The sequence below is a fragment of the Streptomyces sp. NPDC101194 genome, assembly GCF_044767885.1.
GTDB lineage: Bacteria > Actinomycetota > Actinomycetes > Streptomycetales > Streptomycetaceae > Streptomyces.
In genome coordinates this window covers 361,085-416,722 of record NZ_JBIWOS010000002.1, presented here as the reverse complement: position 1 = coordinate 416,722, position 55,638 = coordinate 361,085, and the positions used below count along the sequence as shown (strand labels likewise).

51 protein-coding genes and 1 pseudogene (1 of these 52 running past the window's edge) are annotated in these 55,638 nt (G+C 71.0%); 28 read left to right on the top strand and 24 right to left on the bottom strand.

Going from position 1 to position 55,638, the window contains the following annotated elements; genetic code table 11:
• The 6 genes in view from nuoF to ACIRP2_RS08545 are tightly spaced (at most 29 nt apart) and all read right to left on the bottom strand, a layout consistent with a single transcriptional unit that may run on beyond the window.
• Window positions 1-1,027, bottom strand: the 5' portion of a protein-coding gene (gene nuoF / locus ACIRP2_RS08570) for an NADH-quinone oxidoreductase subunit NuoF (protein WP_404247889.1). It extends 347 nt beyond the left edge of the window; 1,027 of the gene's 1,374 nt are visible here — the first part of the coding sequence; it begins with the start codon at window positions 1,025-1,027; its stop codon lies beyond the left edge, outside the window.
• Window positions 1,024-1,872: an NADH-quinone oxidoreductase subunit NuoE gene (gene nuoE / locus ACIRP2_RS08565; protein ID WP_404249402.1), complete on the bottom strand. Its 849-nt coding sequence runs from the start codon at window positions 1,870-1,872 to the stop codon at window positions 1,024-1,026. The genes nuoF and nuoE overlap by 4 nt, the downstream gene beginning before the upstream one ends.
• A gap of 29 nt (window positions 1,873-1,901) precedes the next feature.
• Window positions 1,902-3,260, bottom strand: coding sequence for an NADH-quinone oxidoreductase subunit D (locus ACIRP2_RS08560; protein ID WP_404247887.1), 1,359 nt, complete (start codon window positions 3,258-3,260; stop codon window positions 1,902-1,904).
• On the bottom strand, window positions 3,260-3,985 hold the full coding sequence (locus tag ACIRP2_RS08555; RefSeq protein ID WP_404247885.1) for an NADH-quinone oxidoreductase subunit C: 726 nt from the start codon (window positions 3,983-3,985) through the stop codon (window positions 3,260-3,262). The genes ACIRP2_RS08560 and ACIRP2_RS08555 overlap by 1 nt, the downstream gene beginning before the upstream one ends.
• A complete protein-coding gene (locus ACIRP2_RS08550) occupies window positions 3,982-4,536 on the bottom strand; it encodes an NADH-quinone oxidoreductase subunit B family protein (RefSeq protein WP_030975705.1) in 555 nt (184 codons plus the stop codon). The genes ACIRP2_RS08555 and ACIRP2_RS08550 overlap by 4 nt, the downstream gene beginning before the upstream one ends.
• An 18-nt stretch (window positions 4,537-4,554) precedes the next feature.
• The gene (locus ACIRP2_RS08545) at window positions 4,555-4,914 is read right to left on the bottom strand and encodes an NADH-quinone oxidoreductase subunit A (RefSeq protein WP_003992243.1); all 360 of its coding nucleotides are present in this window, start codon (window positions 4,912-4,914) and stop codon (window positions 4,555-4,557) included.
• 757 nt (window positions 4,915-5,671) lie between these two features.
• Between ACIRP2_RS08545 and ACIRP2_RS08540 the strand changes: the two genes are divergently transcribed.
• The 4 genes from ACIRP2_RS08540 (at window position 5,672) to ACIRP2_RS08525 (ending at window position 9,860) form a co-directional block, all read left to right on the top strand.
• The gene (locus tag ACIRP2_RS08540; RefSeq protein WP_404247882.1) at window positions 5,672-6,505 is read left to right on the top strand and encodes a C40 family peptidase; all 834 of its coding nucleotides are present in this window, start codon (window positions 5,672-5,674) and stop codon (window positions 6,503-6,505) included.
• 228 nt (window positions 6,506-6,733) lie between these two features.
• A complete protein-coding gene (locus ACIRP2_RS08535) occupies window positions 6,734-7,954 on the top strand; it encodes an MFS transporter (protein ID WP_404247880.1) in 1,221 nt (406 codons plus the stop codon).
• 280 nt (window positions 7,955-8,234) lie between these two features.
• The gene (locus tag ACIRP2_RS08530; protein ID WP_404247878.1) at window positions 8,235-9,479 is read left to right on the top strand and encodes an MraY family glycosyltransferase; all 1,245 of its coding nucleotides are present in this window, start codon (window positions 8,235-8,237) and stop codon (window positions 9,477-9,479) included.
• 195 nt (window positions 9,480-9,674) lie between these two features.
• Complete coding sequence (locus ACIRP2_RS08525; protein WP_404247876.1) at window positions 9,675-9,860, top strand: hypothetical protein; 186 nt, start codon at window positions 9,675-9,677, stop codon at window positions 9,858-9,860.
• A gap of 28 nt (window positions 9,861-9,888) precedes the next feature.
• On the opposite strand, the gene ACIRP2_RS08520 is transcribed toward ACIRP2_RS08525, so the two are convergent.
• Window positions 9,889-11,175 (bottom strand): geranylgeranyl reductase family protein, encoded by a 1,287-nt coding sequence (locus ACIRP2_RS08520; RefSeq protein ID WP_404247874.1) that lies wholly within the window; start codon window positions 11,173-11,175, stop codon window positions 9,889-9,891.
• A 97-nt stretch (window positions 11,176-11,272) separates the two neighbouring features.
• On the opposite strand from ACIRP2_RS08520, the gene ACIRP2_RS08515 reads away from it, so the two are divergent.
• Window positions 11,273-11,797, top strand: a complete 525-nt coding sequence (locus ACIRP2_RS08515) for a GNAT family N-acetyltransferase (RefSeq protein WP_404247872.1) — start codon at window positions 11,273-11,275, stop codon at window positions 11,795-11,797.
• Window positions 11,798-11,899: 102 nt separating this feature from the next.
• On the opposite strand, the gene ACIRP2_RS08510 is transcribed toward ACIRP2_RS08515, so the two are convergent.
• Window positions 11,900-12,613 (bottom strand): demethylmenaquinone methyltransferase, encoded by a 714-nt coding sequence (locus ACIRP2_RS08510; RefSeq protein ID WP_404247870.1) that lies wholly within the window; start codon window positions 12,611-12,613, stop codon window positions 11,900-11,902.
• A gap of 237 nt (window positions 12,614-12,850) precedes the next feature.
• On the opposite strand from ACIRP2_RS08510, the gene ACIRP2_RS08505 reads away from it, so the two are divergent.
• From ACIRP2_RS08505 to ACIRP2_RS08490, 4 genes are all read left to right on the top strand, one after another.
• A complete protein-coding gene (locus tag ACIRP2_RS08505) occupies window positions 12,851-13,483 on the top strand; it encodes a DUF3152 domain-containing protein (RefSeq protein ID WP_404249400.1) in 633 nt (210 codons plus the stop codon).
• Window positions 13,484-13,810: 327 nt separating this feature from the next.
• Window positions 13,811-14,320 (top strand): SigE family RNA polymerase sigma factor, encoded by a 510-nt coding sequence (locus tag ACIRP2_RS08500; RefSeq protein WP_404247868.1) that lies wholly within the window; start codon window positions 13,811-13,813, stop codon window positions 14,318-14,320.
• A 10-nt stretch (window positions 14,321-14,330) separates the two neighbouring features.
• Window positions 14,331-15,272, top strand: coding sequence for a hypothetical protein (locus ACIRP2_RS08495; protein WP_404247866.1), 942 nt, complete (start codon window positions 14,331-14,333; stop codon window positions 15,270-15,272).
• Window positions 15,262-16,236: a DUF3152 domain-containing protein gene (locus ACIRP2_RS08490; RefSeq protein WP_404247864.1), complete on the top strand. Its 975-nt coding sequence runs from the start codon at window positions 15,262-15,264 to the stop codon at window positions 16,234-16,236. The genes ACIRP2_RS08495 and ACIRP2_RS08490 overlap by 11 nt, the downstream gene beginning before the upstream one ends.
• 58 nt (window positions 16,237-16,294) lie before the next feature.
• Here the strand turns inward: ACIRP2_RS08490 and ACIRP2_RS08485 are convergent, their stop codons facing one another.
• From ACIRP2_RS08485 to ACIRP2_RS08470, 4 genes are all read right to left on the bottom strand, one after another.
• Window positions 16,295-16,948, bottom strand: coding sequence for an imidazolonepropionase-like domain-containing protein (locus ACIRP2_RS08485; RefSeq protein WP_404247862.1), 654 nt, complete (start codon window positions 16,946-16,948; stop codon window positions 16,295-16,297).
• A gap of 7 nt (window positions 16,949-16,955) precedes the next feature.
• On the bottom strand, window positions 16,956-18,155 hold the full coding sequence (mqnC, locus tag ACIRP2_RS08480) for a cyclic dehypoxanthinyl futalosine synthase (RefSeq protein ID WP_404247860.1): 1,200 nt from the start codon (window positions 18,153-18,155) through the stop codon (window positions 16,956-16,958).
• A gap of 72 nt (window positions 18,156-18,227) precedes the next feature.
• Window positions 18,228-20,039 (bottom strand): serine/threonine-protein kinase, encoded by a 1,812-nt coding sequence (locus ACIRP2_RS08475; protein WP_404247858.1) that lies wholly within the window; start codon window positions 20,037-20,039, stop codon window positions 18,228-18,230.
• A gap of 467 nt (window positions 20,040-20,506) precedes the next feature.
• Window positions 20,507-21,385, bottom strand: a complete 879-nt coding sequence (locus ACIRP2_RS08470) for a menaquinone biosynthetic enzyme MqnA/MqnD family protein (RefSeq protein WP_404247856.1) — start codon at window positions 21,383-21,385, stop codon at window positions 20,507-20,509.
• 375 nt (window positions 21,386-21,760) lie between these two features.
• Between ACIRP2_RS08470 and ACIRP2_RS08465 the strand changes: the two genes are divergently transcribed.
• Window positions 21,761-21,964: a cold-shock protein gene (locus tag ACIRP2_RS08465; RefSeq protein WP_003967102.1), complete on the top strand. Its 204-nt coding sequence runs from the start codon at window positions 21,761-21,763 to the stop codon at window positions 21,962-21,964.
• Window positions 21,965-22,169: 205 nt separating this feature from the next.
• The gene (locus ACIRP2_RS08460) at window positions 22,170-22,997 is read left to right on the top strand and encodes a MerR family transcriptional regulator (protein WP_404247854.1); all 828 of its coding nucleotides are present in this window, start codon (window positions 22,170-22,172) and stop codon (window positions 22,995-22,997) included.
• A gap of 74 nt (window positions 22,998-23,071) precedes the next feature.
• Here ACIRP2_RS08460 and ACIRP2_RS08455 read toward each other — a convergent pair whose 3' ends face one another.
• Window positions 23,072-24,301 carry an amidohydrolase family protein gene (locus ACIRP2_RS08455; RefSeq protein ID WP_404249398.1) on the bottom strand — a complete coding sequence of 410 codons (1,230 nt, stop codon included), beginning with the start codon at window positions 24,299-24,301 and terminating at the stop codon, window positions 23,072-23,074.
• Window positions 24,302-24,563: 262 nt separating this feature from the next.
• Here ACIRP2_RS08455 and ACIRP2_RS08450 point away from each other — a divergent pair, with 262 nt between their 5' ends.
• Both ACIRP2_RS08450 and ACIRP2_RS08445 read left to right on the top strand, forming a co-directional pair.
• Entirely contained in the window at window positions 24,564-27,536 is a 2,973-nt protein-coding gene (locus ACIRP2_RS08450) for an AfsR/SARP family transcriptional regulator (protein ID WP_404247852.1), read from the top strand.
• A 195-nt stretch (window positions 27,537-27,731) separates the two neighbouring features.
• On the top strand, window positions 27,732-27,950 hold the full coding sequence (locus ACIRP2_RS08445; RefSeq protein ID WP_404247850.1) for a hypothetical protein: 219 nt from the start codon (window positions 27,732-27,734) through the stop codon (window positions 27,948-27,950).
• Between the two features lie 349 nt (window positions 27,951-28,299).
• On the opposite strand, the gene ACIRP2_RS08440 is transcribed toward ACIRP2_RS08445, so the two are convergent.
• Window positions 28,300-29,862, bottom strand: a complete 1,563-nt coding sequence (locus ACIRP2_RS08440) for a FadD3 family acyl-CoA ligase (protein ID WP_404247848.1) — start codon at window positions 29,860-29,862, stop codon at window positions 28,300-28,302.
• 92 nt (window positions 29,863-29,954) lie between these two features.
• Between ACIRP2_RS08440 and ACIRP2_RS08435 the strand changes: the two genes are divergently transcribed.
• The 3 genes from ACIRP2_RS08435 to ACIRP2_RS08425 are packed head-to-tail and all read left to right on the top strand — an operon-like array spanning window position 29,955 to window position 32,345.
• Entirely contained in the window at window positions 29,955-31,103 is a 1,149-nt protein-coding gene (locus ACIRP2_RS08435) for a lipid-transfer protein (RefSeq protein WP_404249396.1), read from the top strand.
• Between the two features lie 9 nt (window positions 31,104-31,112).
• Window positions 31,113-31,565, top strand: a complete 453-nt coding sequence (locus ACIRP2_RS08430; RefSeq protein ID WP_404247846.1) for a Zn-ribbon domain-containing OB-fold protein — start codon at window positions 31,113-31,115, stop codon at window positions 31,563-31,565.
• Between the two features lie 6 nt (window positions 31,566-31,571).
• Entirely contained in the window at window positions 31,572-32,345 is a 774-nt protein-coding gene (locus ACIRP2_RS08425; protein ID WP_404247844.1) for an enoyl-CoA hydratase/isomerase family protein, read from the top strand.
• 77 nt (window positions 32,346-32,422) lie between these two features.
• Here ACIRP2_RS08425 and ACIRP2_RS08420 read toward each other — a convergent pair whose 3' ends face one another.
• The gene (locus ACIRP2_RS08420; RefSeq protein WP_404247842.1) at window positions 32,423-32,962 is read right to left on the bottom strand and encodes a hypothetical protein; all 540 of its coding nucleotides are present in this window, start codon (window positions 32,960-32,962) and stop codon (window positions 32,423-32,425) included.
• A gap of 159 nt (window positions 32,963-33,121) precedes the next feature.
• Between ACIRP2_RS08420 and ACIRP2_RS08415 the strand changes: the two genes are divergently transcribed.
• Window positions 33,122-33,820: a hypothetical protein gene (locus ACIRP2_RS08415; RefSeq protein ID WP_404247840.1), complete on the top strand. Its 699-nt coding sequence runs from the start codon at window positions 33,122-33,124 to the stop codon at window positions 33,818-33,820.
• A 51-nt stretch (window positions 33,821-33,871) separates the two neighbouring features.
• Here the strand turns inward: ACIRP2_RS08415 and ACIRP2_RS08410 are convergent, their stop codons facing one another.
• Window positions 33,872-36,232 carry a PQQ-binding-like beta-propeller repeat protein gene (locus ACIRP2_RS08410; protein WP_404247838.1) on the bottom strand — a complete coding sequence of 787 codons (2,361 nt, stop codon included), beginning with the start codon at window positions 36,230-36,232 and terminating at the stop codon, window positions 33,872-33,874.
• A gap of 160 nt (window positions 36,233-36,392) precedes the next feature.
• A complete protein-coding gene (locus ACIRP2_RS08405; protein ID WP_404247836.1) occupies window positions 36,393-37,289 on the bottom strand; it encodes a VOC family protein in 897 nt (298 codons plus the stop codon).
• A 369-nt stretch (window positions 37,290-37,658) separates the two neighbouring features.
• On the opposite strand from ACIRP2_RS08405, the gene ACIRP2_RS08400 reads away from it, so the two are divergent.
• On the top strand, window positions 37,659-38,306 hold the full coding sequence (locus ACIRP2_RS08400) for a TetR family transcriptional regulator (RefSeq protein WP_404247834.1): 648 nt from the start codon (window positions 37,659-37,661) through the stop codon (window positions 38,304-38,306).
• A 275-nt stretch (window positions 38,307-38,581) separates the two neighbouring features.
• On the opposite strand, the gene ACIRP2_RS08395 is transcribed toward ACIRP2_RS08400, so the two are convergent.
• The gene (locus ACIRP2_RS08395; protein WP_404247832.1) at window positions 38,582-39,103 is read right to left on the bottom strand and encodes a nitroreductase family deazaflavin-dependent oxidoreductase; all 522 of its coding nucleotides are present in this window, start codon (window positions 39,101-39,103) and stop codon (window positions 38,582-38,584) included.
• Window positions 39,103-40,359 (bottom strand): acyl-CoA dehydrogenase family protein, encoded by a 1,257-nt coding sequence (locus tag ACIRP2_RS08390; RefSeq protein WP_404247830.1) that lies wholly within the window; start codon window positions 40,357-40,359, stop codon window positions 39,103-39,105. The genes ACIRP2_RS08395 and ACIRP2_RS08390 overlap by 1 nt, the downstream gene beginning before the upstream one ends.
• Window positions 40,360-40,530: 171 nt before the next feature.
• On the opposite strand from ACIRP2_RS08390, the gene ACIRP2_RS08385 reads away from it, so the two are divergent.
• The 5 genes from ACIRP2_RS08385 to ACIRP2_RS08365 all read left to right on the top strand — a co-directional run bounded on the left by ACIRP2_RS08385 (window position 40,531) and on the right by ACIRP2_RS08365 (window position 45,002).
• Entirely contained in the window at window positions 40,531-41,700 is a 1,170-nt protein-coding gene (locus tag ACIRP2_RS08385) for a thiolase C-terminal domain-containing protein (RefSeq protein WP_404247828.1), read from the top strand.
• Between the two features lie 284 nt (window positions 41,701-41,984).
• Entirely contained in the window at window positions 41,985-42,725 is a 741-nt protein-coding gene (locus ACIRP2_RS08380; RefSeq protein WP_404247826.1) for a pyridoxal 5'-phosphate synthase, read from the top strand.
• A 146-nt stretch (window positions 42,726-42,871) separates the two neighbouring features.
• Window positions 42,872-43,783, top strand: coding sequence for a zinc metalloprotease HtpX (gene htpX / locus ACIRP2_RS08375; protein ID WP_404247824.1), 912 nt, complete (start codon window positions 42,872-42,874; stop codon window positions 43,781-43,783).
• A gap of 9 nt (window positions 43,784-43,792) precedes the next feature.
• Window positions 43,793-44,377, top strand: coding sequence for a hypothetical protein (locus ACIRP2_RS08370; RefSeq protein ID WP_404247822.1), 585 nt, complete (start codon window positions 43,793-43,795; stop codon window positions 44,375-44,377).
• Window positions 44,378-44,411: 34 nt separating this feature from the next.
• On the top strand, window positions 44,412-45,002 hold the full coding sequence (locus ACIRP2_RS08365; RefSeq protein WP_404247820.1) for a DUF1707 domain-containing protein: 591 nt from the start codon (window positions 44,412-44,414) through the stop codon (window positions 45,000-45,002).
• A gap of 198 nt (window positions 45,003-45,200) precedes the next feature.
• On the opposite strand, the gene ACIRP2_RS08360 is transcribed toward ACIRP2_RS08365, so the two are convergent.
• Both ACIRP2_RS08360 and ACIRP2_RS08355 read right to left on the bottom strand, forming a co-directional pair.
• Window positions 45,201-45,644 (bottom strand): Zn-ribbon domain-containing OB-fold protein, encoded by a 444-nt coding sequence (locus ACIRP2_RS08360; protein ID WP_404247818.1) that lies wholly within the window; start codon window positions 45,642-45,644, stop codon window positions 45,201-45,203.
• Entirely contained in the window at window positions 45,641-46,093 is a 453-nt protein-coding gene (locus ACIRP2_RS08355) for a DoxX family protein (protein WP_404247816.1), read from the bottom strand. Before ACIRP2_RS08355 ends, ACIRP2_RS08360 begins: the two co-directional genes overlap by 4 nt.
• A 170-nt stretch (window positions 46,094-46,263) precedes the next feature.
• Here ACIRP2_RS08355 and ACIRP2_RS08350 point away from each other — a divergent pair, with 170 nt between their 5' ends.
• Window positions 46,264-47,451 (top strand): flavin-containing monooxygenase, encoded by a 1,188-nt coding sequence (locus ACIRP2_RS08350; protein ID WP_404247814.1) that lies wholly within the window; start codon window positions 46,264-46,266, stop codon window positions 47,449-47,451.
• A gap of 155 nt (window positions 47,452-47,606) precedes the next feature.
• Here the strand turns inward: ACIRP2_RS08350 and ACIRP2_RS08345 are convergent.
• Window positions 47,607-47,792 (bottom strand): annotated as a pseudogene (locus ACIRP2_RS08345) (hypothetical protein); the annotation flags it as partial.
• A gap of 88 nt (window positions 47,793-47,880) precedes the next feature.
• Between ACIRP2_RS08345 and ACIRP2_RS08340 the strand changes: the two are divergent.
• On the top strand, window positions 47,881-48,867 hold the full coding sequence (locus ACIRP2_RS08340) for an AraC family transcriptional regulator (protein ID WP_404247812.1): 987 nt from the start codon (window positions 47,881-47,883) through the stop codon (window positions 48,865-48,867).
• 82 nt (window positions 48,868-48,949) lie between these two features.
• Here the strand turns inward: ACIRP2_RS08340 and ACIRP2_RS08335 are convergent, their stop codons facing one another.
• Window positions 48,950-50,305, bottom strand: a complete 1,356-nt coding sequence (locus ACIRP2_RS08335) for an alpha/beta fold hydrolase (RefSeq protein ID WP_404247810.1) — start codon at window positions 50,303-50,305, stop codon at window positions 48,950-48,952.
• 46 nt (window positions 50,306-50,351) lie between these two features.
• On the opposite strand from ACIRP2_RS08335, the gene ACIRP2_RS08330 reads away from it, so the two are divergent.
• Window positions 50,352-50,978 (top strand): TetR/AcrR family transcriptional regulator, encoded by a 627-nt coding sequence (locus ACIRP2_RS08330; RefSeq protein WP_404247808.1) that lies wholly within the window; start codon window positions 50,352-50,354, stop codon window positions 50,976-50,978.
• Between the two features lie 167 nt (window positions 50,979-51,145).
• Here the strand turns inward: ACIRP2_RS08330 and ACIRP2_RS08325 are convergent, their stop codons facing one another.
• Window positions 51,146-52,027: an NAD(P)H-binding protein gene (locus ACIRP2_RS08325; RefSeq protein ID WP_404247806.1), complete on the bottom strand. Its 882-nt coding sequence runs from the start codon at window positions 52,025-52,027 to the stop codon at window positions 51,146-51,148.
• Between the two features lie 209 nt (window positions 52,028-52,236).
• On the opposite strand from ACIRP2_RS08325, the gene ACIRP2_RS08320 reads away from it, so the two are divergent.
• Both ACIRP2_RS08320 and ACIRP2_RS08315 read left to right on the top strand, forming a co-directional pair.
• Window positions 52,237-52,965, top strand: a complete 729-nt coding sequence (locus ACIRP2_RS08320; RefSeq protein ID WP_404247804.1) for a DUF6333 family protein — start codon at window positions 52,237-52,239, stop codon at window positions 52,963-52,965.
• Between the two features lie 156 nt (window positions 52,966-53,121).
• On the top strand, window positions 53,122-55,470 hold the full coding sequence (locus ACIRP2_RS08315) for a hypothetical protein (RefSeq protein ID WP_404247802.1): 2,349 nt from the start codon (window positions 53,122-53,124) through the stop codon (window positions 55,468-55,470).
• The last annotated feature ends 168 nt before the right edge of the window (window positions 55,471-55,638 follow it).

The window sequence follows — 55,638 nt, the reverse complement described above, 5'->3', positions numbered from 1 at the left end:
CGCAGGTCGTCTCGTCGAAGCACTGGAGCGCCTTGGTGCCGAGCATGGAACCGGCGGCGCCGACGCCCTCGTAGTCGAGCGGCACGTCGAGGTGCTCGTCGGTGAACATCGGGGTCGAGGAGCCGCCCGGGGTCCAGAACTTCAGCCGGTGGCCGGGACGCATGCCGCCGCTCATGTCGAGCAGCTGGCGCAGCGTGATGCCGAGCGGGGCCTCGTACTGGCCGGGGCTCGCGACGTGCCCGCTGAGCGAGTACAGCGTGAAGCCCGGGGACTTCTCGCTGCCCATCGACTTGAACCAGTCCTTGCCCCGGTTCAGGATCGCGGGAACCGAGGCGATGGATTCGACGTTGTTCACCACAGTGGGGCAGGCGTACAGACCGGCGACCGCGGGGAAGGGCGGCCGCAGCCGGGGCTGGCCGCGTCGCCCTTCGAGCGAGTCGAGGAGTGCGGTCTCCTCACCACAGATGTACGCGCCCGCGCCCGCGTGCACGGTGAGTTCCAGGTCGAGCCCCGAGCCCAGGACGTTCGTCCCGAGGAAGCCCGCCTCGTACGCCTCGCGCACGGCTTCGTGCAACCGCCGCAGCACGGGGACGACTTCACCGCGCAGATAGATGAAGGCGTGCGAGGAACGGATCGCGTAGCAGGCGATCACGATGCCCTCGATGAGGGAGTGCGGGTTGGCGAAGAGGAGCGGGATGTCCTTGCAGGTCCCGGGCTCCGACTCGTCGGCGTTGACGACCAGGTAGTGCGGTTTGCCGTCGCCCTGCGGGATGAACTGCCACTTCATCCCGGTGGGGAAACCGGCGCCGCCGCGGCCGCGCAGACCGGAGTCCTTGACGTACGCGATGAGGTCGTCCGGCGACATGGCGAGGGCCTTGCGCAGCCCCTCGTACCCCTCGTGGCGCCGGTAGGTCTCCAGGGTCCAGGATTCCGGTTCGTCCCAGAAGGCGGAGAGGACCGGGGCGAGCAGCTTCTCGGGGCTGCTTCCGTTCCCGTTGCCGTTGATCTCGGCTGCCAAGGTCATCACTCCCCCTCCTCTGCGACGGGACCGGCCGGGTGCTCCGGGTCGGAGGCCGATGTCTGCTGTGAGATGTCCGGCGTCCCGGAGGGACTCGGGTGGGCGTGCGGGCCGAGGTGCTCGGACGGCGACGGCTCGTGCGGCTGGTCGCCGCGCGGGCTCTCACCGCGGGGGGCGACGACGCGCGGGCGCGGCTCCTCCCCCTTGGCGAGCCGGAGTCCGATCAGCGAGGCGGGGCCCGCGCCACCGGACGCCTCGACGGCGCCGGGGCGCTCGTCGGGGAAGCCGGCCAGGATCCGGGACGTCTCCTTGTACGAGCACAGGGGCGCGCCGCGGGTGGGTTCGACGGTGCGCCCGGCGATCAGGTCGTCGACCAGCCGCGTCGCGCTCTCGGGCGTCTGGTTGTCGAAGAACTCCCAGTTGACCATCACCACGGGAGCGAAATCACAGGCCGCGTTGCACTCGATGTGTTCGAGGGTGACCTTGCCGTCTTCGGTGGTCTCGTCGTTGCCGACGCCGAGGTGTTCCTTCAGCCGGTCGAAGATGGCGTCGCCGCCCATCACCGCGCACAGGGTGTTGGTGCAGACTCCGACCTGGTACTCGCCGCTCGGCCTGCGCCGGTACATGGTGTAGAAGGTGGCGACCGCGGTGACCTCGGCGGTGGTGAGGCCGAGCTGCTCGGCGCAGAACGCCATGCCCGTACGGGAGACGAAGCCCTCCTCGGCCTGCACCAGGTGCAGCAGCGGCAGCAGGGCGGAGCGGCTGCCGGGGTAGCGGGCGATCACCTCCTTCGCGTCCGCTTCGAGCCTGGCGCGCACCTCGGCCGGGTAGGCGGGGGCGGGGAGCTGCGGCATCCCCAGACTGACTTCCTGACGTGCTTCGGTCACCGGTCGACGCCTCCCATCACGGGGTCGATGGACGCGACGGCGACGATGACGTCGGCGACCTGGCCGCCTTCGCACATCGCCGCCATGGCCTGCAGATTGGTGAAGGACGGGTCGCGGAAGTGGACCCGGTAGGGGCGGGTGCCGCCGTCCGAGACGACATGGACGCCCAGCTCGCCCTTGGGCGATTCGACCGCGGTGTACACCTGTCCGGGCGGAACCCGGAATCCCTCGGTCACCAGCTTGAAGTGGTGGATCAGCGCCTCCATGGAGGTGCCCATGATCTTCTTGATGTGGTCGAGCGAGTTGCCGAGCCCGTCCGGTCCGAGCGCGAGCTGCGCCGGCCAGGCGATCTTCTTGTCGGCGACCATCACCGGTCCGGGGGCGAGCCGGTCGATGCACTGCTCGACGATCCGCAGCGACTGGCGCATCTCCTCCAGCCGGATGAGGAAGCGGCCGTAGGCGTCGCAGCTGTCGGCGGTGGGGACGTCGAACTCGTAGTTCTCGTATCCGCAGTAGGGGTCCGTCTTGCGCAGATCGTGCGGGAGCCCGGCGGAGCGCAGGATCGGGCCGGTGGCGCCGAGTGCCATGCAGCCGGTCAGATCGAGATAGCCGACGTCCTGCATACGGGCCTTGAAGATCGGATTGCCGGTGGCGAGCTTGTCGTACTCCGGCAGGTTCTTCTTCATGGTCTTCACGAACTCGCGGAGCTGGTCGACCGCGCCGGGCGGCAGGTCCTGGGCGAGTCCGCCGGGCCGGATGAACGCGTGGTTCATCCGCAGCCCGGTGATCAGCTCGAAGAGATCGAGGACGAGTTCACGATCACGGAAGCCGTAGATCATGATCGTGGTGGCGCCGAGCTCCATGCCGCCGGTGGCGATGCACACCAGGTGCGAGGAGATCCGGTTGAGCTCCATCAGGAGCACGCGCAGGACGGTGGCCCGGTCCGGGATCTGGTCCTCGATGCCGAGCAGCTTCTCGACGCCCAGGCAGTACGCCGCCTCGTTGAAGAACGGCGTCAGGTAGTCCATGCGCGTCACGAAGGTGGTGCCCTGGGTCCAGTTCCGGAATTCGAGGTTCTTCTCGATGCCGGTGTGGAGATAGCCGATGCCGCAGCGGGCCTCGGTGACGGTCTCGCCGTCGATCTCCAGGATCAGCCGCAGCACCCCGTGCGTGGACGGGTGCTGGGGGCCCATGTTGACGATGATGCGCTCGTCGTCGGACTTGACCGCGGACTCGACCACCTCGTCCCAGTCGCCGCCGGTGACGGTGTATACGGTCCCCTCGGTCGTGTCGCGGGCGTCCGAGAGGGGCGTCCCGGAAGGACCCGGTGAGGGCTGGGCATGGGAAGTAGACATCAGGAGTACGACCTCCGCTGGTCCGGAGCCGGGATCTGGGCGCCCTTGTACTCGACGGCGATACCGCCGAGCGGATAGTCCTTGCGCTGCGGGAAGCCCTGCCAGTCGTCCGGCATCATGATCCGGGTGAGGGCGGGATGCCCGTCGAAGACGAGCCCGAAGAAGTCGTAGGCCTCGCGCTCGTGCCAGTCGTTGGTCGGGTAGACCTCGACGAGCGACGGAATGTGCGGATCGCTGTCCGGGGCCGACACCTCCAGGCGGATCAGCCGGCCGTGCGTGATCGAGCGCAGGTGGTAGACGGCGTGCAGCTCGCGGCCCTTGTCGCCGAGGAAGTGGACGCCGCTCACCCCGGTACAGAGCTCGAAGCGCAGCGCCGGGTCGTCGCGCAGGGTGCGGGCGACCTGGACCAGGTGCTCGCGGGCGATGTGGAAGGTGAGTTCGCCGCGGTCGACGACGGTCTTCTCGATGGCGTTGGCGGGAAGCAGGTCCTGTTCCTCCAGGGCCCCTTCGAGCTCGTCCGCGACCTCGTCGAACCAGCCGCCGTACGGACGGGACGTGGCGCCCGGCAGGGTCACCGCGCGGACGAGACCGCCGTAGCCGGAGGTGTCGCCGCCGTTGTTGGCGCCGAACATGCCCTTGCGTACGCCGATGACCTCGCCGCTCTCGTCACGCGGTGCGGGCACACCGTTGTTGCTCTGCTCGTCGTGATGACGGTTCTCGCTCACCGCAGCAGCCCCTTCATCTCGATCAGGGGCAGTGCCTTGAGGGCCGCGTCCTCCGCCTCGCGGGCGGCCTCCTCCGCGTTGACCCCGAGCTTGGAGCTCTGGATCTTCTGGTGGAGCTTGAGGATCGCGTCCATCAGCATCTCGGGCCGCGGCGGGCAGCCCGGCAAATAGATGTCAACAGGGACAATATGATCAACACCTTGAACAATGGCGTAATTGTTGAACATCCCGCCCGATGATGCACAAACCCCCATGGAGATCACCCACTTGGGGTTGGGCATCTGGTCGTAGACCTGCCGCAGGACGGGCGCCATCTTCTGGCTGACCCGCCCTGCCACGATCATCAGATCCGCCTGCCGCGGCGATCCGCGGAAGACCTCCATCCCGAAACGGGCCAGGTCGTAGCGCCCGGCCCCGGTGGTCATCATCTCGATGGCGCAGCAGGCGAGGCCGAAGGTGGCGGGGAAGACGGACGACTTCCGCACCCAGCCGGCGGCCTGCTCGACAGTGGTCAGCACGAAGCCGCTCGGCAGCTTCTCTTCGAGTCCCATGGTGTGCCCCTCAGCCCCTCAGTCCCATTCCAGGCCGCCGCGACGCCATACGTACGCGTAGGCGACGAAGACGGTGAGCACGAAGAGCAGCATCTCCACGAGCCCGAAGATCCCCAGGGCGTCGAAGGTGACCGCCCAGGGATAGAGGAAGACGATCTCGATGTCGAAGACGATGAAGAGCATCGCCGTCAGGTAGTACTTGATGGGGAAGCGGCCGCCTCCGGCTGGAGTGGGGGTGGGTTCGATACCGCACTCGTACGCTTCGAGCTTTGCTCGGTTGTACCGCTTCGGGCCGATAAGCGTGGCCATGACCACGGAGAAGATCGCAAACCCTGCCCCGAGGGCGCCGAGCACGAGGATGGGCGCGTAGGCATTCACGCTCCTCGCTCCTTCCAGTCGTCCTTGACCGTTGGACCGCATCGGGCGATTCGGCTCGCCACCCCACCAAGATCGTGCACATGTGAGGCAGTTCACAAGCCCGACTGCCCCGCATCCTATGCCCGCCATCCTGTGATCTGCGACACGGGGTACGACAACGAGTTTGTGATCTCCACCACCCGGCGAAGGCTCGCGAAGCCACCTGAGCGGTGATCTTCGTACGCAAAGCGGCCGAGCGGTCACGAGACGTGACATCTGATGCTGTTAGCGCTGGTCAACACGGTGTTGCACTAACAATCAGATACCCGCGGAGGCAAATTGGCAATGGACGGCCTGGGAGTGATAAGGGGATCTGCCCCACTCTGATCTCACTCGGGCGAGGGGCCCCCGGGGAGCGAAGTGGACGTGTGCACCCATTCACGATCTTCCGGATGAATGGCCGTGGCCGAAATCCGACGCCCCCTCAGATGCGAAACGCGCACGCCTCTCACTCCACGATCACCCTGTGACCTGTGTCACTTCGATCAGGCGCCGATAAAAGCGGGCTTGGCCATCGGTGTGAACGGATGGTAAGCGGCGGGCAATTCGGGCGTATTACCGAAAGTCCGTGATCACAGCGCTGATCAAGCATGCCCGGTTTGCCCGTTACGGCGTCAATAAGGGCCGCCAGGAAGCGGATTCACAGATTCCGGACGTAACTGTGTCGCAACACACGTTTCTTGAAGGGAGCCCCGGGGCCCTGATAGCGCTAGTACTCATGTCCCACACCGCTCACATACCCAGCCACCGGAAGCCCCGCCGAAGCGCGCCGAAGACGGCGCTGCGAGCCGGAGTTGCCGGTGGCGTCCTCAGCACCATCGCGGTGGCAGGCGCTGCCGGCCCGGCCCAGGCCGAGCCGGTGACCCAGACCATCGAGATGCCCACCATCACCGCCGGGCTCTCCACCGCCGTCGCCGCGTCCGCCCAGGCCACGCAGCAGGTCGCCCAGGACCTGCAGACGCAGGCCCAGGAGGACGCCGCCGCCGCCACCGCGGCCAAGACCGCCAAGAAGGCCAAGGCCGAGGCGGTCCGCAAGGCGGAGGCCAAGAAGAAGGCGGAGGCCGCCGCCAAGGCCAAGGCGGAGGCCGCCGCCCAGCGCGCCTCCCGCACCGCCGTCCGTACGTCGCTCAGCGCGACCTCCGGCTCCACCGCCGTGGCCTCGACGTCGGCCTCGTCCTCCTCCTCGTCGAGCGCGACCGGCTCCGCCGCGTCCGTCATCGCCTTCGTGAAGGCCCAGGTCGGCGACGCCTACGTGTCCGGCGGCACCGGACCCAACTCGTGGGACTGCTCCGGTCTCGTCCAGGCCGCGTTCCGCTCGGTGGGTGTCGACCTGCCGCGCGTCTCGCAGGCCCAGTCCACCGCGGGCACCCAGGTCTCCCTGAGCAACCTCCAGCCGGGCGACATCCTGTACTGGGGCGGTGCGGGCAGCGCGTACCACGTCGGGGTGTACGTGGGCGGCGGCGAGTTCGTCGGCGCGCAGAACTCCAGCACCGGTGTGGTGCAGCGTCCGCTGTCCTACGACCCGCCGTCGGGCGCGGTCCGCGTTCTCTGAGTTCCGCAGGTTCCACCGGGTTCACGGATTCACAAGCGCCGTACGGGCGCGCAACGAAGGGCCGTCACTCCCCCGCTCGGGAGCGACGGCCCTTCGTCGTTCCGGCGGAATCACGACATCACCCCGGGCGGGGACCGTTGACGTCGCGAACCGGCCGGACACCGCTCACCGGTGCTTGTGAACTGGGGCGAACAGCCCTCGCGTCACCGAGCACAGGACGGCACCGCCATGACCACCGCGGCCACCACTCCCGACGGACGAACCGCCCCGCCGCCCCGCACCCCGTTACGCGGCCGGCTCGCCGTCGTCTCGGTCATGCTCGGCATCTTCTCGATCGTCACCACGGAGATCCTGCCCATCGGCCTGCTGACGTCGATCGGCTCCGACTTCGCCGTGTCGGACGGGGTCGCGGGTCTGCTGCTGACGATGCCCGGAGCCCTCGCCGCCGTCTCCGCCCCCGTGGTCACCGTGGCGACGGCGCGCGTGGACCGCCGTGCGATGCTCGGCGGGTTCATGCTCCTGCTGGTCCTGGCCGACCTCCTCACCGCCGCGGCCACGGACTACCGGCTCCTCCTGGCCGCCCGGGTACTGGTGGGAATCACCATCGGCGGCTTCTGGTCGATCGGCGCGGGGCTGGCCGAGCGGCTGGTCCGCCCCGAGTCGGTCGGCCGGGCGACCGCGGTGATCTTCTCGGCGGTCCCGCTGGGCTCCGTGCTCGGCGTCCCCGCGGGCACGTTCATCGGCGGTCTGGCCGGCTGGCGGACGTCGTTCGTGGTCATGGGCGCGCTGACCGCGGGCGTACTGGCCCTGATGCCGGTGGTGCTTCCACCCCTGCCCCCGACCCGGGTCACCCGGGCGAGCCTGCTCCGTGCCGTGCTCGGCCGAAGCGGCACCCGGTTCGCCTTGCTCATCACCTTTCTCATCGTTCTGTCGCATTTCGCGACCTACACCTATGTCACTCCGTTCCTCGAACAGGTCACCCGTGCGGGCCCTGCCGTGATCACGGTGTTCCTGCTGGTCTACGGCGCCGCCGGAATCATCGGGAACTTCCTCGGCGGCGCCCTCGTGGTGCGACGGCCGCTCACCGCGACCGCGCTCGCCGCGGGGCTGATCGCCGCGGCGACCGCCCTGCTGCCCGCCCTGGGCGGGTGGCAGCCGGGCGCCGTCGCGCTGCTGGTCGTCTGGGGGGTGGCCTACGGTGCGGTGCCGGTCTGCTCACAGGCGTGGTTCGCCAGGGCGGCACCCGACACGCCGGAGGCGGCGTCGGTCCTGTTCACCGCGTCCTTCCAGGCGACCTTCGCCATCGGCGCCCTGACGGGCGGGGCGGTCCTCGACCACCTGTCCGTGTCGGCGGTCATGCGGCTCGGTGGGGTGGTCGCGGCCGTCGCGGTGGTCGTGGTGGCCCTGCCCGGGACGCGCCCCGGACGCCTCGGCTCCCGGCGGGGGTGAACCACCCCGGCCCCGTCCTCGGGGCCCGGCGGGGGTGAGCCGCAGCGCCTTCATCCGCGGCGAGCACCCCCGCGCCCCGCCACACCCTCGTCGTACAGAAATCCGCATGGGTTAGGCTCGCCGGGGCGCAGTGAGGGGCCTCGACCGGGGTCCGGGCTTCACGTGTGGCCGCATCCGACTCGCCACCGGCCCCGTCCCACCCTGAGCAGCGGTCCCGGAGTACCGGAAGAAACTGTTCAGGTATCGGCCTGCTGCTGGGCCGGAAATGTGAGGGCCGCCCGTGCGGGACTACTTGCTCATGCTGTTCATCACGGCTGCGGTGACCCATCTCCTGACCGGCCCCGTACGGAAGTTCGCCATCGCCGTCGGGGCGATGCCCGAGATCCGGGCACGCGACGTCCACCGCGAACCCACCCCCCGCCTCGGTGGCATCGCCATGTTCGGCGGGCTGCTGGCCGGATACCTGGTGGCCTCGCACCTCCCGCACCTGGAGGAGATCTTCACCGAGAGCTCGACGCCCCGGGCGCTGCTGTCCGGTGCCGCGCTGATCTGGTTGCTGGGGGTGCTCGACGACAAGTGGGAGCTCGATTCGCTGGTCAAGCTCGGCGGGCAGTTGCTGGCCGCCGGGGTGATGGCGTTCCAGGGGCTGGCGATCCTCTGGCTCCCGGTACCGGGCACCGACGGGATCTACCTCGCCGACTGGCAGGGCACCCTGCTGACCGTGGGACTGATCGTCTTCACCATCAACGCGGTCAACTTCGTCGACGGGCTCGACGGCCTGGCCGCCGGAACGGTGGGCATCGCCGCGACGGCGTTCTTCCTGTACGCCTACCGGCTCTGGTACGGCTACGGGATCGAGGCCGCCGCGGCCACCACGCTGATCTCCGCGATCCTCGCGGGCATGTGCCTCGGCTTCCTGATCCACAACTCGCACCCGGCCCGGATCTTCATGGGGGACTCCGGTTCCATGCTGCTCGGGCTGCTCATCGCCGGGTGCGCCATCTCCGTCACGGGCGAGGTCGATCCGAGCCTCCTCAAACAGACCGTCGACGGTACGTCCGGTTCGGCCGCGATGGTGCCGGTCTACATCCCGCTGCTGCTTCCGCTGTCCGTCATCGCGCTGCCGGTCGCGGACCTCGTGCTCGCCGTCGTCAGGCGTACGTGGAACGGACGGTCCCCCTTCTCCGCCGACAAGGGACACCTCCACCACCGGCTGCTCCAGCTCGGCCACTCGCACCGCCGGGCCGTGCTTCTCATGTACTTCTGGTCGGCGCTGTTCTCGTTCGGGATCGTGGCCTACTCGGCGCGGGGCGCCAAGTCCTGGATGCTGTTCGCCGTCGCGTTCGTCTGCGGACTGGGCCTGCTTCTGCTGCTCCAGCCCCGCTACGAAGCCGGCCTCGCCCGCCTTCTGGCCCGGGTACGGCCGCGCAGGTCCGCAGGCCGCGTGATCGCCGTCGGCGGGCGGCGCGCCGAGGAGGAGGCAGACGTCCGCCGTGCGAGCGCGGGCGCGGGGCGGCGGTCCTAGCCCACGCCGAGGCTCCGCCGGCAGCCCACGCGGCGGCTCCGGTCGTGACCGTCCGCGACCGGCCCCGGGAAAACCCCCACGCGGCGTCGGCGCATCGCTCCGGGCTCGCACAGGGCCATCCCTGATCCCCCACCCAGTGCCACCACCAACACCAGCTGTCCCGACAGAACGGCCTGCTTCGGCGTCGACGGCCTGATGCGGTACGAGCTGCCGGACGGCCGGACCACCTGGGGCAAGACGGGTTCCCGGCCCGGCTGGGACAACGGGTTCTTCGCCACCCGGAACCTGAAGCACCGGGTGGTCCACTCGCCGAACCCCACGGGAGCCGGTTCGGAGATCATGTACATCGAGAAGATCGTCGCGGCCGCGCTCACCGACTGAGCGCGGCCGTGGCAGGTCCGGGGGCGGCTCAGGCCTTCGGGGCCACCTTCGACAGGCCGTTGATGATCCGGTCCATCGCGTCGCCGCCCGTCGGGTCGGTCAGGTTGGCGAGCATCTTCAGCGTGAACTTCATCAGCAGCGGGTGCGTCAGACCGCGCTGGGTGGCGACCTTCATGACCTTCGGGTTGCCGATCAGCTTCACGAAGGCGCGGCCCATCGTGTAGTAGCCGCCGTAGGTCTCCTTGAGCACCTTCGGGTAGTTGGTGAGAGCCAGTTCGCGCTGGGCCGGGGTCGCGCGGGCGTGGGCCTGGACGATGACGTCCGCGGCGATCTGGCCCGACTCCATGGCGTACGCGATGCCTTCGCCGTTGAACGGGTTGACCATCCCGCCCGCGTCACCGACGAGCAGCAGGCCCTTGGTGTAGTGCGGCTGGCGGTTGAACGCCATCGGGAGGGCGGCGCCGCGGATCGGACCCGTCATGTTCTCCGGGGTGTAGCCCCAGTCCTGCGGCATGGACGCGCACCACGCCTTGAGGACCTCGCGCCAGTCCAACTCCTTGAACGCGGAAGAGGAGTTGAGGATGCCGAGGCCGACGTTGGACGTGCCGTCGCCCATGCCGAAGATCCAGCCGTAGCCGGGCAGGAGCCGGTCCTGGGGGCCGCGCCGGTCCCACAGCTCCAGCCAGGACTCCAGGTAGTCGTCGTCGTGGCGGGGCGAGGTGAAGTACGTACGCACGGCCACGCCCATCGGGCGGTCCTCGCGCCGGTGCAGGCCCATGGCGAGCGACAGCCGGGTGGAGTTGCCGTCGGCGGCGACGACGAGCGGGGCGTGGAAGGTGACCGGGGTCTTCTCCTCGCCGAGCTTCGCGTTGACGCCGGTGATGCGGCCGGTGCGGTCGTCGACGATCGGGGCGCCGACGTTGCAGCGCTCGTACAGCCGTGCGCCCGCCTTCTGCGCCTGGCGGGCCAGTTGCTCGTCGAAGTCGTCGCGCTTGCGGACCAGTCCGTAGTCCGGGTACGAGGCGAGGTCGGGCCAGTCCAGCTGGAGCCGGACGCCGCCCCCGATGATGCGCAGACCCTTGTTGCGCAGCCAGCCGGCCTCTTCGGAGATGTCGATGCCCATGGAGACGAGCTGCTTGGTCGCACGCGGGGTGAGGCCGTCGCCGCAGACCTTCTCCCGGGGGAACGCCGTCTTCTCCAGGAGCAGGACGTCAAGTCCGGCCTTGGCGAGGTAGTACGCGGTCGTGGAGCCGGCCGGGCCTGCCCCGACGACGATCACATCCGCGCTGTGTTCGGAGAGGGGCTGCTCGGTCACGGTCGGATCTCCCGAAGACTCGAAATCGCGTGCCGCGCGGCACCTGTCCCATGCAGTCTATGGGGGTCCGCTGATCAACTTTCCGAAGGGCTCCCCGATGTCGACCGTGCCACTCGCCGCTCCTTCCCTGCAGTTGCGCGTCCCGACCGACGAGGACGCGCTCTCCTGGCACCGCGCGTTCGACGACCCCGAGGTGATGGAGTTCTTCGGCGGTACGTCGGAGGAGCTTTCGATGTACGAGGAGTGGACCGCCCGACAGCGCAGACTCGACGCGGAGCTGGGGTACTGCCTGTGGACGGTGCTCGGCGAGGACGGTGAGGTCGCGGGCTTCACCGGCGCCCAGCCCTGGCCGCGGACCACGTACGGCCCGGTGGGCGAGACCGAGATCGGCTGGCGGCTGGCCCGCTCGGCCTGGGGCCGGGGTTACGCCACCACCGCCGCGCGCCTCACGCTGGAGCGGCTGCGCGCGGCCGGGGTGGAACGGGTCGTGGCGACGATCGACGCACGCAACCAGCGGTCGGTCGCCGTGGCCCTGCGGCTGGGGATGGAACGGGCGGAGAGCTTCACGGCACCGGAGTCGGGGAATGAAGTGCGCTGCTTCCGGCTGGAACTCGCCCCGTGACAACGGGCCGGTCGGCATCACGAGGCAGGGGCCCGGTCGCTCGGGCCGCGGAACCACTCGGCCGGGCCGCGGGCCCCGCCCCTCGGGTCGGGGGCCCGGTCCTCAGGGTCGGGGCCCGGAGGCCGGCGGGCGCACGCCCCGGTGCAGTGCCACCACACCACCGGTGAGGTTGCGCCAGGCGACCTTCGACCAGCCGGCCCGCTGGAGCTTCGCCGCGAGCCCCGCCTGGTCGGGCCAGGCCCGGATGGACTCGGCGAGATAGACGTAGGCGTCGGGGTTGGACGACACCGCGCGCGCGACCGGCGGCAGCGCCCGCATCAGGTACTCCGTGTACACCGTGCGGAACGGCGTCCACGTCGGCTGCGAGAACTCGCAGATCACCACCCGGCCGCCCGGCTTCGTCACCCGGTACAGCTCGCGCAGCGCCGCGTCCGTGTCCTGGACGTTGCGCAGCCCGAAGGAGATCGTCACCGCGTCGAAGGTCTCGTCGCGGAACGGCAGCCTGGTGGCGTCGCCCGCGGTGAAGGGCAGCCAGGAATTGCGCTTCTTGCCCTCCTGGAGCATGCCGAGGGAGAAGTCGCACGGCACGACGTACGCGCCCGTCGCGGCGAAGGGCAGCGAGGACGTCGCCGTGCCGGCGGCCAGGTCGAGGACCTTCTCCGCGGGCCGGGCGTGGACCGCCTTCGCGACTTCCTTGCGCCACAGCCGGGCCTGGCCGAGCGACAGCACATCGTTGGTGAGGTCGTAGTTCGCCGCCACGCCGTCGAACATCGTGGCGACTTCGTGCGGCTGCTTGTCCAGGGAGGCTCGGGTCACCCGCCCATTCAAGCAGCCCCGGTCCGTCGTGCTTCGCGCCGGTCGCGAGTCGTGTCCTTGCAGACTGAACCGATTCGGTCCGGCGGGGGTCAGTACAGAGGGGGAGCCCGGAGTCGCCGGGAGCAGGGGGGAGCACAGATGTCCGCACAGGGCGCGCGCCGGCGGTTCTGGCCGGAACGCGGCCGGAACCGGCTGCTCGTCGCCGTGGTCGTCCCGGCCGTACTGATCTGTGCCGCCGTGGTGGGGCCCCGATGGAACGGTGGCGGTGACGGGAAGGCGGCCACACCGTCCGCGTCCGGGAGCGCGTCGGAGATCGGCACGTTCACCGTCGCCCGCGCGGGCGTCCCGAACGGGGGCAGGTCCAGGGCCGGGGGCAACGCCTACCGGGTCGAGGTGGAGGACGGGTCGGGCATCGACCCGGACGAGGCCGCCGCCGAGATCGCCCGCATCCTGGCCGCGCCACGGGGCTGGTCGCACCATGGCGAGCACGTCTTCCGCCAGGTCGCCGACGGCCCGGCGGGACTGGTCGTACGCATCGCCACCCCCGGGACCACCGACGCCATCTGCGGGCGGAGCGGCCTCGACACCCATGGCGAGGTCAACTGCCGGGTCGGCACCGATGTCATGGTCAACCTCAAGCGCTGGCAGCAGGGGTCGCCCGAGTTCCACGGTCCGCTCGCCGACTACCGGGCCCTCATCATCAACCACGAGGTCGGGCACTGGCTGGGGCACGGCCACGAGACCTGTCCGGGCAAGGGCCGTCCCGCCCCGGCGATGATGCAGCAGATCTACGGGCTGAAGGGGTGCGTCTCCAACGCCTGGCCGTACGACGCCGAGGGCCGGTACCTGGGCGGTCCGTCGGTACCGTGACGGCCTGGGCCCGTCGGACGGGCCCAGGGGCTGTCCCCGCGATCACGAGCGAAACCCGCTGATCACGCGCGAGGGCGACCCTGCGCGGCAAAGCCGGCAGCCGGCGCACGCGGGCTCGGGTGCGCCGGGGAACCAGCCGTCCGCCGAGCCCCCTCGCCGCGCAGCGCCGCCAGGTCCCGTACGCCGGACACCGCTGCCCGGTCGGCGCCGCCTCGCGCCGGTCGGGCACGGGCGCCGGAACGTTCCGGAACTCGACCTCAACCTTTTGGCCACGGCATTGCTCAGTACAGGGGTGAGAGACCACCGAGACCCCGGAGAGGGGGACAGATGACCGCAGACGGCAGTCGGGACTCCACCGGATTCGAGGAGTTCGCCCGGGCGAACCAACGGCGTCTGTACCGGACCGCATATCTGCTGTGCGGCGATGCGGAGAGCGCCCGCGACCTGACCCAGACGACGCTGGCCAAGCTCTTCCAGCACTGGCACCGGGCGAGCAGGGCCGACCATCCCGCAGCCTATGCGCGCACCGTCCTCACCCGGACGTATCTCGCCGAGCGCCGACGCCGGCTCCGCGACGTCCTGGCCCACAGCCATGTCGATGCCCCGACCCCCTCGGTGGGCCCCGAGCTGACGGTGACGCTGCTGACCGCGCTCGCCGAACTGCCGCCTCGCGCCCGGGCGATGGTCGTCCTGCGCTACTGGGAGGACCTGGGCGTGCGGACGGTCGCCGAGCTGCTGCGCTGCAGTGAGTCCACCGTCAAGAGCCAGTGCTCACGCGCGCTCGCCACGCTGCGTACGCGGCTGGGCGACCGGTACCTCTACACCACCCGCAGCTGAGGAGAACGTCATGGACATGTTTCCGCAGAGCGCGCCTCAGGAGACCGAGGACCGACTGATCAGGGAGGCCATGGCGGAGGCGGCGGAGGGGGCACCGCCGCTGCCGGACCTGGTGCCGGTCGCCCTGGCCATGGGCCGCAGGCGCCGCATCAGGGCGCGGGCGGCGATCGGCGGCGGAATGGTGGGAGTGGTGGCGCTCGGGGTGTTCGGCGCGACGCTGCCGTCCTGGGGCACGGGCGCCGGTTCCGGCGACGGCACCGCGCAGGTCGGGGCGCCCTCGCCCGTACCGAGCCCGAGCTACGCGACTCCGTCCCCCGTACGCACCGCTCCCACGCCCGGCTTCCCGGAGCCGATCCCCTCGTACACCGGGCCGACACGTACGCCCGCCCACGTCGAACCCACTCCGGGCGAGTCGTCCATGGCCGACCTGCCCGCGCCCGAGCGCGGGCGGCAGGAGAAGTTCCAGCAGCAGGCGGCGGCCGTGCTGGACGAGCTGTTGCCTGCGGCGTTCGGCACGGTACGCCCGGTCGACCTGACCGTGAGCCGGTACCAGGGCGGTTCCGGGGGCCATGTCTTCCCCGTCGTCTTCTCCGTGCGCCCCACCGCCGGCCCGTCCGACAGCCCGCAGAAGCCTTGCCCGTACGACCCGGAGAAGGAGAAGAAGTACCGGTGCGAGCAGGTCACCCTGCTGGACGGGATCGTGGCCCGCGCCGTCACCACGACCGACAGCTCGAAGGGCCGGAAGCACGTCGTCGGCGTCGACATCAGCTTCGTGTACAGGGACAGCACCGTCGTCCTCTCGGCCGACGGCGACGACTCGGCCGCCGTCTCGGCGCCGGTCACCGCCGACCAACTGCTCCACGTAGCCCGGGACGACCGCTTCCTGCGCCTGGTGCGTTACGCCGAAGCGTTCCCGATGGAGCCGAAGCAGGAGTCCGTCCATGAGGGGTGAGGAGCGGGGCCGCCGGGCGCGTGGCCGTGGCGGCAGTCGTGGTGCGATCCGGCGGGCCCGCCGCCGGAAGACCCGGATACAGGTGACGGGCGCCGTGCTGGTGCCGGGTGCGCTGCTGCTCTGCGGGGCGTTGGTATGGGGGCCGTGGAGTGGCGGTGAAAGGGCATCGGCACAGGCGGAGACCCCGTCGGACCGGGTGGCGGTGCCGTCGTCCCCGGGACCGGGCGTCGAGCCCGGCTCCCCTTCGACGCCCGGCGGTCCACGCCGCTCCGCCTCGGCCGACGACGCCGACGCCGACGGCGACACCGATTCCGGCGTCGGGAAGGGGCGCGCGGGAAAGAAGAAGCCGGAGGCGGGAAAGCGGGCGGACGAGTCCCAAAGCTCGTCCGGGTCCGTGCCCCTGCACGGCTCCGGTGAGTTCGTCACCGCTGCCCCGGCGCACACCGGCAGTCACGGCACCGGCACCGTCCACCGCTACCGCGTCGAGGTGGAGCGGGGCACCGGTCTGGCCACGCGTCCCGCCGCGGCCGCGGTCTCCGGGGTGTTCGCCGACCCGCGCGGCTGGACCCGCACGGGGCACGACGCGTTCCGGCAGGTCGGCTCGGGTCCGGCCGGTCTGGTGATCCGGATCGCGACGCCGGACACCGTGGACCGGCTCTGCGGGGCGTACGGGCTGAACACGCACGGCGAGGTCAACTGCCGCGTCGGCACCACGGTCGTGGTGAACCTGAAGCGGTGGATGCGGGGGTCACCGCAGTTCGACGGCCCACTGGGCGAGTACCGGGCGCTGATCATCAACCACGAGGTCGGCCACTGGCTGGGCCACGGCCATGAGACCTGTCCGGGGCCCGGACGCCGCGCGCCCGCGATGATGCAGCAGATCGACGGACTGAAGGGGTGCGTCGCCAACGCGTGGCCGTACACGTCCGCGGGCACGTATCTGCGCGGCCCGTCCGTCCCGTGACGGCGCAGCGGGCGTGCGTGCCGGACGCCCGGCCGGACGGGCCCATCGGGACCACGCCCTAACGCCGCCGGTACACCAGCCGCCCGCCCAGCACCGTGGCCACGCACCGCCCCGCCCCCACCGCGCACAGCGCCGCCTCATCGGGTACGTCGAAGACCGCGAGGTCGGCGCGGCCGCCGACGACGAGCGGGCCGTGCACAGTACCGGGCAGGTCGTACCCCTCCATGAACGGGTCCAGGCTCGGTACGCCGGCCAGGATGCCGGGGGCGCCGACGGCCGAGACCTCCGTCAGACCCGAGCGGGCCAGGGCATTGCGGACGGCCGGGTCGTGGAAGCGGCCCGCGACGTGCGTGGTGCCGTGCCTCAGCATCTGCTGCAGCCCGCGCCGTACGCTGCCCGCCCGCCGCGTCGCGTCCATCCCGGGGGCCAGCCGCTCGAATTCCTCGCCCCACAGCGGCTGGTCGCCGAGCGCGTCCGCCTCGCGCGGGTCGGGGTGGTAGCAGCGGGTGAGCAGCCACAGCCCGTGCCACTGCCGCAGTCCCGGCGTGATGACGCCCGGCCATGTGCGGACCCGGGCCGAGGGGTGGGCGGCGACGACCTCGTCGTACGGCCCGAGGGCGACGATCCGGTCGCCCTCCACCACCACCGCACCCTGCGCAACGGCAGCCGCGCCGACCGGCAGAACCAGCGGCGCGGCGTGAACGGTCAGCAAAACCGGCTCAGTTGGCGTTCAGGAGCTTCAGCTCCGGGTGGGCCGTGCCGCCCTCGATCGCGGTGGACGAGATGTGCGAGACCACCCGCTCGTCGACCGGGTCGTTCGCCGGGTCGTCGTGGACGACGAGGTGCTCGTACGTCGTGGCGCGCTGCGCCGGCACGCGGCCCGCCTTGCGGATCAGGTCGATGATCTCCATGCGGTTGGAGCGGTGCTTGGCACCGGCCGAGGAGACGACGTTCTCCTCCAGCATGATCGAACCGAGGTCGTCGGCGCCGTAGTGCAGTGACAGCTGGCCGACCTCCTTGCCGGTGGTCAGCCAGGAGCCCTGGATGTGCGCGACGTTGTCGAGGAAGATCCGGGCGATGGCGATCATCCGCAGGTACTCGAAGAGCGTCGCCTGCGTCCGGCCCTTCAGGTGGTTGTTCTCCGGCTGGTACGTGTACGGGATGAACGCGCGGAAGCCACCCGTGCGGTCCTGCACGTCGCGGATCATCCGCAGGTGCTCGATGCGCTCGGCGTTGGTCTCGCCGGTGCCCATCAGCATGGTGGAGGTGGACTCGACGCCCAGGCGGTGCGCGGCCTCCATGATCTCCAGCCAGCGTTCACCGGACTCCTTGAGCGGAGCGATCGCCTTGCGCGGCCGGGCCGGCAGCAGCTCGGCGCCCGCACCCGCGAAGGAGTCGAGACCGGCGGTGTGGATGCGCTGGATGGCCTCCTCCACGGAGACCTTGGAGATCCGGGCCATGTGCTCGATCTCGGAGGCGCCGAGCGAGTGGATGACCAGCTGCGGGAACGCCTTCTTGATGGCGGAGAAGTGCTCCTCGTAGTACTCGACGCCGTAGTCCGGGTGGTGCCCGCCCTGGAACATGATCTGGGTACCGCCGAGCTCGACGGTCTCCGCGCAGCGGCGCAGGATGTCGTCGAGGTCGCGGGACCAGCCCTTGGCGGTGTCCTTGGGCGCGGCGTAGAACGCGCAGAACTTGCACGCCGTGACACACACGTTCGTGTAGTTGATGTTGCGCTCGATGATGTACGTCGCGATGTGCTCCGTACCGGCGTAGCGGCGTCGGCGTACGGCGTCGGCGGCCGCGCCCAGCGCGTGCAGCGGCGCCGACCGGTAGAGGTCGAGAGCCTCCTCCGGAGTGATCCGACCGCCCTCGGCGGCTCGGTCGAGGATGGGCTGGAGGTCGGCCTTCTCGGTCACCGGGCTGTCACCTTTCGGCGGTTTTTCAACGGATCTACGGACCGGTTCACCCTACGCCAGCCCCTGTCGGCGTCAGCTGCCGGACCGGCTGAGGGTGCCGTACGGAAGTCCCGCGCCCCTCTCCTCGGAGCGAAAGCGGAGCGTGCCGTCGGCGGCGCGCGTGAAGTGGACGTCGGACTCGGTGGAGGTGCACAGGGCCCGGTCGCCGGGGCGGTCGGGGTCGGCGCGCTCCCGGAGCGTCAGCTCCTCGTCCGTTCCGGAGGAGAGCCGGGCGACGCTGTTGCAGCGGACGCTCAGCCCGAGAGCCGAGATCTCCGTGGTCATGCGGACCACGTCCGTGCCCTTCTTCCCGGCGCTGAACACGGCGGTGAGCGTGCCGTGCGGCTGGCCGCTGGTCTTCTCGGTGAGCGGGCCCTTCCAGGTGCCGGTGAACGCCTTCGGGACCTCGGTGACCTGGTCCGAGCCCGCCGTGTCCCCCGCGCCGCCCGTGTCCCCGCCGCCCGTGCCGCCGCCGCCCGGCTCCGGTTCCGAGGGCTGCGAGTGTTCGGTGGAGGGCGTGGCGGGCGACGGGGTGCTGCCGACACCACCGTGCTCGGCCACGTCCCGGCCGCCGCCGCCCGGCATCAGATCGAACAGGTACGCGCTGCCCACGGTCACGGCCGCGAGGGCACCGGCCACGGCGAGGGCGACCGTGCAGCTCAGTCTCCGGCCCCGGTTCGCCTCGGGGCCGGGCGCCTCGGAGTGCGCGCCGACGGTGACGGAGAAACGGGGGTCCGACGTGCGTTGCCCCGGCAGCCCGGACGGCTGCGCCGCCCCGGTCGCGCCCGCGGCGGTCGGGGGCCACGGGGACGGCCGGGCGGGTTGGTACGAGGAGGACGGCTCCACCGGCGGGCCGAACCCACCACTCGCACCGCCGCCGTCGGGCGCACCGTTCACACCCCACGCCGCACCGCTGAACGGCACCGGCCCCGACTGCACCGGCGCGTCCTGCGGCTCCAGGTCCAGCAGCGCGACCGCCGCCCGGCTGACCTCGCGCACCAGCGGGCCGGGCAGCCATCCCGCCGCCACCAGCGCGGCGGCCCCGCCCGGCGCGAGCTGCCGGGCCAGTTCCATGGGGGTCGGGCGGTCCTCCGGGTACTTCGCCAGGCAGCCGGCGACGATGTCCCTCAGCTCCCCGTCGAGTTCTCCCAGCTCGGGCTCCTCGTGCACCACCTTGTAGAGCAGTACGGCGGAGGAGTCACCGAGGAAGGGCGCGGTACCGGTGGCCGCGTACGCGAGCACCGCACCGAGCGAGAAGACATCGGCCGCGCCCGAGATGTCCACGCCCCGGATCTGTTCCGGCGCCATGTAACCGGGCGAGCCGACCGACACCCCGGCGGAGGTGAGCGAGGCGGTGGCGCCGATGGCGTGGGCGATCCCGAAGTCGATCAGCCGGGGACCGTCGAGGGCGAGCAGCACGTTGGAGGGCTTCACATCGCGGTGGATGAGGTCCTGGGCGTGCACCGCGGCCAGCGCCTCCCCGAGTCCGGCGCCCAGTGTCCGCACCGCGTGCTCGGGCAGCGGGCCGTGCTCGGCGACCGCGGCGGACAGCGGGGGCCCGGCCACGTAGCCGGTGGCGACCCATGGAATGGGGGCGTCGGGGTCGGCGTCCAGGACGGGCGCCGTCCACTGCGCACCGATCCGCCGCGCCGCGTCCACCTCCCGCCGGAACCGGGCCCGGAACTGCTCGTCGAGAGCGAAGTGGGGGTGCACGACCTTGACCGCGACGGTGCGTCCGCCCGCGCTGCGCCCCAGATAGACCCGGCCCATGCCGCCCGCACCGAGCCTGCCGAGCAGTCGGTAGGAACCGATGGTCAGCGGTTCGCCGGCTTCCAGCGGCTGCATATGGACTCCCCCTGTGGACCGGCCGGACCTCCGACCGAAGCCTAGGGTGCGAAGGTCATCGGGTCCCAGAGGAAACCATCCGCCGATTTCACCCTCAAGGGAACGAACAACGGCTTTCGACACAACAAAAGGCGTGAATACGTCGTTCACCCGAGCGATTCCGGTTCAGGACCGGGACTCTCCTCGGACACCGTCCGGGAATCGGCTATTCGACGCGTATTCACCCGAATCGATGGCGGGCGAGGAGAAGCGACCGGAGAAGGGCGACGGAAGGGCGGGAGAAGGCCGGGAAGAGATATCCGACCCAGGAGGTACAGGATTCATCCATATCCCGGCCCATTCCCGTCGGCCGTCTCCCGCGCGCGGCGCGCGCCGGACGCACCGGGCGCGGCCCGCGTCCCGCCCGGCTTCCGCGGCGCCGGCGCGCCCGGGACATCCACGGCGTCGGCCGCTTCCCGCCCTCCGGGTCAGCCGCCGAGCAGCTCGACCTTCACGTCCGCCGGGAAGCCGGTCGTCGGGCCGACCCGGCGCGCGAACTCCCGTACCCCCGCCAGCTGGTCCGGGCCGAAGCGGAAGTCCAGCGTCGTGAAGTACCGCTCCAGCACCTCGGCGTCGAAGGCCTCCCAGCGTGCCGCCTGCTCCGCGACCTTGGTGACCTCCTCCAGGGAGACGTCGCGCGAGGCCAGGAAGGCCTCGTGCGCCTTGTTCACATGGTGGGGCTCGGCCGCCAGATAGTCCTTGCGGGCCGCCCAGACCGCGAAGACGAACGGCAGCCCGGTCCAGTCCTTCCACATCTGGCCCAGGTCGTGGACCTGGAGGCCGAGCCGGGGCGCGTCGTGCAGGTTGGCGCGCAGCGCGGCGTCACCGATCAGCACGGCGGCGTCCGCCTCCTGCATCATCACGCCGAGGTCCGGCGGGCATGTGTAGTAGTCCGGGCTGACCCCGTACCGCTCGGCGAGCAGCAGCTGGGCCAGACGCACGGAGGTGCGCGAGGTCGAACCGAGCGCCACCCGGGCCCGGTCCAGCTGGTCCAGCGGCACCTGCGACACGATCACGCACGACATGACGGGCCCGTCGCATCCCACCGCGATGTCCGGGAAGGCGACCAGGTCGTCGGCGTTGCGCAGGAACTCGACCAGGGTGACGGGGCCGATGTCCAGATCACCCCTGATCAGCTGCTCGCTGAGCTTCTCCGGGGTGTCCTTCGAGAGCTCCATGTCGAGCAGGGTCCCGGTTCTCGCCAGTCCCCAGTACAGGGGAAGGCAGTTCAGGAACTGGATGTGGCCGACGCGCGGCCGGCTGCGACGGTCGTCGCCTGCGACGGTTGAGACGGTTGAATTGTCCACATCGCGAGGCTAGACCCGTGGTGTCGTCCGGACGGCACCGGGTGCGAGAGGCGTCGCCCCACCCCTCCCGCAGGGCACCGATACCGGCCCGGAGCGGTATCGGAAGTCCTCATTCCGTATCCTTTGAGGACGCCTCCACGACACCCTCCGGGACACCCGCTTCGTCAGCTCATCGGCACGGCAATCAAACATCCGGGTGAAGTGATCTTTCCCTCTACCCTTCCGTACACGCTGCGTGCTAGGCTCGACGCAAGTTGCAGTTTGGTTTCCCTTGCAGTACAGAGCCTGCGGAGCATGTAACCCGCAGGCTTTTGTAGTTTTCAGACTTCTTTGCAGGTTCTGGAGCAGGGCAACCCTTTGGCCCAAGGAGGGCTTATGGCTACCGGAACCGTCAAGTGGTTCAACGCTGAAAAGGGCTTCGGCTTCATCGCCCAGGACGGCGGCGGCCCGGATGTCTTCGTTCACTACTCCGCGATCAACGCGTCCGGGTTCCGCTCCCTCGAGGAGAACCAGGTCGTGAACTTCGACGTCACTCAGGGACCCAAGGGCCCGCAGGCTGAGAACGTCACCCCGGCCTAGTTGCCCGGGTCGGCCGATCGCGGCCGGCTAGCAGTACCCAAGGAGCCCCGCTCCTCCGCCTCGGCGGGGAACGGGGCTCCTGCCTTTCCCGCTCCCGCCCATTCCGCCTCCGCCCTTTCCGCCCCCGCTCTTTCGCCTCCGGCAGCACCGGTGCGCCGTGGGGCTTGACCTTGCCGCCGTGTGAAGGCATGCACTGCGAGACATCATGTTCACCATCGGAGACTTCGCCCGGCACGGACGGGTCTCGGCCCGGATGCTGCGCCACTACGACGCCATCGGACTCCTGCACCCGGACCGTACGGACCCCGCCACCGGCTACCGCTTCTACGGGGCCGCCCAGCTCGCCCGCCTCAACCGCATCATCGCCCTGAAGGATCTCGGCTTCACCCTCCAGCAGGTGCAGGCCGTCCTCGACGAGCAGGTCGGGACCGAGGAGCTGCGCGGCATGCTGCGACTGCGGCGGGCGGAGCTGGAGGAGGCCATGGCGGCAGCGGCCGCACGGCTGACACGGGTCGAGGCGAGGCTCCGGTCGATCGAGAGCGAGGGACGCATGCCCGCGGACGAGGCAGCAGTCAAGAGCATTGCCGCAGTACGGGTCGCCGAGTTGACCGGGACAGCGGCGGGCTTCGAACCGGAGCACATCACTCCGGTGATCGGCCCGCTGTACGACCGGCTCCTCCCGCTGCTGGGCACGGTGGGGCTCGGCCCGAGCGGCCCGGGGATCGCCTATTACGAGGACGCCCCGGAGGGCGGCGGCGCGATCGTCGTCCACGCGGGGGTGACGGTCTCCGCCCCGGTGGGCCCGCTCGGCGACACCGGGATCACGGTGGTCGAGCTGCCCCCGTTCGAGGCGGCGACCATCGTCCACCGGGGCTCGATGGACGGCGTCCTGCCGACGGCCCAGACCCTGGCCCGCTGGATCGATGCCAACGGCTACCGGTCCACGGGATACGCCCGCGAGATCAGCCTGGAGTGCCCCGACGACCGGGACGAGTGGGTGACGGAGCTCCAGGAGCCGGTCACCAGGGCCTGACCTCTCCGGCAGGTACCGCGGCTCGGTGCGGAACGTGACGCCCGGGATGCCGGGTGTCACGTTCCGCGCCCTCCTTACCGACCGCCGGCCCCCGCCCACAGCCCGTCGGCCGTCAGCCCCAGCAGGTCGATCGCGTTGCCGCGGACGATCCGGTCCACGACATCGGCGTCCAGATGTCCCATCTGCGCCTCGCCGACCTCGCGCGACTTGGGCCAGGTGGAGTCGGAGTGCGGATAGTCCGTCTCGTACAGGACGTTTCCGACGCCGATCGAGTCCAGGTTCCGCAGCCCGAAGGCGTCGTCGAAGAAGCAGCCGTAGACATGCTCGGCAAACAGCTCCGACGGCGGACGATGGACCTTGTCGGCGACGCCGCCCCAGGCCCGGTTCTCCTCCCAGACCACGTCGGCACGCTCCAGGATGTACGGAATCCAGCCGATCTGCCCCTCCGCATACATGATCCGGAGGTTCGGGAAGCGTTCGAACTTGCCGCTCATCAGCCAGTCGACCATCGAGAAGCAGCAGTTGGCGAAGGTGATGGTGGAGCCGACGGCGGGCGGGGCGTCGGCCGAGGTGGACGGCATCTTCGAGGACGAACCGATGTGCATCGCGATCACCGTCCCCGTCTCGTCACAGGCCCGCAGGAACGGATCCCACTCGTCCGTGTGAATGGACGGCAGGCCGAGATGCGGCGGTATCTCGGAGAACGCCACCGCGCGCACGCCGCGCGCCGCGTTGCGCCGGACCTCCTCCGCGGCCAGCCGCGCGTCCCAGAGCGGGATCAGGGTGAGCGGGATGAGCCGGCCCCGCGCCTCGGGCCCGCACCACTCCTCCACCATCCAGTCGTTGTACGCCCGCACCCCGAGCAGCCCCAGTTCGCGGTCCTTCGCTTCGGTGAAGGTCTGCCCGCAGAAGCGGGGAAAGGTGGGAAAGCAGAGCGCGGACTGGACATGATTGACGTCCATGTCCGCGAGCCGGTCGGGGACCGAGAAGGAACCCGGGCGCATCTGTTCGTAGGTGATGACCTCGAGCTTGATCTCGTCCCGGTCGTAGCCGACCGAGGTGTCGAGCCGGGTGAGCGGGCGGTGCAGGTCCTCGTACACCCACCAGTCGCCGATCGGCCCGTCATCACCCTTCGCACCCATCACAGGCGCGAACTTGCCGCCCATGAAGGTCATTTCCTTGAGCGGCGCGCGAACGATCCGCGGACCGCGGTCGAGGTACTTGGACGGGAGCCGGTCCCGCCAGACATGAGCGGGCTCCACCGTGTGGTCGTCCACCGAGATGATCTTCGGGAAGGTCTCCATGCTCACCACGGTAGCGCTCATCTGACGAACCGTCAGCTATCTGTACCGGCCCCCGTCCCGCAATCGTTGTCGAGGGCTTGTGCAGAGAGTCACCCACTGCTGACGTGTCCGCCCATAACAAGGCAGACTGTTGAGCGCGATACCAGCGGTACGGAACAATCCGGATCCCCCGCCCCGGACCGGCACACGGGCGAGGAATCCGGAACGAACAGCACCGGCACAATCGGCAGGACCGGCGGGGCGAGCAGGACAGGGGGCATCAATGGACCGTGACGACCACGGGCCACGCGTGCGTGTTCCGGGGCAGCGGGCTCCGCGGCAGCAGTCGGCCGACGGCACCGATCTGCGCTTCTCCGTGCTCGGCCCGGTACGGGCCTGGCGGGGTGGCGAGGCACTGCCGTCCGGTTCGCCTCAGCAGCGCGCTCTGTTGACCGCACTGCTCCTGCGCGACGGCCGCACGGCCACGGCCTCCGAACTCATCGACGCCATCTGGGGTGAGGACCCGCCCTCGCAGGCGCTCGCCGCCGTACGCACGTACGCCTCCCGGCTCCGCAAGGTCCTCGACCCGCAGACGTTGGTCAGCGCCGCCGGCGGTTACGCGATCCGGACCCGGAACGACGCCCTCGACCTCACCGTCGCACAGGAGTTGGTGGCCGAGGCGGAGAAGGCTCGCGCCGGCGGCGACCGCGCCCAGGCCCGCAGTCTCTTCAGCAAGGCGCTCGGCCTGTGGGACGGCGAGACCCTGGCCTCCGTGCCCGGCCCGTACGCCGAGAACCAGCGCACCCGGCTGGAGGAGTGGCGGCTCCAGCTCACCGAGACGCGGCTCGACCTGGACCTGGAGGTCGGCTGCCACGCGGAGGCGGTCTCCGAACTGACCGCGCTCACCGCGGCGCACCCGCTGCGCGAGCGGCTGCGCGAACTCCTCATGATCGCCCTGTACCGCAGCGGCCGTCAGGCGGAAGCTCTCGCCGTGTACGCCGACACCCGTCGGCTGCTCGCCGACGAACTCGGCGTCGACCCGCGCCCCGAGCTCTCCCAGCTCCAGCAACGCATCCTGCAGGCCGACGAGGAACTGGCCCGCCCGGCCGACGAACCGGCGCCGGCCGCCGCACCGGTGCGTCCCGCCCAGCTCCCGGCCACCGTGCCGGACTTCACCGGCCGCACCTCCTTCGTACGGGAGCTGGGCGACCGGCTGGCGACGGCCGAGGGTTCGGTCATGGCCGTGTCGGCCCTCGCGGGCATCGGCGGTGTCGGCAAGACGACCCTCGCCGTGCACGTCGCCCACCAAGCACGGCAGTACTTCCCGGACGGCCAGCTGTACGTGGACCTCCAGGGCGCCGGTGCCCGCGCCGCCGAACCGGAGACGGTCCTCGGCGCGTTCCTGCGCGCGCTCGGCACGGCGGACTCGGCGATCCCCGACTCCCTGGACGAACGCGCCGCCCTCTACCGGTCCACGCTCGACGGCCGCCGCATCCTGGTGCTCCTGGACAACGCCCATGACGCGGCCCAGATCCGACCGCTGCTCCCCGGCACCGCGGGCTGCGCGGCCCTGGTCACCAGCCGCGTCCGCATGGTCGACCTGGCCGGCGCCCACCTGGTCGACCTGGACGTGATGTCCCCGGAGGAGGCGCTCCAGCTCTTCACCCGCATCGTGGGCGAGGAACGCATCAACTCCGAGCGCGAGGCGGCCCTCGATGTGGTCGCCGCCTGTGGCTTCCTCCCCCTGGCCATCCGCATCGCCGCCTCCCGCCTGGCCTCTCGCCGCACGTGGACGGTCTCCGTCCTGGCCGCCAAACTCGCGGACGAGCGACGCCGTCTGGACGAGCTCCAGGCCGGCGACCTCGCGGTGAAGGCCACCTTCGAACTCGGCTACGGCCAGCTGGAACCGGCTCAGGCCCGCGCGTTCCGCCTGCTGGGCCTGGCTGACGGCCCGGACATCTCCCTGGCGGCGGCGGCAGCCCTGCTCGACCTGGACGTGCACACGGCGGAGGACCTGCTGGAGGCCCTGGTCGACACCAGCCTCCTGGAGTCGGCGGCACCGGGCAGGTACCGGTACCACGACCTGGTGCGCCTCTACGCGCGTTCCTGCGCGGAACGGGACGAGCAGGATCCGGTGGAGCGGGAGTTGGCGCTGTCGCGACTGCTGGACTTCTATCTCGCGACGGCGGCGGGGGTGTATGCGCTGGAGCGGCCGGGGGATCGCACGGTCAGCCACCTGGAGCCCACCGGATACAAGGGCCTCTCGTTCACCCAGCACGAACGCGCGCTCGACTGGCTCTACTCGGAGGCCAATTCGCTGCTGGCGTGTGCCCAGCAGTCGGCCGCTGCCGGAACCATCCGTCGCAGCGTGGATCTGCTCCTGGCGTCGAAGGACCTCGCGGAATCGGGTGCCAACTCCCGCCAGTTCGAGTCCGTGGCCACCCTTGTGAGGGATGCCGCCGCCGCTGCGGGTGACCCGCGCTCCGAGGCTCGGGCACGGACGACACTCGCTCAGGTGCACAGCACCGCCGGCCGTTTCGACCAGGCTGACGACGAAGCGCGCAGGGCCATGCAGCTCGCTCCGTCGACGGACGACGTATGGACCCACTGCAACGCCCCGAACGAACTCGGGATCATCGCCGGATACCGTAACCGGCTCGACGAGGCCGAGGCCCTTCTCCAGCAGACCATCGCCGCGTTCCGGGCCGATGACAATCAGCCGGGTGAAGCCAGCGCTCTGTGCAACCTGTCCCGGGTCCATCTGGCCATAGGACACACCACGAGCGCGGTGGAACTCGCCAGCGAGGGCGTCGCTCTCTACAACCGCATGGGGCTCACACTGCGGCTGGCCAATGGACGCTACGCACTGGGCCTCGCGCTGGCTCGGGCCGGTCGACAGCACGAGGCCCAGGAACGGCTGTCCGAAGCGCTCACCGTCTTCCGTGACAGCCGACAGAGGCTGTGGGAAGGCATGACCCTCTTCCGTCTGGCTGAGGTCCATCTCGACGCGGGGCGGTCCGCCCAGGCCGCCGGCCTCGCCGAGCAGGCATTGACGGTGCTGCTGCATGTGGGCGGTGAGTGGCGTCGAGCCAACGTGCTGACCGTGTTGGGCCAGGCCCTCCAAGGCATAGGACAGGTGGACCGGGCGAAAGCCTGCTGGCGGGAGGCGCTTTCGGTCTTCGACCAGTCGGCGGCTCCCGAGGCCGCCGCGGTTCGGCGACTGCTCGACCCCGCCCCGATGGGCAACGGGACCTGACGGACGTTCATCATTCGTTTATCGCGCCCAGGCACTCTCGTACCTGTCGATGCGTCGCGTCGGGGGGCAGACGAGTCGACAGTGGGAACCGCGCACTAAGGTGAACGGCTCTGAACAGCCCGTCCGGCAGCCCACGGGGGAGCAGCCGGGCGGGCTTGGCCGCCTATCCATGCAGCAAATAATGGAGTTCACGACATGAGCGACGACAAGAAGATCAAGGTGCCGAAGCAGACGTCCGGTACAACGGGTGACTCCAAGCCCGAGGACAGCCACATGACCGGCGAGCCCGAGATCAAGCCGCTGGACAGCCACATGACCATCGAGCCCAAGGTCAAGCCGCTGGACAGCCACATGACCGGCGAGCCCGAGATCAAGCCGCTGGACAGCCACATGACGGGGGCGGATCCGCGCTAGGACTGCAATCGAAGGGGGTACGGGGGAGCGGCCGCGGCGGCGCGGAGGGGGAGCCGTCGCGGCCGCTGTTTCATGTCTGGATCTCCGAGCACCCCTCACCGCGTATGCGATGGGGGTCTCGGGCCGCACGCCGGTGCGACTCCGCGCCCGCATCCCGCTCGTCGAGCCGGCCTCGCTTCTCACACCGACGTACCCGATGGCGGCATGTCGCGCGCTCTCCCGTCCCGTGCGACATGGACAGCCAGGAGCACCACGACAGCAGGATCGGCGTCCGTGAGCGACAACCACCTCGTCGAATCCGCACACGGCCCGGGGCTTGCGGTCCGGAGCCCCGGCCCGCCGTGAGCCGTCAGGCCCCCGCCCGCCCCCGCAGCTCGCCCTTCAGCACCTTCCCGCTCGCGTTGCGGGGCAGTTCGCTCACGAACTCCACCGCCCTCGGGACCTTGTAGTTCGCCATCTCCCGCCTGGACCAGGCGATCAGGTCGTCCGCCGTCAGCGTCGCGCCCGGCCTGCGTACCGCGTACGCCTTGCCGACCTCGCCCAGGCGGGGGTCCGGGACGCCGATCACCGCCACGTCGGCCACGTCCGGGTGCAGGCCGAGGAGTTGTTCGATCTCCGCCGGGTACGCGTTGAAGCCGCCGACGATGAACATGTCCTTGATCCGGTCGGTGATCCGGAGGTTTCCGTTCTCGTCGAGGACGCCGACGTCCCCGGTGTGGAGCCAGCCGTCGGAGGTGATCGCGGCGGCCGTGGTCTCCGGGTCCTCGAAGTAGCCCCCCATCACGTTGAATCCGCGGACCAGCACCTCGCCGGGGGTGCCGGGGGCGGCCATGACTCGGATCTCCGTGCCCGGGATCGCCCGGCCCGATGTCGAGGCGATCGTCTCCGCCGGGTCACCGCGCCGGCACATGGTGACGATGCCGCTCGCCTCGGAGAGGCCGTACGCGGTGAGGACCGTCGCGATGCCGAGCTCCGTGCGCAGGCGTTCCACCAGCCGCAGGGGCACCACCGCCGCGCCCGTCACGACCAGGCGGAGGGCGGAGAGGTCGTGGGCGCCTCGCGCCGGGTGGTCCAGGAGGGACTGGTGGAGGGTGGGCGGGCCCGGCAGGACCGAGATGCGCTCGGCGGCGATGTTGGCCAGGACCGTGTCCACGTTGAACACCGGCTGCGGGACCATCGTGGCGCCCCGCATCAGGCACGCGATGATCCCCGCCTTGTAGCCGAAGGTGTGGAAGAACGGGTTCACGATCAGATAGCGGTCGCCCTCGCGCAGGTCCGCCAGTTCGCTCCAGATCGCGTAGCAGCGCAGGGTCTGGGCGTGGGTGATGACGGCGCCCTTGGGCCGGCCCGTGGTGCCCGAGGTGTAGATGATGTCGGAGGGGGCGGAGGGGGCGATGGTGGCCGCTCGGGCACGTACCGCCTCCGGCGTCACCCCCTCCCCCGCCGCCAGGAAGTCCTTCCAGGTGACGTAGTCGTCGGGGGCGCTGTCCGCCAGCACCACCACCTGTTCCAGGTGCGGGAGCGGTACGTCGGCCCGGCGCAGGGATGCCACGTACGACGTGCCGAGGAAGGTGCCCGTGACGAAGAGCAGCTTCGCCCGGCTGCGTTCCAGGATGTACGCCGCCTCGGTGCCCTTGAACCGGGTGTTGAGGGGGACGAGCACCGCTCCGGCCGTCACGGCGCCGAGTGCGGAGACGATCCAGTCCAGGGTGTTCGGGGCCCAGACCGCCACCCGGTCGCCCGGCTCGACCCCCGAGGCCATGCACGCGGCGGCGGCGCGTTCGACGCGATGGCCGAGTTCGGCGTACGAGATCCGGGTGCGGCCCTCGACGACCGCCTCCCGGTCCGCGTACCGTCGCGCCGCGGTCCGTATCAGCTTCGGGATGCTGCCCCATTCCTCGTCGCCGCGCATCGCTCGCCCTCTCTGACGCAGTAGCTGACTATCCGTCAGATTAGCTGTAGCCTCAGCCGCTGTCAGCAGTGACGACGGCCTCGGAGGTGGCGGTGGCGGCGCTCAAGGACGTGACAGCGATAGCCGGCATAGGGCAGACGGCCTTCGCCAGACAACTGCCCGAATCCGAGAAGACTCTGGCCTGCCGGGCCATCGTCGCGGCGCTCGACGACGCGGGCATCGCCGCCTCGGAGGTGGATGCCTTCGCCTCGTACACGATGGAGGAGACCGACGAGGTCGAGGTCGCCAAGGCCATCGGCGCGGGCGATGTGACCTTCTTCAGCAAGGTGGGATTCGGGGGCGGCGGCTCGTGCGCGACGATCGCGCATCTCGCCGCCGCCGTGGCGACCGGGCAGGCGAGCGTCGGTGTCGCCTGGCGGTCGCGGAAGCGGGGGTCGGGGCCCCGGCCCTGGAAGAACACCGCCGTGCAACTGCCCACCCCCGCCCAGTGGACCCGTCCGTACGGGCTGCTGCGGCCGGCCGACGAGATCGGAATGCTGGCCCGGCGGTACATGCACGAGTACGGGGCGACCCGCGACCATCTCTTCAACATCGCCCTCGCCTGCCGCAACCGCGCCAACCAGAACCCGGACGCGGTGATGTACGAGCGACCGCTGACCCGCGACATGTATATGACCTCGCGCTGGATCAGCGAGCCGCTCTGTCTGTTCGACAACTGCCTGGAGACGGACGGCGCGCTGGCCTGCGTCATCGTCTCGGCGGAGCGGGCCCGCGACTGCCGGCAGAAGCCCGTCTACATCCACTCCGTCGCCCAGGGGCTGCCCGCCCAGCACCACGGGATGGTCAATTACTGGAACGACGACCCGCTCACCGGGCCCGCCTGGACGGCCGCCCGGCAGCTGTGGAAGCAGGCCGACTTCGGCCCGGACGACGTGGATGTCGCACAGATCTATGACGCGTTCACCCCGCTCATTCCGCTCTCCCTGGAGGGCTACGGCTTCTGCGGGCGCGGCGAGGGCGCCGCGTTCACCGAGGGCGGGGCACTGGAGAGCGGCGGGCGGCTGCCCATCAACACCGGGGGCGGCGGGCTCAGCGAGGCGTACGTCCACGGCTTCAACCTCATCAACGAGGGTGTGAAACAGCTGCGGGGCGTCTCCACCGCCCAGGTCCCGGGCGCGGGGACCTGCCTGGTCACCGCAGGTGAGGGCGTGCCCACCTCCGCCGTACTGCTGAGGAGTTGAGGAGCTGACATGGGTGCTGACACGGATGCCCTGCTGATGCCCGTCGTCGACGAGGACGGCGCCCCCTTCTGGGAGTACGCGGCCCGCGGCGAACTGCGCGTCCAGGCGTGCGCCGCCCCGGAGTGCGGGAGGCTCCGTTTCCCGCCCCGGCCGTGCTGCCCGCACTGCCAGTCCTTCGCGAGCGAGTGGCGGGCGATGAGCGGACGCGGTCGCGTCTGGTCGTACGTGCTGCCGCATCCCCCGCTGCTGCCCGCATACGCCGCACAGGCCCCGTACAACGCCGTGGTGGTCGAGCTGGCCGACGCCCCCGAGATCCGGTTGGTCGGGAACGTGGTGAGCGGTCCGGACGCCCCGCTGGACTCGGTCGATCCGGCGCGGCTGCGGATCGGGGCGTCGGTACGGGCCGTGTTCTGCCCGGACGCCTCCGGGGTGACCCTGGTGCGCTGGCTGCTGGAGCGGTGAGCGGCGATGGCCCTGCGGACGGAGACGGACAAGGAGACCGGGGTCGCGCTCGTCACCCTGGACAGGCCCGAGAAGCACAATGCGATCGATCTGACGACGGCCGCCGAACTGACCGCCGCCTGGGAGGCGTTCCGCTTCGACGACGGGGTGCGGGCCGTCGTCGTCACCGGGGCGGGCGGCCGGGCCTTCTGCACGGGGATCGACCGGGGCGTGGAGGTGCCGCAGCCCTCGTCCCCGTACACGATCGACGATCCGCTGATCGCGATCGGACCCAAGGCGAACGACCTGTGGAAGCCCGTGATCGCGGCCGTGGAGGGGATGGCCTGCGGCGGGGCGTTCTATCTGCTGGGCGAGGCGGAGTTCGTCATCGCGTCGAAGGAGGCGACGTTCTTCGATCCGCACACGACGTACGGCATGGTCAGCGCGTACGAGGCGATCTCCATGGCGCAGCGGATGCCGTTCGGGGAGGTGGCCCGGATGTCCCTGATGGGCACGGCCGAACGGATCTCGGCCCAACGGGCCTACGAGACCGGGCTGGTCAGTGAGGTGACGGCGCCGGGCGGCGCGGTGGCGGCGGCGCTGCGGGCGGCGGGAGTGATCGCCTCGTACCCGACGGAGGCGGTGCAGGGGACGGTACGGGCGGTGTGGTCCGCGAAGGAGGCGGCCAGGGCGCAGGCCATGGCCCACGCCCCGCACCTGATCGCGCTCGGGAACCTGCCGCCGGAGCGGCAGGCCGAGTTGTTCCAGGGTCGGGGCGGCAACGGATTCCGGACCCGTTGAGACGGTGGGTCGATGGTGCGGCCGGGCTGCGGGGCGGTGCGGCCCGCGGAGCCGGCGAGGGCGGTGGGGCGGGTGGGTCAGTAGCTGAGCTGGGCCTCGACCCGGCAGTTCTTCACCCGGGAGACCTTGCGCGGACTGTCCATCCGCACGGGGACGGTCCTGGTCTCGCCGCCGTCGACGGAGACCTTCGTCTCCCCGGTGTCCACGGTGTTGCCCCGCGCGTCGAGGAACGTCACATCGACTTCGTAGGTGTGTGAGCCGGCCGTGTTCGCCGTGAGCCTGACGGTGGAGGAGGTGACGGCCTTGCGTGTGCCCTTGCGGGGCTGGGCGCAGCGGAAGACGTACGCCCGGGGCTCGTCCGAGGCGTCGGCGCTCGGCGTCGGCGCTTCGTAACCGGTGTCACCGGAGGAGCCGCTCGACGAACCGTAGTCGTCGTGGTCGCTGCCGTGGTAGCCGCCGTTGCTCTTCTTGGAGTTGGAGCAGCCGCCGCCGCTGCTGCTGCTGCTCGACCCCTTGCTCTTGCTGCCGCGGCCGCCGTGGCTGGAGGTCGAGAAGCCGGTGAGTGCGAGTACCACCACGACCAGTACCGCGGAAAGCCTTATGTGCTGCCGCATCATCGATGCAGCCCCCCTTGTGTTGTTGTCCGATTCTGCTGTTGCCGAACGACCGCGCGACACCGTAGCGCAAGGTGCGGCAGGCAGGGGCCAGGCGTAGCGTCGAGGCGGAGAGCGGTGCCGATACGTGACACCGGCCCGCGCACACGCAGGAGGCCGACGATGGTCCGCAACGTCCTCGGCTCGGTCCTCGCTCTCGTAGGAGCGGCGGCCGCCGTGCTGAGCCCCTTCCGAGACTGGTACGACGGCCGTCCGGGGCGTCATTACCGGATCGACGAACTGTTCACCGGGATCACCGGCAGCCGGCCCGGACCGCTGGGCTCGATCCTGGTGGCCTTCCTCTTCGCCGCTCTGCTGACCGTGGTGGGGGTGGTGCTGCGGTCGCGGCTGCTGGTGGCGGCCGCGGGCGTGGTGGTGCTCGGGTTCACCGTGCTGTGGATGGTGCGCCAGGGGGAGTCGGTGGGCAGTCTGACCGTCTCGGGCAACGGCTCCGGACTGCAGTGGGGGGTGGCGGGCGCCCTGGGCGGCGGGGTGCTGCTGCTGTTGGGTGCGGCGTTGATGTCGGGGCGGCGCGGCGGTGGGCGCCGGATCGCGCGCGAGGACGGCGACCGGCCGTATGCCGCGCCCGGCTCGCAGAACCCGGACACCTGGCCGCCGACGCAGGAGCCGGGACCTTCCGTGCAGACGAGTCCCCTGCCGGAACCGGAGCCGGACCTGTACACGGGGCCCCCTCCGGGAGCCCGCCGTCCGGGCCCGCAGACCCCCGCGCGCCCCGGGACCGGCCCGGAGGACCGGGACACGGCCCCGCACCCCGTCGCACCGGACGAAGGCTCCGATCCGCACCGGCCCCCGCACCCCTGAGGTCCGGTGCCACCGAGGCCCTGAGGGTCGGGCCCCCGTGGCGCCCAGGCGCTACGTCCGGGCCCGGTTGCCCGTGCCCGTTCCCTTCAGCGCGTCCAGCGCGTACACGCAACGGTCCTTGCTGCAGGCGTACACGACACCGCCCCGCGCCACCGGCGAACCCGTGATCTCGCCGCCCGTCGCCAGCTTCCAGCGGAGTTGACCGCCCGCCGCGTCCAGGGTGTACAGGACGTGGTCGGCGGAGCCGAAGTGGACCCGGCCGTCGGCGACCACCGGGGCACCGACCACCTCGCCGCCCGCCGCGAACCGCCATTTCGGGGTGCCGGTGACCGCGTCGAGCGTGTACAGCGCGCTGCCGCTGCCGACGTGGACGTTCCCGCCCGTCACCAGGACCGGCTCCGACGACTGCCGGGCCTCCGTGGCGATGCGCCAGCGGTCCTTGCCCGTCGAGGCGTCGATCGCGTACACCGTGCCGAGGTAGTCGGCGAGGTACACGCCGCCGCCGGCGACCGCGGGCCCCGGTGCGAACGTGGGCGGCGAGAGGAAGACCGCGGGCGACTCGAAATGCCAGCGCACATGGCCGGACACGGCGTCGACGGCCAGGACCCGGGCCCCCGCACTGACGTACACGAAGCCGTCCGACGCCGCGGTCACCCGGACCGGCACCCCGCCGCAGGAGGCCGCGTCGCCGATCGGGTACGACCAGCGCTCGATGCCGGAACGGGCGTCGACGGCGCGCAGCCGGGCGTCCTGCCAGAGGTAGACCGTGCCGTCGTGGACGAAGGGCCCGGCCTCCGCCGTCTCGAAGTCGGTCTGTACGCCGCCGCTCTCCCACAGTTTCTCGCCCGTGGACGCCTCCCACGCCTGGACGCCACCGCCCCGGGTACCGGTGACGACGGTGCCTCGGTCCGCCTTGAGGGAGTACACCCAGGCGTCCGTCTGCAGCCGCCACCGCTCGGCACCGGTCGCCGCGTCCAGGGCGTACAGCGACGGCCCGTCGGAGGCGTGGATGCGGCCGCCCTCCACCGCCATCACCCAGGCCACGTCCCGGGTCTTGAACTGGCGGCGCCCGTTGCCCACGTCCAGGGCGTGCACCTCGAACGAGGTGACGTAGAGCAGGTCCCCGGCGACGACGGGCGTCCCCCAGACGTCGTTGGACATCCGGAAGCGCCAGGGCCGCCAGCGGTCCGGGGCCGCCGGCCCGACCTCGGGGGCGTGCGTGGGCGCCGGCAGCGGGGCGGCGGGCACCGCGCCGTTCGTCCCGGCGGGCGGGCGCACCCAGCCGGTCGCGGGGCCGGCGTCCGCGGTGGCCGTGGCGGTGGCCCGGACGTCCTGGGCACGCGGGCCGGGGCCGATGGGCACCTTCGCGCCGGCCAGCCGTACCGGACCGCCCCCGTCGGGCAGCTGCGCGGCCGGGGAACGCAGGTCGCCGCCGCTGCGCCAAGCGGTGTCCCGGTCGGCGCCCGGCGGCTGCGGGGGCGGCGGCGGGACCGGTGCGGGGGCGGCGGGCTTGCGGCCTCCGCCGCGGCGCTGCTCGATCATCGCGGTGGCGGAGGTCGGCAACCAGGCGGAGGCCGTACCGCTGTCGTCGCCGCCGGAGGCGAAGAGGTGCGGGGCGAGCTGGGCCTGCAGATCGGCCGGGGTGGGCCGCAGCCCGGCGTCCATCTGCATGCAGGACTCGATCAGCGGCCGGAGCTCGTCGGGCAGGCCCTCCAGATCGGGGCCCTCGCGCAGCAGCATGAAGACGGTCTCGACGGGGTTGGCACCGTGGAACGGCGCATGCCCGGTGGCGGCGAAGACCAGCGTCGAGCCGAGCGAGAAGACGTCGCTGGCGCCGGTGACGCTGCGGGAGTCCCGCGCCTGCTCGGGCGACATGTAGGCCGGCGTGCCGACGGCGACGTTCGTCATGGTCAGCCGGGTGTTGGAGACCCCGGACGCGATCCCGAAGTCGATCACCCGCGGGCCGTCCTCGACGACGAGCACGTTCGACGGCTTCATGTCGCGGTGGACGAGCCCCGCACCGTGGATCGACTGCAGCGCCTCGGCGATACCGGCGGCCAGCCAGCGCACCGCCTGGACCGGCATGGGCCCGCACTCGGTCACTATCTCTTCGAGCGAGGGGGCGGGCACATAGGCGGTGGCCAGCCACGGCACCGCGGCCCGCGGGTCGGCGTCCACCACCGCGGCCGTGTAGAAGCCGCTGACGGCCCGAGCGGCCTCCACCTCACGCGTGAAGCGGACCCGGAACAGCTGGTCCTCGGCAAGTTCCGTGCGTACCGTCTTGATCGCCACCCGCCGGCCCGAAGCCGAGCGGGCGAGATAGACCAGCCCCATGCCACCGGCCCCGAGCCGTCCCAGCACCTCGAACGGGCCGATCCGCCTCGGGTCGTGCTGCGTCAGCTGCTCCACCACTTGCCCTGCCACCTCCCCGTACGGGCCTCAGGAACAGAAGCCCGCGAAAACCCGCCCTGTGCGGCGTCTCACCACTGGGCACCACCCGGCGGTGCGCACCCCGATTGTTCCTGGCTGAGGCCCTGGTTGCGAACCCGGGGGCGGACCTGGGTGTCACAGCTCACTCTGCCCTTTTCCCGGACACACGGGGCTGAAGTACGGCGAACACGGCACCCTGATCGTCCTGGAGGACCGCCATCCGCCCGTACGGGATGTCGAAGGGCGGTGCCGAGATCCGGCCGCCGAGGCGTACGGCGTGTCCGGAGGTGGCATTGCAGTCCTCGACGGCGAAGTAGGTGAGGAAGTAGCTGGGCATCTCGGCCGGGAAGGCGTCGGTGATGACGCTGCGCCCGCCGACCGCGGTGTCCGGTCCCGGTTCCGTGCCCGCCGGGGACCACATACGGAAGTCGACGTCGCGGCCGGACTCCGCCGCGCCGGGCCCGTCCGCACCGGGCTGCTCCTCGCCGGGTTCTCCCCCGCCGGATTCCTCCTCGCCGGGTTCTCCCCCGCCGGATCCCGCCCCGCCCGGAGTGCCGAGGTCGGTGCCCTGGAAGCCGAAGACCTCCTCGTAGAAGGCGTCGACGCGGTCCTTCTGCCGGGTGTGGACCTCGGTCCAGCAGAAGGAGACCGGTTCGTTCTGCTTCTCGAACCCCTCGCGGTCACCGGCCTGCCAGAGCCCGAAGACCGCTCCGCCGGGGTCGGCCGCCTGGGCGACCGCTCCGGCCCGGCCGGCCCGGACGGGGTCGGTGATCACCTGACCGCCCGCCTCCCTGACGCGGGCGACGGACGCGACGATGTCGTCGGTGGCGAAGTAGATCCCCCAGGCGGTGGGCATCCGGCCGTCCTGCTTGGCGGCGAGCGCGGCGACGAGCTTCCCGCCGCTGAAGGCGTCCGCGTACGGGCCGTCCCCGGCCCGGAAGGTCCAGCCGAACAGCTCACCGTAGAAACGCTTGCCCGCTTCGAGGTCGGGCAGCTGCACGTCCACCCAGCACGGCGCGGATTGCGCGAATGCGGCCATGGGCCCGGTACCTCCGTCGCGGTCGTTCGCGGTCGTTCGCGGTCGCTCAGCGGTTTGTTCGCAGTTGTCCGCGGTCGCCCCCGGTCGCTCGCGATTCACCACGGTGACGCTCGTCACAGCTAACGTAACCGCGGGTGGCACACGCCGCCCCCCGACCCGTCCACATCGAACACATTTCCGACAGAAGAGTTCCTTGCTCGCCGCGTCACCGAAAGTTATCCACCGAAGTTATCCACAGGCTGTTGATAAGACTTATCCCCTGTGGGGCGCATGCGTCGATATCCGGCCACTCCCCCCGGCACGTCTGCGGCGCTCCCCATTTGCACTCGGCCGAATCGCGCTCCGATCACCCCTCGGTAAGCTGACGGCATGACAGGACAAGTGCGCACCGTCGACGGCCGCGTGGCCGGTCGACGCGGACAGGCGACGCGGCAGAAGCTGCTCGACTGCCTCAGTGAGATGCTCAGTTCCTCGCCGTACCGGGACGTCAAAGTCATCGACGTGGCCCGGAAGGCGGGGACTTCACCCGCGACCTTCTACCAATACTTCCCCGACGTCGAGGGCGCCGTCCTCGAAATCGCCGAAGAAATGGCCAAGGAGGGCGCCGAGCTGACCGAACTGGTCGCAGGCCGCTCCTGGGTCGGCAAGGCCGGCTGGCAGACCTCCGAAGAACTCGTCGAGGGATTCCTCGACTTCTGGCGACATCACGACGCGATCCTGCGCGTGGTCGACCTCGGAGCGGCCGAGGGCGACAAGCGGTTCTACAAGATCCGCATGAAGATCCTGAACTCGGTCACCAACTCCCTTACGGACGCGGTGAAGGAGCTCCAGGCCAAGGGCAAGGTCGACAAGGACGTCAGTGCCGCCGCGATGTCGGGCTCACTGGTCGCGATGCTGGCCGCGGTCGCCTCACATCAGAAGGGCTTCACCACCTGGGGCGTGAAGCAGGCCGAACTCAAGCCGAATCTGGCACTGTTGGTACATCTGGGCATCACCGGCAAGAAGCCGACGAAGTAACGTCGGCACCGGCCGCCACCCACACCGGGCCACCTCCCTCACCGGGCACCGCGGCCGTTCCGGGCGCCCCAGGTCCTGTCTCACACACGGCGGACCGCATGCGTGGTCCGCCGTCTGTGCACCCGGACCGTTCCACGCATCGCCCCAACAGCCCTTTGTGTGAACTGTTTTCGCACCCCCCACCGGGCGGTTCCCCCGCACGGGCGCCATGTGCCGCCCTCCCCGCCCGTCGCTTCCGCGTCCATCGCTTACGCGTCCGGCCGCGTGCAGCCCGGTCAGCCCCCGTCGGCCCGGCCGCCCCCGTCGGTCCCGGAGTCGTCCCGTCGTTCCAGCCTGAACAGCCGGATCTCCCGCTCGACCCGCGCCTGGTAAGTCGCGTAGGGCGGCCAGAACTTCAGCGCCGTCCGCCACACCGCCTCCCGTTCCGCCCCCTCCAGCAACGTGGCGCGCACCGGAATGTCCCGACCCCGCCAGTTGACGACGGCCCGGTCGGGCCCGGCCAGCAGATTCGCGGTCCAGGCCGGATGCCCCGTACGGCCGAAGTTGCTGCCGACCAGGATCCAGCTCCGCTCCGTCCCGTTCTCCGGCATGCAGGCCAGCGGAGTGGTCCTGGGCCGCCCGCTCCTCGCGCCCGGCACCGTCAGGATCAGTCCCGGCAGCATCTTGGCGCTGAGCAGCACCTTTCCGCGCGTGAGCCGGTGCACCGCGCGGTCCATGGCGGGGACGACGTGCGGGGCGACCCTCGCGAACGCGCGGGTGGAGGACACCTTCTGGATCAGCCGGACGCCGGGCGCCATCAGACCGCCACCCGCTCGGCCGATCCGGGGGCGGACGACGCCGGGCCGCCGGACACCCGACCGGCGGACGCCCGCCCGCTGTTCGACGACGCGAACAGCCCCGCCCGGTGCGCCGCATGGTCACGGAGCCGGTGAACGGGGCCGAAGAGCAGTTCGTCGGCCGCGGCCCGCCGGAAGTACGGATGCGCCTCGTGTTCCCCGGCGAAACCGGTCCCGCCGGGCAGCTGAACGGCCTCGGTGGTGGTGATCCGCAGCACCTCCAGCGCCTGGGCGAGGGAGAGACCCCCGGCCGTCGGCTCCCAGGCCGCGTAGTACGCGGCGGAGCGGGCCGCCTCCACCCGTACGTACAGATCCGCGAGGCGCGGCTCCACGGCCCGGAAGGAGCCGGCCGCTCCACCGAGCCGCTCACGCGCCCTGACGTGCGCGACGGTTCGCTCCAGCGCGCCCGCCGCCGCGCCCACCGCCTCCGCCGCGAGCAGGGCGGCGACCCCGCGCCCGGCCGAGGCGAGTGCTCCGGTCACGTCCACGCTGTCGTCCGCGCCGAGGAGCTCGGCCTCGGCGTCGCGGAGTTCGACGCGGGCCAGCGGGCGGGTCTCGTCCAACTGGGTCAGGCGGGTGCGGACGACTCCGGCCGCCGTGTCGGGGCGGACCAGGAAGAGGAGCGTACGGCTGCGCGGGAAGCCGCCGGTGTGAGCGGCGACCAGGAGGAGTCCCGCGCTGTGCCCGCCGAGGACCTGGGCGGCCTCGCCGTACAGCCGCCAGCCCTCCGCACCGCCGACCGGCCTGGCCTGTACGCCGCCGGCCCGGCCGCCACCCGCCCAGGCGCCGCCGGTGGGGTCACCGGTGAGGCCGAGCGCGGTGGGGAGCGAGCCGCCGGGCACGGCCAGGGTCGCGGTGAGCCCGCCCGCGGCGATGCCCGGCAGCAGAGCCGTGCGCTGGGCATCGGTGCCGAGGGCGACGATCAGGGGCGCGGCGAGTGCCGCGGTGGGGATCAGGGGCGACGGCAGCAGGGCGCGTCCGGTCTCCTCGCAGGCGATCGCGAGCTCGACGAGGCCGCGGCCGGCGCCTGCGTACTTCTCGGGGAGGGCGAGTCCGGGCAGTCCGGGATCCCGGGCGAGCTGACGCCACAGGGCCTCGTCGTACCCGTCGGCGCTCCGCACGGCGCTGCGGACGTCGGCGGGTCCGCAGCGTTCGGCGAGCAGCTCGCGCAGGGTGCGGCGGATCTCGTCCTGTTCCGCGGTGAAGGCGGCATCCATCGTCGGACTCCTTCCCGTCAGGGGCCTTCGACCCCTGATCTGACGGCCCGTCATGCTAGGGGTGAATCCACGAGATGCCCAGAGTCGCGCAGCCGAAGTGACGGGTGGGGACGGGAAGATCCCGCTTGCCGGCCGGTCCGTACGCATCGAATCTGATGTACCGTCAGATTCATGCCTTCTTCCCACCGCAAGGTCGCTGTCGTCGGCATATCCCTCGCCGACTGCGGGCGCGTCGACGAGGCCACGCCGTACGCCCTGCACGCCCAGGCCGCCCGCCGGGCGCTCGCCGATTCGGGCCTGGACCGGTCCGTGGTCGACGGTTTCGGCTCCGCCGGACTCGGCACGCTCGCCCCGGTGGAGGTCGCCGAGTACCTGGGGCTGAAACCCACCTGGGTGGACTCCACCGCGGTCGGCGGCTCGACCTGGGAGGTGATGGCGGCCCATGCGGCGGACGCCATCGCGGCGGGTCACGCCAATGCCGTACTGCTGGTGTACGGGTCGACGGCCCGCGCGGACATCAAGGCGGGCCGCCGTACGTCCAATCTCTCCTTCGGGGCGCGCGGCCCCCTCCAGTTCGAGGTGCCGTACGGGCATTCGCTGATCGCCAAGTACGCGATGGCCGCCCGTCGCCACATGCACGAGTACGGGACGACCCTGGAACAGCTCGCCGAGGTGGCCGTCCGGGCACGGGCGAACGCGGCGGCCAACCCGGACGCCATGTTCCGTGACCCGATCACCGTGGACGACGTGCTGTCGGGGCCGATGATCGCGGACCCCTTCACCAAGCTGCACTGCTGCATCCGCAGCGACGGCGGCTGCGCGGTGCTGCTGGCCGCGGAGGAGTACGTGCCGGACACGGCGAAGGAACCGGTGTGGATCCTCGGTACGGGGGAGCACGTCTCGCACTCCACCATGTCCGAGTGGGACGACTTCACAGTCTCCCCCGCGGCGGTCTCGGGCCGCCTGGCGTTCGAACGGGCCGGGGTGCGGCCCGCGGACATCGACCTCGCCGAGATCTACGACGCGTTCACCTACATGACGCTGGTGACGCTGGAGGACCTGGGGTTCTGCGCGAAGGGCGAGGGCGGCGCGTTCGTGGAGAAGGGCCGGACCGGCCTGACGGGCGAGCTGCCGGTCAACACCGACGGCGGCGGACTGTCCGCCTGCCACCCCGGGATGCGCGGGCTGTTCCTGCTGGTGGAGGCGGTACGGCAGCTGCGCGGCGAGGCGGGCGGGCGCCAGGTGCGCAGGGCCGGCGGACGGCTGCCCGAACTGGCGGTGGCGTCGGGGACGGGCGGCTGGTTCTGCTCGTCGGGGACAGTGGTGCTCGGGCGGGGGTGAGGGGGCCGGCCGCACCGCGACGACCGTGGCCGCTCCCTCGAGCCCTTCGAAGTCGTCCGCGTCGCGGGTGAAGAGCGGCACCCCCTGACCGAGGCGATGGACGCGATCACCAGGTCCATGCCCGGGGCCGGGGATCACGCCGGGCGGCGATCATCGGAGCCACCGGGCTCCCGCAGCGGGCGGCGGCGCCTGCCGAAGGGAAGCGGCTCGACGTCGGTCACGGCGGCGCCGGGCTCCTCCGTCCGGGCCACCCGTACGCAGGCGCCATGCGCTGCAATGGGGCCATGAACGACGTACAGAGGCCCCACGGACAGGGGACCGAGACGCAGGGGACCGACGCGCGGGAAGCACACGCGCGCACGTCCCACGCACAGCAGAGCTTCCTGGATCTGCTCCACGCCCAGCGGGTCTGGGACGTGGAGCTCCCCTCCTTCGACCCGGACACCGCGCCCTGTGCCCCGCTGCCCCTCTTCCACGCCTGGTTCGCCGAGGCCGTGGCCGCCGGGCAGACCGAGCCGCACACGATGTCGCTGGCCACCGTCGACGCCGACGGCCGCCCCGATGTGCGGACGCTGATGCTGCACGACGTGGACGAACGCGGCTGGCACTTCGCCACGCACCGCACCAGCGCGAAGGGCCGCCAGCTCGCCGCCCGCCCGCACGCCGCGCTCGCCTTCTACTGGCCGGCGCAGGGGCGGCAGGTGCGGGTGCGGGGCCCGGTCACCGAGACGAGCCGGGCGGAGAGCCTGGCCGATCTGCACGCCCGCTCGACCGGGGCCCTCGCCGCGGCGCTGACCGGGGCGCAGAGCGAGGTGCTGGGCTCGCGGGAGGAGCTGGCCCGGACCGCCGACGCCGCCTGGGAGCGGGCGCGGGCCGAGCCGGACGCGCAGGTGGCGAGCTGGACGCGGTACGTGGTCGAGCCGCAGGAGGTCGAGTTCTTCCAGGGCGACGCGGAGCGACGCCACGTACGGCTGCGCTACCGCCGGGACGGCGCGGTCTGGACGCGGGAGCTGCTCTGGCCCTGAGTGCTCTCCCGGTGCCGGGGCGGCGGCCGTCGGCGGGGCGTCCCACGGACGGACGCCGCCCCGGCGGACCGCCGTTTTTATTCGGTTGAGACACCAAAGGAGCACTATGGGAGAGAGATGGAGACAGGTGAGGACTGGAGGCACCGATGAGCCGAACCCGTTCCCGTTACGCCGCCGACCGCGGGCTGACCACACGCATGGTGACCACCATGTTCCTGATCGGACTCCTGTACGTGGTCCTGGTCGGCGTGCTGCTCGCGGTGCTGCGCGGCGCCTGGCCGATCATTCTGATCCTGGTGGGCGGCATGTTCATCGCGCAGTTCTGGTTCAGCGACCGCATCGCGGCGTTCAGCATGGGAGCCCGGGAGGTCACCCCCGAGGAGGCCCCGGAACTGCACGGCACCGTCGACCGGATCTGCGCGCTGGCAGACATGCCCAAACCCCGGGTGGCGATCGCCCGGAGCGATGTACCGAACGCCTTCGCCACCGGCCGGAACGAGAAGACCGCCCTCGTCTGCGCCACCACCGGGCTGCTCCGCAGGCTGGAGCCGGAGGAGCTCGAGGGCGTGCTCGCGCACGAGATGTCGCACGTCGCGCACCGGGACGTCGCCGTCATGACGATCGCCTCGTTCCTCGGCGTGCTGGCCGGCGTCATCACCCGCGTCGCCCTGTGGGGCGGCCTGTCCCGCAACAGCCGGAGCAATGACCCCGTCGGTATCGCGATCATGCTGGTCCCGCTGGCCAGCGCGGTCGTCTACTGCCTCAGCTTCCTGCTCACCCGGCTGCTCTCGCGCTACCGCGAGCTCTCCGCCGACCGCACCGCCGCCCTGCTCACCGGCCGCCCCTCGGCGCTCGCCTCCGCCCTCACGAAGGTGAGCGGCCAGATGGCCCGCATCCCGACCGAGGACCTGCGGAAGGCGGAGCCGTACAACGCCTTCTACTTCATGCCCGCGTTCTCCTCCAAGGAGAGCCTCAGCCGACTGCTCTCCTCCCACCCGACCCTCGAACAGCGCCTCGACCAGCTGGCCCGCATCTCCGCCGATCTCGCCCGCCCGTAAGGAACGTCCATGGGTCTTCTCGACACCATCCTGGGCCGCAGCAAGCCGGTCCGCCCCGACCTCGACCAGCTCTTCGCCGTGCCCTCCGCCGCCCTCACCCTCCAGGCGGGCGCCGGCTTCACCCCCACCGGCCTCGGATCGGTCTGCTTCGCGGGCGTCGAGGGCGGCACTTTCGCCCGCGTCCAGCAGGACGTGCGCGAACTGCTCGACGCCGACACCGACCGGGGCGGCATCCCGGTGGAGTTCAGCCAGGACACCTACGGCTACACCTGGCTGCTCGCCCGTCAACCGGCCGATGACACGGCCTCCCTGGTCAACGATCTGCACGCGGTCAACACCCTGCTCCAGGACGGCGGTTTCGGGCCGCAGCTGCTCTGCTCGCTGATCGGCTTCCGGGACGCGCGGGAGCGTCCGCTCGCCCTGGTCTACCTCTACAAGCGCGGCACGTTCTATCCGTTCGCACCCCTGCCCGGCGGCGTCGAGAAGCGGGACAACCAGCTGGAGTTGCAGGTCAGAGCGGTACTCGGGGACGACCTCAGGATGGAGAAGGACCTGGCCCGGTGGTTCCCGGTGTGGGGGGCGCCCGGATTGTGAGCCGGGCGCCGAACCCATCCGTATCATCAGGTCCATGACTGCTGAGCACCCCGCCCCCGCCGGTGGGCAGCGCGCGTCCGACGCCGACCGCGAAGCGGTGGTGGACCAGTTGAGGGAGGCCGCGGCCGAGGGCCGCATCGACCTCGACGAGCTGGACACGCGACTGGGCGCGGCACTGGTCGCCAAGACCTACGCCGAGCTGGCGCCCCTCACCGCCGACCTGGGGCCCGCACCGCAGGACGCGGGGAAGCCGCTGGTCCTCAGGGGCGGTGTCCACGGCACGGCGCGCACCGGGCGCTGGAAGGTTCCCGCGCACATCGACGTGGACGCCGGCATGGGCGGCGCCAGGCTCGACTTCACGCAGGCCGAGTGCCGGCTGCGCGAGATCTTGCTGCAGGTCGACGGGCAGATGGGCGGGGTCAGGATCACCATCCCCGCGGGCTGGACCGCAAAGACCGACGAGGTCGATCCCGCCATGGGCGGAGTCAAGGACCGGACCACGGCGCAACGGCTCCCGGGTGCCCCGCTGATCCGTGTCACCGGCACGGCCGGCATGGGCGGTGTGGTCGTCCGCCACCCCGGCGCGTGGGAGCGGTGGAAGCTGCGGCGCGGCACATCGCGCTGAGAGCCTGTCGGGCAACCTTCGATCGGACAGCGGACGCGGTCTGGTGCGTGCGATTCCAAGGCGCCGGGATGTCCTTGTAGCGGAGCTACTAGGACATTTCGGCAACGCGGGAGGGGGTCCCCCCTGGCCCTTAAGGCCTTGGGGGAGTGCGTGCCAGGGCGTGGCCGCCCGATCAGAGGCCGCCCGACAGGCTCTGAGTCATGCCGGGCGGGCGGCGGAGCCGGGGCCGCCCCACGGCCGGAAGACCGGGACGGCCTCCCCGCCCGCCTCGTGCCGGAAGGCGACCCGGAGCCGCATGCCGATCGCCAGGCCGGACTCCTCGCACTCCACGATCTCCGTCATCATCCGCGGCCCCTCGGCCAGGTCGACGACGGCGGCCGTGTACGGGACGCGGGCGCCGAACGGCGGCAGGTCGTTGCGGTGGACGACGGACCAGGTGTACAGCGTGGCGTCCCCGCTCGCCCGCTCCCAGGCGACGTCCTCGCTCCAGCAGTGCGGGCAGAACTCGCGGGGGTAGTGGTGGGCGCGCCCGCAGGCGCGGCAGCGGCGCAGCAGCAACTCCCCCCGGGCGGCGGCGTCCCAGTAGGGGCGCGTGAAGGCGTCGGGCTCGGGGAGGTCGTGACGTACGGTGGCCGCGGTCACAGGAAGAGTCCGATCGCTTCGTCGAGGGACCACGTCTGCCAGGACATCGCGAAGAGCGCGACGAGCGAGATGAGCGCCATCATCGCGTTCTGCCCCTGTTCGGCCCAGTCATGGATCATCAGCACGAGATACAGGAGGTTGAGCAGGAGTCCGGCGACGAGGGCGACGGGAGTGAGGAATCCGGTGATCAGACCGAGCCCCAGGGCGAGTTCGGCGTACACGACGAGATAGGCCATGGCCTTCGGGCGCGGGGCGACGATCCGCCGGAAGCCGGTGCGGACGGCCGCCCACCGGTGCTTGCCCGCCACATCCGCGGCCCAGGCGATCCCCGTACCGCGCTCGAACCAGCCCTTCTTGTCCTTGTGCCGCCAGCTCTCCAGCCACCACAGGCCGAGTCCTATCCGAAGAACGGCGAGCCACTCGGCTCCGCCGAGCCAGATCGTCTGCATGGGGCCTCCCCGGTCGCTGAATCTGACGGTACGTCAGTTCACCTGATGGGGGCGGCTCGCGCAAGAGTCGTGCGGAATGTGCGCGGGAGGCTCACACCCGTGATCAATTCGCAACCGATTCCGGTCTTGACCGAGACCCATCAAGCGGGTGCGCGATTACGCTCCGAACCATGTCCGACAGCGCACTTACCGCCGGTAGCCCCGCCCAGGCCCCCACCGACCTCACCGAGGACCGGCCCGTGTACGTCATCGGCGGCGGTCCGGGCGGTCTCGCCGCCGCCGCGGCCCTGCGCGAGCAGGGGGTACGGGCGGTCGTGCTGGAGAAGTCGGCGAACGTGGGAGCGTCCTGGCGCCGCCACTACGACCGGCTGCACCTCCACACGACCCGGCGCTGGTCCGCGCTGCCGGGGCTCGCCATGCCACGCCGGTTCGGACGCTGGGTGGCCAGGGACGATGTGGTGCGCTACCTGGACAAGTACGTCGAGCACCACGAGCTGGAGGTGGTGACCGGCGTCGAGGTGTCCCGCATCGACCGGGCCCCGGACGGGGCGGGCTGGCGCCTGACCGCGACCGGCGGCCGGATGCTGACCGGCCGGGCCGTCGTCGTCGCCACCGGTCACAACCACACCCCGCGCGTCCCCGACTGGTCCGGCCGCGACACCTACACCGGCGACCTGGTGCACGCCGCCGACTACCGCAACCCGGCCCCGTACGCGGGCAAGGACGTCCTCGTCGTCGGCATCGGCAACACCGGCGCGGAGATCGCCGTCGACCTGGTGGAGGGCGGGGCGTCCCGGGTCCGGATCGCCGTGCGCACCGTGCCGCACATCGTGCGCCGCTCGACCGCGGGCTGGCCCGCCCAGGCGACCGGCATCCTGGTACGCAGACTGCCGGTCCGGCTGGTCGACCGGGCCGGTCGCCTGATGGCCCGGATCGCCGTGCCCGACCTCGCCGCACAAGGGCTGCCGCGCCCGGACACCGGCCTGTACTCACGCGTCAGGAACGGCGCCATTCCGGTGCAGGACGTAGGGCTGATCGACGCGGTGAGGGGCGGCCGGGTGGTGCCGGTGGCGACCGTCGAGTCGTTCGACCGGGACGCGGTGGTGCTGGCCGACGGGGAACGGATCACCCCGGACGCGGTGATCGCGGCGACCGGCTATCACCGGGCCCTGGAGGGACTCGTCGGCCATCTCGGCGTGCTGGACGCGCGGGGCAGGCCGGTGGTGCACGGCGGCCGCACCCCCAAGCAGGCGCCCGGCCTGTACTTCACCGGGTTCACCAACCCGATCAGCGGCATGTTCCGCGAAATGGCCCTGGACGCACGGAAGATCGCGAAGAGGCTGTCACGCACGGGCTGACCGTTCGGGCACTGCGGCGGGGATCGCATCGGTGACGGGCCGGCCGCAGGAGACCGTGCGGGGCGCCAGGAGGGCTTCGGGGCCACTCGAACGCTTCCGTCACCGCGGCGGTGGAGCCGCCGGAGGTGGCTCCACCGCCCCAGCCGGGCGGGCAATTACAGGTGGGCGCTGATCACGCCGCCGGCGCTGAGCACGATGTAGACGCCGTTGGCGTCGAGCCCGGCGTCGTGCTGGTTCGCCTCCAGCGTGCCGTACACCACGCCCTGGCGGCCGAGGATCTTCGCGCGGTACCGCAGCTCACCGACCTTCGTGACCTCGGCCGTCCAACCGCCCGCGAGCTCACCGGCCCGACCGACGGCGGGGGTGTCCGCCCGGTCCGACGCCCTGCTCACCGCCCCGTTCGCCACCCCGGCTGCGTACCGTTGCCGCATGGACGTGTTCGACGAGTTGTTGCGTGGCGTGCGGGGGAAGGGGTCGCTCTTCGGTCGTTCGGTGCTGTATCCGCCGTGGTCGCTGAGGTTCACGGACGGCGCCTATCTGACCCTGTGCATGCCGCTGCGCGGCGAGGGGTGGATCGTCCCGGAAGGCGGGAACGGGGACGGCGGTCGCGAGGGCGACGGCAGCGGTGCTTCCGCCGCGCGCCGGGTGCGGGCCGGCGAGGCCGCGATCGTGCGGGGTCCGGCCCCGTTCGTCTTCACCGACGCACCGGCCACGGGCCCGGAACCGGGCACGTCCACGCACGAGGTGCACTGGGGCACCGGGCCCGGGACGGACCCGCCGCCGGACGAACTCAGCGGCCCCACCGTGCTGTTGGCCGCCGCCTACGACGTGCACGCCGAGGTCCCGCGACGGCTGCTCCGGGTCCTTCCGCCGGTGCTCGTGGTGCCGGACGAAGAGGACTGTGCGCCGCTGCGCGACTATCTGGAGACGCAGATCGGCGGGGCGCGGCCGGGTCGGCAGATCGTGCTGGACCGGCTGCTGGACTGGCTGCTGGTGTGCACGCTCCGCGACTGGTTCGACCGCCCGGAGGCGGCCCCGCCCGCCTGGTACCACGCCCTCGGCGACGAGATCGCCGGCCCGGCCCTGAGCGCCCTGCACGAGGACCCGGCGCATCCGTGGACGACGGCGGAGCTGGCCGCACGGGCCGGGGTCTCACGGACCACGTTCGCCAAACGGTTCACGGAGCTGGTCGGGGAGGGCCCGGTGGCGTATCTGACCGAATGGCGCATGACGCTCGCCGCCGACCTGCTGAGCCGCCAGGACCTGACGGTGGCGGCGGTGGCCCGCCGGGTGGGGTACGCCGACGCGTTCGGCTTCAGCGCGGCGTTCAAGCGGGTCCGGGGCATCAGCCCGAGCGCGTACCGCCGTGCGCCCGGCGCGCGGGGCGAGCCGGACCGGGAGACCCCGGCAGGCTGACGCCCCGCCCCGCTGCCCGGCCTTTTCCGGGCTCCCGCTCCCCGGCCTTTCCCGGACCGAATACGTCGTCCTTGGCTGGTCTTCATTCGTGGTCGCGCAGGAAGGCAGGGATCTCGTCGCGGGTCGGGGAGTTCGGCAGGGGCGCCGGCTTGTCCTGAAGGAACGCAGTGATGACGGCGGCGGCTCGGTCGTTGTTGTCGTCGAGGCCGTTCCAGATGTGGTGTCCGACTCCTGGCATGTACTGCGTGCGCTGGATGGCGGGGTCACCGGCAAGGATGGCGGTCGCCCATTGACGGATCTGGGAGGAGCACTCGGCGATCATCAGCATCGCGGGGGTCCGGGACTGCCTCAGTCGCGGCGCGATGGAGGGCGATTCCTTGACCGTCTGCTGGACGCGGAGGCTGGCGGCGGGGCTGAAGGAGAAGTTCTGCGCGGTGTCCTCGACGGGGATGCGGTGCGCGTCGCGCGCGCAGTAGGCGGATGCGGTGTCGCTGCCGAGGTCTGCGGCGGTGAACGCGTTGTCGCCTTCGGCCTGTCCGATCAGCCCGGTGTGGGGGGTGAGGAGTCCGAGTCTCATGAGGCCGAATCCCACGGCATACCGGGGGACGTGCGTCGAGCGCGGTCCGGTCGGGGCCGGTGCGAGGCCGCGCGCGGATTCTCGGCCCTTGTGCCCGGTGATCCGCGTGGTGGGGCCGTCCGCCGGACCGGGGTCGGCGATGATCGCCCGGTGCACGCGCGCGGCGACGCCGGGGTCGGCCAGGGCTCGCGTGAGCACGACCGCTCCTGCCGAGAATCCGAGGATGTCGGCCCTACCCCTACCCAGACGGTCGGTGAAGGCGGCGAGGTCGCGGACCGACCTGGAGATCGTGTACTGGTCCATGGGGAGCAGATCGCTTCGTCCACCGCCTGCCTGCTCGTAGGCGTAGACGTCGTAGCCCTGCCGTGCCAGGAGTTGCAGGAACCGATGGTCGAGCAGCGAGATGCCGCGGACCGGTCCGCCGTTGAGGTACACGAGCGGAACGGGATGCCGGGGGCCGGGCCCCGCGGGCGGGTAGTGATACACCGCGACGCGGCTGCCTGTGGCCAGGCTCCAGTGCTGCGTGGCCACGAACGGCAATGCCGACGGGTATTGCCGGGCCGCAGGCGCGGTCGGGACGCAGACGGACGCCGTCAACGCCGCCGCGACGGCCACCGGCAGGAACGGCACGAGCCGCGCCGCCCGGGCGCGACGCCGACTCCGCCACAGCGCGGCGACGGTCCCGACGCCAAGGGTCGGTATCCATGCGCCGAGCCCTGAACCCGCTCCGTCCGTGAGGACGATCAGGACGAGAAAGAGGGCGACCAGCGCCGCGACGGCGGCCAGGGCCGACAGTAAGCGGCCGGTGAGGCCGGCAAGGCGTATGGCGAACGTGGGCAAGGTGGACCTCCATCGTTTCATAACGCTGTTTCAAAACGACGTTATCAAAGAGGGTAGGCTCCTCGTCATGGGTAGGCCGAGAACAAACGACGAGACCGTCAAAGAGCGACTCGTGGAGTGCGCGACCGAGTTGCTCGCCACCCGTCCGCAGGAGTCGGTCACAGTCCGGGCCGTGGCCACGGCCGCCGGGACGTCAACGGCGGCGGTGTACTCCCTGTTCGGGGGCAAGGACGGACTGATCGGAGCGGTACGCGGCACCGCCGTCACCGGCCTGTTCCGAGCCGTGACGGCGGTGCCGACCTCCGAGGACCCCCTCGCCGACATCTACGCGCTGGCCGCGGCATACCGACGATGGGGACGCGAACACAGCCACCTGTACTCGGTGCTGTTCGGTGGGGTGCAATCCTTCGAGCCGTCGGGGGCGGTCGGCGCGAGTGACCCCATTCGACCGCTCGTCGCGGCGATCGACCGGGCTGTGAAAGAGTCCGTGCTCGACGGCCGGGTGACGTCGATCGCTCTCTCGCTCTGGGTGACCCTGCACGGGCTCGTGACCCTTGAACTGGCCGGGGCCCTCGACGCCCCCACAGCACAGGCCGCGTTCCGATCGACGATCCACGCCACGCTGCGCGGATGGACGACCCCTGCGGTATTCCGCAGACTTCGCCAGGCCGGACCGGCTCCTTGGACAGAGTAGGGGCCGGTATCCGGGTTCTCCCGGTCCTGGCCGGAGCGGTGGCGCCCGGTCGGTGAAGACCGTCATGCCGCGGCCGGCCATCGGCCGGGGCCCGCTTGACGCTGTTGAGCTCGACCATCGCGGCAGCGGCTCGCCGGACTCGTCGCGGCTCGATCCCGGCGCCCGGCTCAGGCGGTCCAGGCGCCCGCGTCCGCCGCCCTGCGCACGAACTCACCGAAGTCCCGCGGTTCGCGCCCCAGCGCACGCCGCACGCCGTCGGTGACCGGAGCCTCCCGGCTCGTACGGATCGGCTTCATCGCGTCCGTCCACAGCACGGCCTCTTCCGGGGCCATCCCCTGGGCGACCAGTCCGGCCCGGAACTCCTGCTCGGGGACCGGGACATAAGCGGCCCGCCGCCCGGTGACCTTCGCGATCTCGGCCAGCGCGTCGTCGACGGTGAGCGCCCTCGCCCCGGACAGCTCGTACACCTGGCCCTCGTGACCGGGCCGGGTGAGCGCGGCGACGGCGACGTCCGCGATGTCCTCCGCGTCGACGAACGCGGCGGCCCCGTCCCCCGCGGGCAGTGCCAGCTCACCGCCCATCACCCCGTCGAGGAACACCCCCTCACTGAAGTTCTGCGCGAACCACCCGGGCCGCAGGATCGTCCACGGCACCCCCGAGGCCCGCACCGCGATCTCCCCCTCCAGATGCGGCCCCGTCCCGTCGTAGGAATCCCCGAAGTACCCCGGCACGTCGACGCCCCGGGCGGACAACAGCACCAGCCGCCCGATCCCGGCCGCCGCGGCCCGCTCCACCAGAGCGGGGGTCCGGGAGGGCGTCAGGTCCAGCGGAACGATGTACGCCGCCGCTGCCCCCTCCAACGCGGCCTCCCAGGTCCCCCGGTCGTCCCAGTCGAACGGCGTGTCCCCGGACCGCGAGGCCACCCGCGTCCGCACCCCTTGCCCCCGCAACCGCTCCACGACCCTGCGCCCGGTCTTCCCGGTACCTCCGATGACGAGTACGGGCCGGCCGGTTCGGGGGTTCTGTGCGTTCTGCGCTTTCTGTGTCATACGGAAAGCCTGTCCCAGCGCCCCGCCCACCGGCCATGTCCCGGAATCCGGAATGAATGTCCGACCGTCCGGGGTGCGCCTCGCGATCTCCGCCGCGACGGTCCGTCAAGGCCCTCGCTATCGTGGCGTCCCTCACGCTCCCCTTCCTCAGGGAGGGGATTCTCACGGCCCGCGCCGTGATCCTTGTCGATGGCCGCGGAGGCAATCCGATGACTGACAACGACTTCTGGGAGTACCCGCCGGAGCAGGACGTCGCGCAACACGGGGAGTTCAGGCTCACCCTCGTCGAGCGGCCCTTCCCCACCGGCGGAGGGGCTCTGCCCGCTCATGACCCCTCACGGGCACGGGAGTTCGCCTCTGCTTTGGGCACCGTCGACACGGTGGTGGAGGAGGTCGACCGGATCGAGGCGACCGAGCGGCCTCCCTTCGCCACCCGCGCGGACCTCGACCTGGTCAGCGTCGGATGCTGGGGAACGGTGACCGAGATCAACGATCCCGCCCTGGTGTTCACCGGGGGAACCTTTCCCCTCGCCGAGCAGGCGGACGCGCTTGCCGAGCGCTTTCCCGGTGCAGTCGTCATCGGCTCGGCAGCGATCGACTACAACGTGAGCTACGGCACCCATGCGATCTACCACCCGGGCGGGGTACGCCTGTTCGCCGCAGGGTGGAGCGGTGAGGAGGACTGGGACCGTCAAGGCACCCCGCAGGACGTCGTCGACGCCTTCGGCATCGGCACCGACGCCCTGGAAGGGAAGGGCATCGACCTCCACGCCCACCCCGGGGCCTTCCCCTGGGAGGGTCTTACGCGACTCGCCCTCCAGCGCGTCACCCCGCTGCTCCGCAAGGGCCGCACCCTGTCCGTGTTCCGCGTCCGGCACACCGAGGAGACCACAGGCAACCTGGAAGACACCTGGATCGGCGAGTTCGACGCGTTCTGACCGCACCGATCCGAAAAAACCCGCCAGTTGGCGGGGACATGCCGATCAAACCCCGGAGACGCACCCGGCTCATCCCCCTAGTGTGGGCAACAGACGGCGCACACACATCAGTTGGCCTCGAAACCGACGGCGCCGCGTTCTCACGGGGAGAAGTCAGTGAGCATTCGGATACATCAACCTGCGCGCCACAGGCACGCGTGGACGCGCCTCGCGCTCGCCCTCACCGCCGCGGCGGCCGTGACCCTGACCGGCCTGCCCTCCCTCGATCAGGCGGAGGCAGCGAAGGCACCCAACGTCAAGCCGGTGCGGTGCGACGAGAAGTTCCTCAAGAAGCAGTTCCCCTCCACCCCGGCCAACTCGGGCCCGCCGGACAGCCTTCCGTACGACGCGTGGCCGAACGACGAGAACTACACCTATGACAACCCGGCGAAGGCGTATGACGGGGTGCTGCCGCCGACCGACGCCCAGCGCGCGGCCGCGGGGAAGAACTACCGCAAGTGGCAGCGCAAGTACAACAAGACGAAGAATCCGGCGGACAAGGTCATGGAGATCTACGCCCGCTACAACAAACAGTACGACAACCCCAAGGGCTACCAGGACTTCAAGCGCTACCTCGACGTGCGCTACGTCGGCAACCACGGCAACCCGCCCCGGGGTGAAGCGTTCGAGGCCCGCATGGTCAAGAAGTACAACATGATCGGCCCCGACTGGTGGTGCCAGGACCCGATCGAGTACACCGACCCCGAGACCGGCGAGAAGCGCACCCGCGTCGTGGACGCACACAACCGGCGCACCGAGCGCAAGGTCGAGATGAAGTCCAACGGCAAGATCGAGAACGACCAGCTCACGGCCGACCGGCAGATCGCCAAGGAGAGGCCGAAGTCGACGTTCCGGTATCTGACCGGCGCCAAGACCGAGGATTCGACGAAGAAAAAGATCCAGCAGTTCGACGACGACCTCAAGCGGGACCGAGGCACCAACCGCACCCAGGCCGGGGTCAACGAACGCCGGTCGAACGCCATCGAACGCACCCAGAAGCCGAACGCCTACACCAACTACGACAAGCGGTTCAACCCCGATCCGCTCAAGGGCGGCCGGGGGCCGATCATCGACCAGGCCCTGCGGTCCGGGAAGACGGTCGAGGAAGCGCGCCGGCTTCAGGCGATGTACAACCAGAACAACCGCGGCGGCTACTTCGGCCGCGGGCCGGGCGGCATCGACTTCTCCACCCTGGAGATCAACTACGTCGGCACCCCGGTCAAGGGCAAGGGCCTCGACTATTCGATGAGGGCCGACTACGTCAAGGACCCGGACGAGAACCCCGGCTACGGCGGCGACGCCAAGCTCCAGCTCGCCTCGGACGCCTTCTTCACCTGGCTCGCCCTGACCCCGGACAAGTTCTGGGTCAACCTCAACCCGATCCGCCCCGACGTGATCATGGACAAGGAGTTCGCCAAGACCGACGCCGGGCGCGTCCTGCTGGAGGCCGACCTGACCCTCAAGCACGACTACGCGGATGCGATGAACCCCGACAAGTACGAGCGCGGCGAACGCTTCTGGCGCGCAGCTCCCCGCACCCCGGAAGGCATGCCGTGCCTGCCCATCATCCGCCAGTGGATCACCCCGAAGCCTGCGAAGATCCGGGAGCAGGACGGCGGCATCTACATCCTTGACGCGCCGCTGAAGGTCAACATGGAGGTCCCCACCGGACCGGACGTGCCGCCGAACGCCTGCAAGCTCACCGAGGCGCAGACCAAGCAGGCCGAGAGCCTGATCCTCACGGTGATCCAGCCGGAGCTGGAGCGTCGCGTCAACGACGACAAGTCCTACGCCGACCTGCGTCGCGTCTACTCCTCGCGCGTGGCCGCCGAGTACATCCGCCGCCAGGACGCGATCGGCCCCACCGACTTCCGCAAGATCATCAACAGCAACGACGTCAAGCGGTGGCCGCTCAGGGCCGAGAACAAGGACTGGGACAAGAAGACCGTCTACGACAAGTACGTCGACTCGTTCAAGAACGGCGACTACAAGTTCGAGCGCGTCTACGACGGCAAGGTGTGGATCCTGTCCATGGGCGGGGTCGATTTCTCCAAGGCACCGAAGAAGAACATCAGCCGCACTCAGTTCAACACCCAGCACCGCGGCCTGGACAAGACCACCAGGACATCCGTCCGGACCGAGGTGACCTACCAGGACAGTGAGACCGCCTACCTCGGCGGGTCCGCCGCGGACCAGCCCACCAGCCCGGAGGACCCGAAGCCGACCCCGACCCCGACCGGCTCGCACGACCCGAAACCGACCGGCACCCCGTCGACGCCGGCACCCGGACCGTCCACGCCCGGCGGTGACAAGACGACTCCGCCGGCGAAGGGCACGAACGGTGACCTCGCCGACACCGGCAACAACGCCCCCGTCGGCCTGATCGCCGGCGCGGCCGCGGCGCTCGCCGTGGCAGGCGGCGCGCTGACGTGGTGGATGCGACGCCGAAGGGCCGCAGGCAGCTAGGTGCCGTGACCGGCAAGGTGTGCCCCGTAAGGAGCGTCGTCCAGCGCGTGCGATCGCAAGGCGGCCGGAAGTCCTTGTAGCGGAGCTACCGGGACTTCTGGCCAACGCAGCGAGCGTGCGTGCGGGGCGGCGCCTACGGGGCAAAGCTTGCCGGGAGGGGCACTGGCC

What these genes read in the sequence shown, in the direction of transcription:
- nuoE (WP_404249402.1), bottom strand. Translation starts at nt 1,872, where the DNA reads ATGCCGCAGCTCCCCGCCCCCGCCTACCCGGCCGAGGTGCGCGCCAGG.
- ACIRP2_RS08560 (WP_404247887.1), bottom strand. Translation starts at nt 3,260, where the DNA reads ATGTCTACTTCCCATGCCCAGCCCTCACCGGGTCCTTCCGGGACGCCC.
- ACIRP2_RS08550 (WP_030975705.1), bottom strand. Translation starts at nt 4,536, where the DNA reads ATGGGACTCGAAGAGAAGCTGCCGAGCGGCTTCGTGCTGACCACTGTC.
- ACIRP2_RS08540 (WP_404247882.1), top strand. Translation starts at nt 5,672, where the DNA reads ATGTCCCACACCGCTCACATACCCAGCCACCGGAAGCCCCGCCGAAGC.
- ACIRP2_RS08535 (WP_404247880.1), top strand. Translation starts at nt 6,734, where the DNA reads ATGACCACCGCGGCCACCACTCCCGACGGACGAACCGCCCCGCCGCCC.
- ACIRP2_RS08525 (WP_404247876.1), top strand. Translation starts at nt 9,675, where the DNA reads ATGCGGTACGAGCTGCCGGACGGCCGGACCACCTGGGGCAAGACGGGT.
- ACIRP2_RS08515 (WP_404247872.1), top strand. Translation starts at nt 11,273, where the DNA reads ATGTCGACCGTGCCACTCGCCGCTCCTTCCCTGCAGTTGCGCGTCCCG.
- ACIRP2_RS08500 (WP_404247868.1), top strand. Translation starts at nt 13,811, where the DNA reads ATGACCGCAGACGGCAGTCGGGACTCCACCGGATTCGAGGAGTTCGCC.
- ACIRP2_RS08495 (WP_404247866.1), top strand. Translation starts at nt 14,331, where the DNA reads ATGGACATGTTTCCGCAGAGCGCGCCTCAGGAGACCGAGGACCGACTG.
- ACIRP2_RS08490 (WP_404247864.1), top strand. Translation starts at nt 15,262, where the DNA reads ATGAGGGGTGAGGAGCGGGGCCGCCGGGCGCGTGGCCGTGGCGGCAGT.
- ACIRP2_RS08475 (WP_404247858.1), bottom strand. Translation starts at nt 20,039, where the DNA reads ATGCAGCCGCTGGAAGCCGGCGAACCGCTGACCATCGGTTCCTACCGA.
- ACIRP2_RS08465 (WP_003967102.1), top strand. Translation starts at nt 21,761, where the DNA reads ATGGCTACCGGAACCGTCAAGTGGTTCAACGCTGAAAAGGGCTTCGGC.
- ACIRP2_RS08460 (WP_404247854.1), top strand. Translation starts at nt 22,170, where the DNA reads ATGTTCACCATCGGAGACTTCGCCCGGCACGGACGGGTCTCGGCCCGG.
- ACIRP2_RS08455 (WP_404249398.1), bottom strand. Translation starts at nt 24,301, where the DNA reads ATGGAGACCTTCCCGAAGATCATCTCGGTGGACGACCACACGGTGGAG.
- ACIRP2_RS08450 (WP_404247852.1), top strand. Translation starts at nt 24,564, where the DNA reads ATGGACCGTGACGACCACGGGCCACGCGTGCGTGTTCCGGGGCAGCGG.
- ACIRP2_RS08445 (WP_404247850.1), top strand. Translation starts at nt 27,732, where the DNA reads ATGAGCGACGACAAGAAGATCAAGGTGCCGAAGCAGACGTCCGGTACA.
- ACIRP2_RS08440 (WP_404247848.1), bottom strand. Translation starts at nt 29,862, where the DNA reads ATGCGCGGCGACGAGGAATGGGGCAGCATCCCGAAGCTGATACGGACC.
- ACIRP2_RS08430 (WP_404247846.1), top strand. Translation starts at nt 31,113, where the DNA reads ATGGGTGCTGACACGGATGCCCTGCTGATGCCCGTCGTCGACGAGGAC.
- ACIRP2_RS08425 (WP_404247844.1), top strand. Translation starts at nt 31,572, where the DNA reads ATGGCCCTGCGGACGGAGACGGACAAGGAGACCGGGGTCGCGCTCGTC.
- ACIRP2_RS08420 (WP_404247842.1), bottom strand. Translation starts at nt 32,962, where the DNA reads ATGATGCGGCAGCACATAAGGCTTTCCGCGGTACTGGTCGTGGTGGTA.
- ACIRP2_RS08415 (WP_404247840.1), top strand. Translation starts at nt 33,122, where the DNA reads ATGGTCCGCAACGTCCTCGGCTCGGTCCTCGCTCTCGTAGGAGCGGCG.
- ACIRP2_RS08405 (WP_404247836.1), bottom strand. Translation starts at nt 37,289, where the DNA reads ATGGCCGCATTCGCGCAATCCGCGCCGTGCTGGGTGGACGTGCAGCTG.
- ACIRP2_RS08400 (WP_404247834.1), top strand. Translation starts at nt 37,659, where the DNA reads ATGACAGGACAAGTGCGCACCGTCGACGGCCGCGTGGCCGGTCGACGC.
- ACIRP2_RS08395 (WP_404247832.1), bottom strand. Translation starts at nt 39,103, where the DNA reads ATGGCGCCCGGCGTCCGGCTGATCCAGAAGGTGTCCTCCACCCGCGCG.
- ACIRP2_RS08390 (WP_404247830.1), bottom strand. Translation starts at nt 40,359, where the DNA reads ATGGATGCCGCCTTCACCGCGGAACAGGACGAGATCCGCCGCACCCTG.
- ACIRP2_RS08385 (WP_404247828.1), top strand. Translation starts at nt 40,531, where the DNA reads ATGCCTTCTTCCCACCGCAAGGTCGCTGTCGTCGGCATATCCCTCGCC.
- ACIRP2_RS08380 (WP_404247826.1), top strand. Translation starts at nt 41,985, where the DNA reads ATGAACGACGTACAGAGGCCCCACGGACAGGGGACCGAGACGCAGGGG.
- htpX (WP_404247824.1), top strand. Translation starts at nt 42,872, where the DNA reads ATGAGCCGAACCCGTTCCCGTTACGCCGCCGACCGCGGGCTGACCACA.
- ACIRP2_RS08370 (WP_404247822.1), top strand. Translation starts at nt 43,793, where the DNA reads ATGGGTCTTCTCGACACCATCCTGGGCCGCAGCAAGCCGGTCCGCCCC.
- ACIRP2_RS08365 (WP_404247820.1), top strand. Translation starts at nt 44,412, where the DNA reads ATGACTGCTGAGCACCCCGCCCCCGCCGGTGGGCAGCGCGCGTCCGAC.
- ACIRP2_RS08355 (WP_404247816.1), bottom strand. Translation starts at nt 46,093, where the DNA reads ATGCAGACGATCTGGCTCGGCGGAGCCGAGTGGCTCGCCGTTCTTCGG.
- ACIRP2_RS08350 (WP_404247814.1), top strand. Translation starts at nt 46,264, where the DNA reads ATGTCCGACAGCGCACTTACCGCCGGTAGCCCCGCCCAGGCCCCCACC.
- ACIRP2_RS08340 (WP_404247812.1), top strand. Translation starts at nt 47,881, where the DNA reads ATGGACGTGTTCGACGAGTTGTTGCGTGGCGTGCGGGGGAAGGGGTCG.
- ACIRP2_RS08335 (WP_404247810.1), bottom strand. Translation starts at nt 50,305, where the DNA reads ATGAAACGATGGAGGTCCACCTTGCCCACGTTCGCCATACGCCTTGCC.
- ACIRP2_RS08330 (WP_404247808.1), top strand. Translation starts at nt 50,352, where the DNA reads ATGGGTAGGCCGAGAACAAACGACGAGACCGTCAAAGAGCGACTCGTG.
- ACIRP2_RS08325 (WP_404247806.1), bottom strand. Translation starts at nt 52,027, where the DNA reads ATGACACAGAAAGCGCAGAACGCACAGAACCCCCGAACCGGCCGGCCC.
- ACIRP2_RS08320 (WP_404247804.1), top strand. Translation starts at nt 52,237, where the DNA reads ATGACTGACAACGACTTCTGGGAGTACCCGCCGGAGCAGGACGTCGCG.